At 71.6% G+C, this 57,671-nt stretch carries 50 protein-coding genes and 1 pseudogene (1 of these 51 running past the window's edge); 25 read left to right on the top strand and 26 right to left on the bottom strand.

Annotated features, from left to right (window positions below; genetic code table 11):
* Both fdh and CLV70_RS33930 read right to left on the bottom strand, forming a co-directional pair.
* Positions 1–2,915, bottom strand: a pseudogene (fdh, locus tag CLV70_RS33940) (formate dehydrogenase); its annotated part reaches 370 nt to the left of the window's first position; the annotation flags it as partial.
* A gap of 66 nt (positions 2,916–2,981) precedes the next feature.
* Positions 2,982–3,998: a permease gene (locus tag CLV70_RS33930; RefSeq protein ID WP_245908646.1), complete on the bottom strand. Its 1,017-nt coding sequence runs from the start codon at positions 3,996–3,998 to the stop codon at positions 2,982–2,984.
* A gap of 161 nt (positions 3,999–4,159) precedes the next feature.
* On the opposite strand from CLV70_RS33930, the gene CLV70_RS33925 reads away from it, so the two are divergent.
* Positions 4,160–5,833, top strand: coding sequence for a phytoene desaturase family protein (locus tag CLV70_RS33925; RefSeq protein WP_106130713.1), 1,674 nt, complete (start codon positions 4,160–4,162; stop codon positions 5,831–5,833).
* A 24-nt stretch (positions 5,834–5,857) separates the two neighbouring features.
* Here CLV70_RS33925 and CLV70_RS33920 read toward each other — a convergent pair whose 3' ends face one another.
* The 11 genes from CLV70_RS33920 to CLV70_RS33865 form a co-directional block, all read right to left on the bottom strand.
* Positions 5,858–7,237, bottom strand: coding sequence for a SigB/SigF/SigG family RNA polymerase sigma factor (locus tag CLV70_RS33920; RefSeq protein ID WP_158277887.1), 1,380 nt, complete (start codon positions 7,235–7,237; stop codon positions 5,858–5,860).
* Between the two features lie 276 nt (positions 7,238–7,513).
* The gene (locus CLV70_RS33915) at positions 7,514–8,533 is read right to left on the bottom strand and encodes a S1C family serine protease (RefSeq protein ID WP_106130711.1); all 1,020 of its coding nucleotides are present in this window, start codon (positions 8,531–8,533) and stop codon (positions 7,514–7,516) included.
* Positions 8,534–8,870: 337 nt separating this feature from the next.
* Entirely contained in the window at positions 8,871–10,685 is a 1,815-nt protein-coding gene (locus CLV70_RS33905) for a glycoside hydrolase family 15 protein (protein WP_106130709.1), read from the bottom strand.
* 14 nt (positions 10,686–10,699) lie between these two features.
* Complete coding sequence (locus CLV70_RS33900) at positions 10,700–11,752, bottom strand: glucose 1-dehydrogenase (protein ID WP_106130708.1); 1,053 nt, start codon at positions 11,750–11,752, stop codon at positions 10,700–10,702.
* Between the two features lie 11 nt (positions 11,753–11,763).
* Positions 11,764–13,068: an NAD(P)/FAD-dependent oxidoreductase gene (locus tag CLV70_RS33895; protein WP_106130707.1), complete on the bottom strand. Its 1,305-nt coding sequence runs from the start codon at positions 13,066–13,068 to the stop codon at positions 11,764–11,766.
* Between the two features lie 76 nt (positions 13,069–13,144).
* On the bottom strand, positions 13,145–14,347 hold the full coding sequence (locus CLV70_RS33890; protein WP_106130706.1) for a cation:proton antiporter: 1,203 nt from the start codon (positions 14,345–14,347) through the stop codon (positions 13,145–13,147).
* A 60-nt stretch (positions 14,348–14,407) separates the two neighbouring features.
* Complete coding sequence (locus CLV70_RS33885) at positions 14,408–15,805, bottom strand: sugar porter family MFS transporter (RefSeq protein ID WP_106130705.1); 1,398 nt, start codon at positions 15,803–15,805, stop codon at positions 14,408–14,410.
* 114 nt (positions 15,806–15,919) lie between these two features.
* Positions 15,920–16,999 carry an enolase C-terminal domain-like protein gene (locus CLV70_RS33880; RefSeq protein ID WP_106130704.1) on the bottom strand — a complete coding sequence of 360 codons (1,080 nt, stop codon included), beginning with the start codon at positions 16,997–16,999 and terminating at the stop codon, positions 15,920–15,922.
* Positions 16,987–20,070 carry an FAD-binding and (Fe-S)-binding domain-containing protein gene (locus CLV70_RS33875; RefSeq protein WP_106130703.1) on the bottom strand — a complete coding sequence of 1,028 codons (3,084 nt, stop codon included), beginning with the start codon at positions 20,068–20,070 and terminating at the stop codon, positions 16,987–16,989. The genes CLV70_RS33880 and CLV70_RS33875 overlap by 13 nt, the downstream gene beginning before the upstream one ends.
* Entirely contained in the window at positions 20,067–21,830 is a 1,764-nt protein-coding gene (locus tag CLV70_RS33870) for a thiamine pyrophosphate-dependent enzyme (RefSeq protein WP_106130702.1), read from the bottom strand. Before CLV70_RS33870 ends, CLV70_RS33875 begins: the two co-directional genes overlap by 4 nt.
* A 126-nt stretch (positions 21,831–21,956) precedes the next feature.
* Positions 21,957–22,496: a hypothetical protein gene (locus tag CLV70_RS33865; RefSeq protein WP_146164255.1), complete on the bottom strand. Its 540-nt coding sequence runs from the start codon at positions 22,494–22,496 to the stop codon at positions 21,957–21,959.
* A gap of 173 nt (positions 22,497–22,669) precedes the next feature.
* Between CLV70_RS33865 and CLV70_RS33860 the strand changes: the two genes are divergently transcribed.
* From CLV70_RS33860 to CLV70_RS33825, 8 genes are read left to right on the top strand one after another with little or no spacing between them, the layout of a single operon-like run.
* Positions 22,670–22,993, top strand: a complete 324-nt coding sequence (locus CLV70_RS33860; RefSeq protein ID WP_106130752.1) for an NADH-quinone oxidoreductase subunit A — start codon at positions 22,670–22,672, stop codon at positions 22,991–22,993.
* Positions 22,984–24,111, top strand: a complete 1,128-nt coding sequence (locus tag CLV70_RS33855) for a hypothetical protein (protein ID WP_106130700.1) — start codon at positions 22,984–22,986, stop codon at positions 24,109–24,111. Before CLV70_RS33860 ends, CLV70_RS33855 begins: the two co-directional genes overlap by 10 nt.
* Entirely contained in the window at positions 24,108–25,034 is a 927-nt protein-coding gene (locus CLV70_RS33850) for an NADH-quinone oxidoreductase subunit H (protein ID WP_106130699.1), read from the top strand. The genes CLV70_RS33855 and CLV70_RS33850 overlap by 4 nt, the downstream gene beginning before the upstream one ends.
* 1 nt (position 25,035) lies before the next feature.
* On the top strand, positions 25,036–25,575 hold the full coding sequence (locus tag CLV70_RS33845) for an NADH-quinone oxidoreductase subunit J (RefSeq protein WP_106130698.1): 540 nt from the start codon (positions 25,036–25,038) through the stop codon (positions 25,573–25,575).
* On the top strand, positions 25,572–25,877 hold the full coding sequence (nuoK, locus tag CLV70_RS33840; protein WP_106130697.1) for an NADH-quinone oxidoreductase subunit NuoK: 306 nt from the start codon (positions 25,572–25,574) through the stop codon (positions 25,875–25,877). The genes CLV70_RS33845 and nuoK overlap by 4 nt, the downstream gene beginning before the upstream one ends.
* Complete coding sequence (locus tag CLV70_RS33835) at positions 25,874–27,799, top strand: proton-conducting transporter transmembrane domain-containing protein (protein WP_106130696.1); 1,926 nt, start codon at positions 25,874–25,876, stop codon at positions 27,797–27,799. Before nuoK ends, CLV70_RS33835 begins: the two co-directional genes overlap by 4 nt.
* Positions 27,800–27,801: 2 nt before the next feature.
* A complete protein-coding gene (locus CLV70_RS33830; protein ID WP_106130695.1) occupies positions 27,802–29,286 on the top strand; it encodes a complex I subunit 4 family protein in 1,485 nt (494 codons plus the stop codon).
* Between the two features lie 9 nt (positions 29,287–29,295).
* Complete coding sequence (locus CLV70_RS33825) at positions 29,296–30,699, top strand: NADH-quinone oxidoreductase subunit N (RefSeq protein ID WP_106130694.1); 1,404 nt, start codon at positions 29,296–29,298, stop codon at positions 30,697–30,699.
* Here CLV70_RS33825 and CLV70_RS33820 read toward each other — a convergent pair.
* The 3 genes from CLV70_RS33820 to CLV70_RS39350 form a co-directional block, all read right to left on the bottom strand.
* Positions 30,686–31,648, bottom strand: a complete 963-nt coding sequence (locus CLV70_RS33820) for a cation diffusion facilitator family transporter (protein ID WP_106130693.1) — start codon at positions 31,646–31,648, stop codon at positions 30,686–30,688. The two genes, CLV70_RS33825 and CLV70_RS33820, sit on opposite strands and share 14 nt — an antisense overlap.
* 10 nt (positions 31,649–31,658) lie before the next feature.
* On the bottom strand, positions 31,659–31,931 hold the full coding sequence (locus tag CLV70_RS41495) for a ZIP family metal transporter (protein ID WP_245908641.1): 273 nt from the start codon (positions 31,929–31,931) through the stop codon (positions 31,659–31,661).
* A 355-nt stretch (positions 31,932–32,286) separates the two neighbouring features.
* Entirely contained in the window at positions 32,287–33,036 is a 750-nt protein-coding gene (locus CLV70_RS39350) for a hypothetical protein (RefSeq protein WP_146164254.1), read from the bottom strand.
* A gap of 141 nt (positions 33,037–33,177) precedes the next feature.
* Between CLV70_RS39350 and CLV70_RS33800 the strand changes: the two genes are divergently transcribed.
* Positions 33,178–33,552 (top strand): hypothetical protein, encoded by a 375-nt coding sequence (locus CLV70_RS33800; RefSeq protein ID WP_106130690.1) that lies wholly within the window; start codon positions 33,178–33,180, stop codon positions 33,550–33,552.
* On the opposite strand, the gene CLV70_RS33795 is transcribed toward CLV70_RS33800, so the two are convergent.
* Positions 33,545–33,922: a hypothetical protein gene (locus CLV70_RS33795; protein ID WP_146164253.1), complete on the bottom strand. Its 378-nt coding sequence runs from the start codon at positions 33,920–33,922 to the stop codon at positions 33,545–33,547. The genes CLV70_RS33800 and CLV70_RS33795 overlap by 8 nt on opposite strands.
* 205 nt (positions 33,923–34,127) lie before the next feature.
* Between CLV70_RS33795 and CLV70_RS33790 the strand changes: the two genes are divergently transcribed.
* Positions 34,128–36,308 carry an MMPL family transporter gene (locus CLV70_RS33790; protein WP_158277886.1) on the top strand — a complete coding sequence of 727 codons (2,181 nt, stop codon included), beginning with the start codon at positions 34,128–34,130 and terminating at the stop codon, positions 36,306–36,308.
* 36 nt (positions 36,309–36,344) lie between these two features.
* Here CLV70_RS33790 and CLV70_RS33785 read toward each other — a convergent pair whose 3' ends face one another.
* Together CLV70_RS33785 and CLV70_RS41490 are read right to left on the bottom strand one after the other, a co-directional pair.
* Entirely contained in the window at positions 36,345–37,343 is a 999-nt protein-coding gene (locus CLV70_RS33785) for an SDR family oxidoreductase (protein ID WP_245908639.1), read from the bottom strand.
* 35 nt (positions 37,344–37,378) lie between these two features.
* A complete protein-coding gene (locus CLV70_RS41490; protein WP_106130687.1) occupies positions 37,379–39,043 on the bottom strand; it encodes a sigma-70 family RNA polymerase sigma factor in 1,665 nt (554 codons plus the stop codon).
* A gap of 351 nt (positions 39,044–39,394) precedes the next feature.
* Here CLV70_RS41490 and CLV70_RS33775 point away from each other — a divergent pair, with 351 nt between their 5' ends.
* Positions 39,395–39,817: a PRC-barrel domain-containing protein gene (locus tag CLV70_RS33775; RefSeq protein WP_106130686.1), complete on the top strand. Its 423-nt coding sequence runs from the start codon at positions 39,395–39,397 to the stop codon at positions 39,815–39,817.
* 53 nt (positions 39,818–39,870) lie between these two features.
* Here CLV70_RS33775 and CLV70_RS39955 read toward each other — a convergent pair whose 3' ends face one another.
* Positions 39,871–40,314: a hypothetical protein gene (locus CLV70_RS39955; protein ID WP_158277885.1), complete on the bottom strand. Its 444-nt coding sequence runs from the start codon at positions 40,312–40,314 to the stop codon at positions 39,871–39,873.
* A 259-nt stretch (positions 40,315–40,573) separates the two neighbouring features.
* Between CLV70_RS39955 and CLV70_RS33765 the strand changes: the two genes are divergently transcribed.
* From CLV70_RS33765 to CLV70_RS33750, 4 genes are all read left to right on the top strand, one after another.
* On the top strand, positions 40,574–42,199 hold the full coding sequence (locus tag CLV70_RS33765) for an ANTAR domain-containing protein (RefSeq protein ID WP_158277884.1): 1,626 nt from the start codon (positions 40,574–40,576) through the stop codon (positions 42,197–42,199).
* Between the two features lie 72 nt (positions 42,200–42,271).
* Positions 42,272–43,399 carry an AI-2E family transporter gene (locus CLV70_RS33760; protein WP_106130683.1) on the top strand — a complete coding sequence of 376 codons (1,128 nt, stop codon included), beginning with the start codon at positions 42,272–42,274 and terminating at the stop codon, positions 43,397–43,399.
* A 27-nt stretch (positions 43,400–43,426) separates the two neighbouring features.
* The gene (locus CLV70_RS33755) at positions 43,427–43,966 is read left to right on the top strand and encodes a DUF421 domain-containing protein (protein WP_211303998.1); all 540 of its coding nucleotides are present in this window, start codon (positions 43,427–43,429) and stop codon (positions 43,964–43,966) included.
* 69 nt (positions 43,967–44,035) lie between these two features.
* Positions 44,036–45,073, top strand: a complete 1,038-nt coding sequence (locus CLV70_RS33750; protein WP_158277883.1) for a potassium channel family protein — start codon at positions 44,036–44,038, stop codon at positions 45,071–45,073.
* 24 nt (positions 45,074–45,097) lie between these two features.
* Here the strand turns inward: CLV70_RS33750 and CLV70_RS33745 are convergent, their stop codons facing one another.
* On the bottom strand, positions 45,098–45,904 hold the full coding sequence (locus CLV70_RS33745) for a hypothetical protein (protein WP_106130681.1): 807 nt from the start codon (positions 45,902–45,904) through the stop codon (positions 45,098–45,100).
* A gap of 155 nt (positions 45,905–46,059) precedes the next feature.
* On the opposite strand from CLV70_RS33745, the gene CLV70_RS33740 reads away from it, so the two are divergent.
* Positions 46,060–46,530, top strand: a complete 471-nt coding sequence (locus CLV70_RS33740; protein WP_146164252.1) for a hypothetical protein — start codon at positions 46,060–46,062, stop codon at positions 46,528–46,530.
* Here the strand turns inward: CLV70_RS33740 and CLV70_RS39345 are convergent.
* The 5 genes from CLV70_RS39345 to CLV70_RS33720 form a co-directional block, all read right to left on the bottom strand.
* Positions 46,431–47,072 carry a general stress protein gene (locus CLV70_RS39345; protein WP_146164251.1) on the bottom strand — a complete coding sequence of 214 codons (642 nt, stop codon included), beginning with the start codon at positions 47,070–47,072 and terminating at the stop codon, positions 46,431–46,433. The genes CLV70_RS33740 and CLV70_RS39345 overlap by 100 nt on opposite strands.
* Before the next feature lie 28 nt (positions 47,073–47,100).
* On the bottom strand, positions 47,101–47,331 hold the full coding sequence (locus CLV70_RS33735) for a BON domain-containing protein (protein ID WP_158277882.1): 231 nt from the start codon (positions 47,329–47,331) through the stop codon (positions 47,101–47,103).
* Positions 47,332–47,516: 185 nt separating this feature from the next.
* On the bottom strand, positions 47,517–48,092 hold the full coding sequence (locus CLV70_RS33730; RefSeq protein WP_106130678.1) for a GerMN domain-containing protein: 576 nt from the start codon (positions 48,090–48,092) through the stop codon (positions 47,517–47,519).
* Positions 48,089–49,423 carry a sensor histidine kinase gene (locus tag CLV70_RS33725; protein ID WP_106130677.1) on the bottom strand — a complete coding sequence of 445 codons (1,335 nt, stop codon included), beginning with the start codon at positions 49,421–49,423 and terminating at the stop codon, positions 48,089–48,091. The genes CLV70_RS33730 and CLV70_RS33725 overlap by 4 nt, the downstream gene beginning before the upstream one ends.
* Entirely contained in the window at positions 49,420–50,094 is a 675-nt protein-coding gene (locus CLV70_RS33720; RefSeq protein WP_106130676.1) for a response regulator transcription factor, read from the bottom strand. The genes CLV70_RS33725 and CLV70_RS33720 overlap by 4 nt, the downstream gene beginning before the upstream one ends.
* A gap of 151 nt (positions 50,095–50,245) precedes the next feature.
* Here CLV70_RS33720 and CLV70_RS33715 point away from each other — a divergent pair, with 151 nt between their 5' ends.
* The 8 genes from CLV70_RS33715 to CLV70_RS33685 form a co-directional block, all read left to right on the top strand.
* The gene (locus CLV70_RS33715; RefSeq protein ID WP_106130675.1) at positions 50,246–50,545 is read left to right on the top strand and encodes a hypothetical protein; all 300 of its coding nucleotides are present in this window, start codon (positions 50,246–50,248) and stop codon (positions 50,543–50,545) included.
* Positions 50,542–51,171: an STAS domain-containing protein gene (locus tag CLV70_RS33710; protein ID WP_106130674.1), complete on the top strand. Its 630-nt coding sequence runs from the start codon at positions 50,542–50,544 to the stop codon at positions 51,169–51,171. The genes CLV70_RS33715 and CLV70_RS33710 overlap by 4 nt, the downstream gene beginning before the upstream one ends.
* Before the next feature lie 12 nt (positions 51,172–51,183).
* On the top strand, positions 51,184–51,351 hold the full coding sequence (locus tag CLV70_RS39950) for a hypothetical protein (RefSeq protein ID WP_158277881.1): 168 nt from the start codon (positions 51,184–51,186) through the stop codon (positions 51,349–51,351).
* Positions 51,352–51,478: 127 nt separating this feature from the next.
* Positions 51,479–51,934 carry a hypothetical protein gene (locus CLV70_RS33705; protein WP_158277880.1) on the top strand — a complete coding sequence of 152 codons (456 nt, stop codon included), beginning with the start codon at positions 51,479–51,481 and terminating at the stop codon, positions 51,932–51,934.
* A gap of 92 nt (positions 51,935–52,026) precedes the next feature.
* Positions 52,027–53,235 carry a hypothetical protein gene (locus CLV70_RS33700; protein ID WP_245908638.1) on the top strand — a complete coding sequence of 403 codons (1,209 nt, stop codon included), beginning with the start codon at positions 52,027–52,029 and terminating at the stop codon, positions 53,233–53,235.
* Positions 53,236–53,519: 284 nt separating this feature from the next.
* Entirely contained in the window at positions 53,520–55,334 is a 1,815-nt protein-coding gene (locus tag CLV70_RS33695) for a serine/threonine-protein kinase (protein WP_106130671.1), read from the top strand.
* 50 nt (positions 55,335–55,384) lie between these two features.
* A complete protein-coding gene (locus CLV70_RS33690; protein ID WP_106130670.1) occupies positions 55,385–56,968 on the top strand; it encodes a phospholipase D family protein in 1,584 nt (527 codons plus the stop codon).
* Between the two features lie 449 nt (positions 56,969–57,417).
* Positions 57,418–57,671, top strand: a 254-nt coding sequence (locus tag CLV70_RS33685) for a helix-turn-helix domain-containing protein (protein WP_146164250.1), incomplete at its 3' end; no start/stop codon positions are given.

Below are 57,671 nucleotides of genomic sequence, written 5' to 3'. Positions count from 1 at the left end.
GCCAGTTCCGGCGACACCTCGCAGAACATCTCCGGCTGCAGCTCCGACAGGTACGGCAGCCAGCGGCTCATGCCGCCCGCGGTGTGGTGCTCGGTCAGCCGGTACGTGGTCAGCGCGTACGGGAAGACCTGGCTCCCGGGTTCGTCGCCGCTCGGGTTGTAGCGGTCCACCCCGCGCTTGGTCATCTGCCGGGCGGGGTTGTGCTGCTGGCCGTACAGCAGGTTGGGCACCGGCGACTCCTGCGGCTCGTAGTGGGCCGGCAGCGGCCCGTCGGTCAGGCCGGCCGGCACGTAGAGCCAGCCCTTCCCGTCGGCCTGCATGATGAACGGGTCAATGCCTGACAGCGCGTCCTGCCGCTTCGCGCCCTCCGGCGGCCGGTAGTCCGGCGCCTTCGTCGGCTGGAAGTCGGGCACGTCGTGGCCGGTCCACGTGCCCGCGTCGGCGTCCCACCAGACGTACGCCTTCTTCTCGCTCCACGGCCGGCCCTCGGGGTCGGCGGAGGCCCGGTTGTAGAGCAGCCGCCGGTTGGCCGGCCAGGCCCACCCCCACTCGGGTGCCACCCAGTTCTGCTCGGTGTGCGGCTTGCGGCGGGCCGCCTGGTTGGTGCCGTCGGCGTACGTGCCGCAGTAGATCCAGCAACCGCAGGCCGTGGAGCCGTCGTCCTTGAGCTCCTCGTACGACGACAGGAACGCCCCGTCGGCCGTCCACCCGTTGATCTCCTGAAGCACCTCCTGGGCGCTCGGTTCGTCGCGCTCGCCGTGGGTGGAGTAGCCCCACGTCAGGTCGAGCAGCGGACGATCGATGTCGCTGGTGGAACCGGCCAGCTTGGCCCGGATGATGCGCCCGAGGTGGAACCAGAACCACAGGTCGCTGCGGGCGTCGCCGGGCGGGTCGACGGCCTTGTGGTGCCACTGCAGCATGCGCTGGGTGCTGGTGAAACTGCCGTCCTTCTCGGTGTGCGCGGCGGCGGGCAGGAAGAACACCTCGGTGCCGACACCCTCCGGGCGCATCTCCCCCGACTCGACCTCCGGACCGTCCTTCCACCAGGTGGCGGACTCGATGAGCGAGAAGTCCCGGACGACCAGCCAGTCCAGGTTGGCCATGCCCAGGCGCTGCGCCTTGGCGTTGGCCGAGCCGACCGCCGGGTTCTGCCCATTGAGGAAGTAGCCCTTGCACACGCCGTCGAGCTGGGCCTGCACGGTCTTGTAGGTGCTGTGGTCGCCGGTGATGCGCGGCAGGTAGTCGAAGCAGAAGTCGTTGTCCGCCGTCGCCGCGTCCCCCCAGTACGCCTTGAGCAGGCTGACCGCGTACGAACGCATGTTGCCCCAGTAGCCCGTGTCGGCGGAGTCGTCGGCCACGTACTCGTCGAGGCTGCCGTGCGAGTCGGGGTGCGGCATCGGCAGGTAGCCGGGCAACAGGTTGTACAGCGTCGGGATGTCCGTACTGCCCTGGATGCTGGCGTGCCCGCGCAGGGCGAGGATGCCACCGCCCGGGCGGCCGATGTTGCCGAGCAACAACTGCAGCACCGACGCGGCCCGGATGTACTGCACGCCGACGGTGTGCTGGGTCCAGCCGACCGAGTACGCCCACGCCGTCGTCCGGTCCCGGTTCGAGTTCTCCGTGATCGCCCGGGCCATCTGCAGGAACACGTCCTCCGGGATGCCGCACACGCGCGCCACCATCTCCGGGGTGTAGCGGCCGTAGTGCCGCTTGAGCACCTGGAAGACACACCGCGGATGCTGCAGGGTCTCGTCACGCTCCATCCGGTGCAGGCCCTGCAGCGACGCGCCGTGGCTGCCGTGCTCGTGCCCGCGCCCGGTGGCATGCCGCCGGTGCGACTGCTCCTTCGCGCCCTGCTGACGCTTCCCGGCCGCACTCGCCACGCCGGTGCCCTCGTACTGCCAGGAGTCGGTCTGGTAGCTGCCGGTGTCATCCTGCCAGCCGGAGAACAGCCCGTCGAGGTCCTCGGTGTCCTGGAAGTCCTCGCGCAGGATGGTCGCCGCGTTGGTGTAGGCGACCACATAGTCCCGGAATTCCAGGCCGTTGCTCAGCACGTAGTTGATCAGGCCGCCGAGCAGCGCGATGTCCGTGCCCGCACGGATCGGCACGTGCAGGTCGGCCAGCGCGCCGGTGCGCGTCAGCCGCGGGTCGACGTGGATGAGCGTGGCACCTCGCGCCTTGGCCTCCATGATCCATTGGAAGCCGACGGGGTGGCACTCGGCCATGTTCGAGCCCTGCATGACGATGCAATCGGCGTTCTGCAGGTCCTGCTGGAAGGTCGTCGCGCCGCCGCGACCGAACGAGGTCCCCAGACCGGGGACGGTGGAGGAGTGTCAAATACGGGCCTGGTTCTCGATCTGTACGGCGCCCAGCGCCGTGCCGAGCTTCTTGATCAGGTAGTTCTCCTCGTTGTCCAGCGTGGCGCCGCCGAGCATCGCGATGCCCATCGTGCGGCGTACCCGCCGGTCCTGCTCGTCGGTCTCGACGAAGGTGTCGCGGCGGGTGGCGATGACCCGGTCGGCGATCATGTCCATCGCCGTGTCCAGGTCCAGGTCCTCCCACTGCGTGGCGTACGGCCGCCGGTAGCGCACCTTCGTCTCGCGCAGCGGGTTGGTGACCAGCTGCTTGGTGGCCGCGCCCTTGGGGCACAGCCGCCCGCGGCTGACCGGCGAGGCGGGGTCGCCCTCGATCTGCACGACCTTCTCGTCCTTGACGTAGACGAGCTGGCCGCAGCCGACCGCGCAGTACGGGCACACGCTGTCCACGACCCGGTCGGACGTCTCGGTGCGAGGTTGCAGGCGATCCGTCGGCCGGGAGCGGGCGGAGCTGCCCCGGCCCGAGCCGTCACCGCCGCGCAGGGCGGCCTTGGCCTGCCGCAGCGCCGGCCACGGCAGAAATGTCTCACGCAAACCCACAGGCACCTCCGGTCGTCGACCCGGCGGCGCCCTACCCGCCGCGAGCCGGGCCAAACGGCTCGTCGATCACCGGCTGAGCAGGACCATCAGCGCGGCGGCGAGCATGCCACCCGCGGCCGCCACGCCGGCGGTCACGACGGTCACCCGCCATCCGAAGGCCCGGCCCACCATGACCATCCCCGGCAGGCTGACCGCCGGCAGCGTGACCAGCAGCGCACCGACGCCGCCGAGCGACAGCCCCGCCAGGGCGAGCCCCTGCGCGACCGGGATCTCGCCGGCCGTCGGAACGACGAGGGCCGTCCCGACGAGGGCCGCGACGAGCACGACGAGGATCCCCGAGCCGGTGCTGCCGCCGAGCGGGAACAACCAGCCCCGGAAGCCGCCGACCAGCATGACGACCACAAGATATTCGGGTACGAGCACCAACGACATCCGCAGCAAGGCTCGCAGGTACCGGCGCAGGGACGGCGGCGGGTCGGCCGCCTCCTCGACCACTGTCGACGCGGCCGTGCGCCCGTCGGTCAGCCGCGCCACCAGCGCCGCCCCGCCCACCACGACCAATCCCCCGGCCACCAGCCGGGTGACGGTCCACTGCCACGGCGCGACGAACAGCAGGAACACCAGCACAGCCGGGTTGAGCAACGGGTTACCCAGCCAGTACGCGACGACCGCGGCGGTGCCGACCCCCTGCCGCTTGAGCCCCACCGCGACCGGAGCGGTGCAGCACGTACACATCATCGACGGGGTGCCGGCGAGGCCACCGGCCAGCGCGGACCGCAGCGTCCCGCGCCGGTTCAGCGTCCGCAGCAGCCAGGTTCGCGGCAGCAGCGTCTGCAGCGCCGCGCCGATGAGCAGAGCGGCCAGCAGTGCTCGCCACACCGCCTGCGCGTACGCCCCGGTGAAGCTCGTCGCGGCCGCCCAGGACGGCGCGTCGCCCGGCCGCACCCCGCCCACGCCGAGGATGTCCGAGCCCGGCCAGGCGCCGATCGTGGCGAGCCCCGGGACCTTGGCGGCGTACGGGAGCCACTTGGCCCATGCCAACAAGGCCACTGCCAGCGTGAGGGCGGCGACAACGCCCACCACCAGCCTGGTCCGTGCGGGTCCTGCCGTGGCGGGTTCGCTCGCCGCTGCCATGCATCCTCCGATGATCTGCGTGCGCGGGGGCGCGGCTACCCGTCCTCGTGCTGGTCAAACGTCGCGGTGCAGCCGTGTAGCCGGTACGGGAGAGGGGCAGGCAGCGGCCTGTGACCGAAAATCGTGCCTTCCGCCGCCGCCCTCGTCCTCCCCGCTACGACGCCGTCGTGATCGGCGCCGGGCACAACGGCCTGGTGGCGGCCAACCTGCTCGCCGACGAAGGCTGGAGCGTGCTCGTCCTGGAGGCCCAGGAGCTGCCCGGAGGCGCCGTGCGCTCCACCGACCTGCTGGGCCCCGGGTACACGACGGACCTGTTCAGCGCCTTCTATCCGCTGGGCGCCGCGTCGCCCGTCCTCGGCAGCCTGAATCTGCCGGGCTACGGCCTCCAGTGGGCGCACGCACCGCTGGTCATGGCCCACCTGCTGCCGGACGGACGCTCGGCGATCATGTCGCGCGACCTCGACGAGACGGCGGCCTCCGTGGACGCGTTCGGCGCGGGTGACGGTGCTGCCTGGCGGGATCTGGTGCGCCGGTGGGACCGCATCGGCGACGCGGTCCTGGCGGCCCTGTTCCACCCGTTCCCGCCCGTACGGTCGGGTCTGGATCTGCTGCGGCGGCTCGGCCCGGCCGACGCCGCCCGCTTCGCCCGCTTCGCCACCCTGCCCGTGCGCCGCATGGGTGAGGAACAGTTCCGGGGCGAGGGCGCCCGGCTGCTGCTGGCCGGTACCGCACTGCACTCCGACATGGCCGCCGACGAGCCGGGCAGCGCCGTCTTCGGCTGGCTCATGACCATGGTCGGCCAGCGCTACGGCTTCCCCGTGCCCCGCGGCGGCTCGGGCATGCTCACCGAGGCACTCGTGCGCCGGCTGCGCGCCAAGGGCGGTGAACTGCGCTGCGGCGAGCCCGTCGAGAAGGTCCTGGTCCGCGGCGGGCGGGCGCACGGCGTACGCACCCACGGCGGTGACATCGTCCTCGCGCGCCGGGCCGTACTGGCCGATGTGGACGTCCCCACGCTGTACCGCGACCTCGTCGGCGAGCGGCACCTGCCCGGCCGGTTCGTCGAGGACCTGCGCCGGTTCATGTGGGATCCGTCCACCCTCAAGCTCGACTGGGCACTGTCCGGCCCGATCCCCTGGAAGTCGGCGGAGGTCGGGCGGGCGGGCACCGTCCACCTGGGCGCCGACCTGGACGGCCTCACCGACTACACCGGGGCGCTGACCACCGGGCGCCGGCCCGGCAATCCGTTCGTCGTCCTGGGGCAGATGACCACGGCGGACCCGACGCGGTCGCCGCACGGGACGGAGGTCGTGTGGGCGTACACCCACCTGCCGCGGAGCCTGGGCCGGGATGAGGGCGTCGTGCAGCGGCAGGTCCGCGCGGTGGAGGACCTGCTCGAGCACCACGCCCCCGGCTTCCGCGACCTCGTCGTCCGGAAGGTGGTGCAGAGCCCGTCGGGGCTCCACGACAGCGACGGGAACCTGGTCGACGGCGCCATCAACGGGGGCACCACCAAGCTGTTCCAGGAACTGATCTTCCGCCCGGTGACCGGCCTGGGCCGGCCGGAGACTCCGGTCCGCAACCTCTACCTCGCCGGCGCGGGCGCCCACCCCGGTGGCGGGGTGCACGGCGGCCCCGGAGGCAATGCGGCGCGGGCGGCCCTCCTGCACGCCGGCGTACGCGGTTCCCTACGCTCGGCCGCCGTCCGGCTCGCCGTCCGTAGCGTCTACTCCGGCCGCGATCGCGGCGTCCTGCCACCGCCGGTCACGCCCCCGCCGGGCGACTGACCCCGCCTCGGACGGGTGCCCGCGTCAGGGAGCGCGGGCCCGGACGTCCCGCGGTGCCATCACCGCCCTCGCGCGTCTGCCGCACTGCGGCAGACGCGACAGGCACCGCGCCGACGGGATGGTGAGCGCCTCGACGGTCTCGGGCGCCGCCGGTTCCCTACCGGGCCATGGGTGCCGCTGCACGACGGATGCCGTCGCCGGACGGGCCGGCTGGACGGCAGGACAGGCGGCGGGGTGGGCAGCGGGCGACGTGAGCGGCCGGCAGGGCACGAGCCGGGTCACACCGAGCCGGCACAGCAGGTCGTAGAGACCCGCCGGCACGTTGACCACCCGGATGCGGGCGCCGCCGGCTCCGGCAGCCCGGTAGGCATGCACCAGTGCCTTCGCCATCCCGGGCCCCGCACCACCGGCACTGCGCAGATCGACCACGACGCGTCCACGGCCAATCCGGACCGCGGCGTCGACCAGCGCCCTGCCCAGCAGCGCAGTATCCGTCTCGCCCTCGACAGTGACCACGATCGCCTGCCGGGTGTCCGTCACGGCGATCCCGGCGGCCGAATACGAAGCTTCGGCGGGCGTGTCCGCGGCATCGGTCAGGTGCAGCCGGAGCCGGTCCAGTGTGCGTCGCAGCAGGCGGGAGACGTTCATCTGGGACATGCCGAGAGCGCCGGCGATACGTTCCTGCGTCGCTCCGGCGAAGAAGTACTGGCTCAGGATGTAGCGATCGCGGTCCGGCAGGTCACGCACCAGGTCACGCAGGGCCAGCCGATCGCAGAGGGAGACGAGGGCGTCGTCCTCGGCGCCGACGAACTCCTGCCGCTCGCCGGCGTCGTCATCGGCGGACACCCGCTTGTTCAGCGAACCCACGTCGTAGACCGCTGCGGCGCCGAGCGCCTCCAGCACCTCACGTTCGTCCAGGTCGAGTGCGGCGCCGAGCTCGGCCGCGGTGGGCGCGTGCCCCAGGCGCTGCGTCAGGTCGGCACGTGCCTGCGTGACGACGAGATACCGTTCCTGCAGGCGGCGCGGGACGTGCATGTCCCAGCCGTGGTCGCGGAAGTGCCGCTTGACCTCGCCGGTCACGGTGGGGATCAGGTAGCCGAAGAACGGCTTGCCGCGGCCGGGGTCGAACCCGTCTACCGCCTTCAGCAGACCGATCGCGGCCACCTGCCGCAGGTCCTCGGCGTCCTGGCCCCGGTTGCGGTACCGGTGGGTCAGCCGGATGGCCTGCGGCAAGTTCAGCTCGACGATGCGGTCCCGGGTCCGGCGGCGTTCGGTGTCGCTGAGGGTGGGTTCCTGCAGGCGCCGGAACAGGACCTCCGTCTCCCGTTCCGTGTCGTCCACGGGCCGGCGCGGCACCTCCTCATCACGGGTGAGGTGCCGGGCGGCGACATGGTGCAGCGTCACGTATGTCCTCCGTTGACACGGAATGCCGCTCCGGGCAGGCGGGGGCGACACAGGTGGTGGGGTGGTGGCCGCCGAGCGTCGGCGGCCGGCCGACGGAGACAAGCGGGCCGCGCTGCGGCCGCCGCTGCGACATCGGCTGTCATGCTCGTCCGGCGGGCACGCCCTTGCGGACGCATGGCGCCGTGAATTCGACGCCGCGGAGACGAGCTTCGCAGCGGCCCAGTTCCCATCCGAACGGGAACCAAACCTCGTGCCTGATCGAAATTGGTGTCGCGCTCACCGCGACAGAGTGCCGAGGGTGATCGGGAGATCGGTCACCGTGCCACCGCGGTTCACCTTCACCGTCACCCGGTCACCCGGCTTGACCGTCCGCAGCGCAGCGTAGACGTCACCGACCGTCTCGACGGTGGTGCTCTGGAAACCGACGATCACGTCGCCGGTCCGGATACCGGCTGTCGCGGCCGGGCTGCCCGGCTGGACCTGCCGGACCACGGCCCCCGCGGTCACGTCCATGCCGAGAGCCCGGGCAACCTCCGGGGTCACGGAGGTCAGCACCACGCCCAGGAAGGGATGGGCGACCTTGCCGTTCTTCAGCAGCTGGTCCGTCACGTCGACGACGGTGCTGGCCGGGATGGCGAACCCGAGGGACACCGCACCGGCCGCCGGCGGGATGTACGCCTCGTTCACACCGACGAGACGACCTTGCGCGTCGAGAAGCGCGCCGCCGGAGTTGCCCGGTGAGATCGGCGCGTCCGTCTGGATGAGGTCCACCAGGGGGCGGCCGCCGGTGGTGGAGGCCGGGATCTGCCGGCTGACACCGGAGATGATGCCCTTGGTGACGGTGTTCTCGAAGCCGAGCGGGCTGCCCAGCGCCAGCGCGGTCTCCCCCTGGCGGGGCAGCTCCTGCCGCACGGTGACGGCGGGCAGGTTGTCGCGGCCCACCTTGACCACCGCCAGGTCGGTGAGGTCGTCGGACCCGGTGACCTGCCCGGGGATCTGGGTGCCGTCGGCGAACGACACCTGCACCCGGGTGGCCGAGCCGACAACGTGAGCATTGGTCACGATCACTCCGTCGGCCCGGTAGATCACCCCGCTGCCCAGTCCCTCGCCGGTGTGGATGGTGACCACCGAAGGTTCCATCGCGGAGACGACGTCGACGATGGCGTCGGGCTGGGCGGCGGCCGCTGACGCCGACGCGGCCGGGGCCGCCTCGGGAGAGTCGTCGGTGCAGCCTGCGCTCACGGCTACGGTCACCGCCGCGGCCATCGTTGCGGCCGCCAGTCGCCTCGTACGCATCAGGTCTCCTCCTTGATCGGACGCAGACGGCGCGTCTGCCGTCGGCGCGGGTCCTGCCCGGGAGGCGTCGTGGTGGACGCTCGGTTCTATGACGGTCCGATGACAGTCCGGCGACGGCGGGTTCTCGTGGCGCGTCGCCCACCCCGACCGGCGAGCACCACCAGACGGATCGCATAGGCGACCGCGAGCACGGCCACGGCGGCACCGGTCATCCCGTGGCTCCGGATCAGGAGCGGCGCCAGGCAGATCAGCGCCGCGGCGAGCGCCAGCCGGTGCCACGCCATGCGCGCCGCGGCCCGGCGGAGGCGGTCGCGCCGTCGCTCCGGCCCCTCCGGTGTCACCGGGACGGCCGGCGGGTCTGCTGGGCGGCGGAGTCCGCCGAGGTCTGCGTCGGCGTGCCACTGAGCAGCCGGGCGGAGTTGACCAGGCCCACGAGGCTGAACGCCTGGGGGGTGTTGCCGAGCTGATGCCCGGATGCCGGGTCGTACTCCTCCGACAGCATGCCGACGTCGTTGCGCAGGTCCAGCAGCCGCTCGAACAGCTGTTCGGCGTCGTCACGACGGCCGATCGCGTGCAGCGCGTCCACCAGCCAGAACGTGCACGCCAGAAAAGCGCCCTCGGTGCCCGGCAGCCCGTCCACGTTGTCGTGTCCCGGGCGGTAGCGCAGGACGAAGCCGTCCTGGCAGAGGTCACGCTGCACCGCCTCGACAGTGCCGACCACGCGCGGGTCGGTGGGCGGCAGAAAACCCACTCGCGGGATCAGCAGCAGGGCGGCGTCCAGCGCGGGGGAACCGTACGACTGGGTGAAGGTGTTGCGGTCGGCGTCGAATCCCTTGGCGCAGACCTCGGCGTGGATCTCGTCCCGGGCCGCCCGCCACCGGTCCACCGGACCGTCGAGCCCATGGCGTTCCACGGCGGTGACCGCGCGGTCGAAACCGGCCCAGGCCATGACTTTCGAGTGTACGAACTGCCGCCGGTCGCCCCGGACCTCCCAGAGACCGTTGTCGGGTTGCCGCCACTCGCCCTCGAGGAAGTCGAGCAGCGCCCGTTGCAGGTCCCACCCGGCATCCGTTGATGCGATGCCTGCTTCCCGCGCCGTGTGCAGGCCGTCGAGCACCTCGCCCCAGACGTCGAGCTGCAGCTGCCCGGCGGCGGCGTTGCCGATCCGGACGGGCGTCGAGCCGCGATAGCCGCTCAGCCAGTCGGCGGTGTACTCGGGCAGGCGCCGGGTGCCGTCCAGGCCGTACATGATCTGAAGATCGGCAGGGTCGCCGGCAACCGCGCGCAGCAACCATTCGCGCCACGCCTTCGCCTCGGCGACATAGCCGGTGCCCAGCAGCGCCTGCAGCGTGAACGTGGCATCGCGCAGCCAGCAGTACCGGTAGTCCCAGTTGCGTGGCCCGCCGATCTGCTCCGGCAGTGAGGACGTGGCCGCGGCGACGATCCCGCCCGTCGGCGCGTACGTGAGCGCCTTCAGCAGGATCAGGGAGCGCCGGACGATGTCGGACCATCGGCCGTCGTAGTCGCATCGGCCGATCCACTCGTGCCAGTACCGCTCGCTGTCGGCGAGAGCCGCGACGGGGTCGACCGGTTCCGGGCGTGGCAGATGCGACAGCTGGTACGTCAGGACGAAGGGCACCCGTTCCCCCTCGCCTACGGTGAACTCCGAGGCGGTGGCGCGGTCCCGGCCGTGCAGCGGGGCGTCGGTGCGCAACCACACGGCATCCGGGCCCGCGATGGCGCTCAGGTCGCGGCCCTGCCGGCGCACCCAGGGCACCACCCGGCCGTAGTCGAAGCGCAGGACGAGGTCCATACGCATCGGCACCGCCCCGGAGACGCCTTCGACGATCCGCACCACGTCCGCGGCTTCTCCCCGCGGCGGCATGAAATCCAAGACTCGAACGACGCCGTCGGGCGTCTGCCATTCCGTCTCCAGCACCAGCGAGTCGCCGCGGTAGCGCCGGCGCGCGTCACCCCCGCCGGTCGGGGCGATGCGCCAGTGGCCGGCGGACTCGTCACCGAGCAGCGCCGCGAAACAGGCCGTTGAGTCGAACCGCGGCAGGCACAGCCAGTCGATGGACCCGTCACGGCCGACCAGGGCGGCCGACTGCAGGTCCCCGATGAGCGCGTAGTCCTCGATGTGTCCGGTCATGGCACGCACCCCCTTCACGCGGACAGGTCGAGGACGACCTTGACGTCGTCCGGTCGCGCCTCGAGCGCGTCGGCGAAGCGCTCCAGCGGCACCCGCCGGGTGATCAGCCGCGAGAGCCAGTCGATGTCCGCCTTGGCCAGCGCGTCCGCCGCGGCGGCGTAGTGGCTCAGGTTCGCGTTCACCGAGCCCACGACGACGTCGTTCTCCAGCACGATCTCCCGGTTGGCCGCGCCCACGTCGACCGCGATCTTCCGGCCGACCGGCGACACGCCGGTCAGGCAGACGATCCCGTACGAGGCCGTGCCCGCCATCGCCTCGAAGACCAGGCTCGACACCCCGGTGGCCTCGATGATCACGTCGGGTTGCACCCGCTCGGTGACCTCGGCCATGCCGGACGAGTGATACTGCGCCCCGAGCGCCTTGACCGCCTCCGGCTTGGCGCCCTCCGTGGCGAGGTCGAGCACGTGCACGTCCAGCCCGCGTTGCACCCCCAGCAGCGCCGCCAGCAGGCCGATCGGCCCCGCGCCGGTGACCAGGACGCTGCGGGGCTCGAACCACGCCCGGGCGCCCACCTTCTCGACCTGTTCCCACGCCTTGGCGACGACGGTGGTCGGCTCCATCAGCACGCCGACGTGTTCCAGCGCGGGATCGAGCTTGACCGCGAAGCCGGTCTCGACGGCCCACGCCTGACTGCCGTATCCGTCGATCTCCTTGATGCCCCGCTCGGTGTACTTGCCGTTGCGGCACATGTCGAACTCATGGTGGGCGCAGGCGCCGCAGGGCACCGGGTCCGGCCGCCGGACCACTCCCACGACCAGGTCGCCCGGGGCGAACCCGCTGCCGGAAGGAGCGGTCCGTACGCGGCCCAGCGACTCGTGGCCCAGCACAAGCCGCTCGCGGCCGGGCGGGGCCCAGCCGTACTCCCCGGCGGCGATCTCCCGGTCGGTGCCGCAGATGCCCAGGGCCAGCCCGTCGACGAGCATCTCGCCGGGGCCTGCCTCGGGGTCGGGCACGTCGCGGACCTCGGCGGAGTTCGCCTCCAGGGGCCGGACGGTCAACGCTCGCATGGTGATCCTCCTCAGCGGGACGGGTGGGCCAGTTCGGGGGCGTCGGTGTCCAGCGGGACCGCCGGACCGGGAACCAGGCCCAGCTGCACGGCCGGCCGGGATCCGACGGCCGTGAACAGCCAGTCGGCCGCCGTACGGAACCGGTTCGCCGGCAGCGCGCTCAGGTGGTAGCCGCGGGTGACGACGCGTGCGGCGAGGCCGGACAGCGGCAGGTGCAGCGGGTTGGCCGCGGCCTGCCGGCCACCGAGGTCCACGACGAAGCCCAGGCCGCGGTGCCGGTACGGACGCCGCCGTCCCACCCCGTACGAGGCGGCGATGTTGTCCCCGGCCAGCCGCCCCTGCCGGACGGCATGCTGAGCGGTCATCGGCGTCGGCTTCCCCGGGCGGGCGGGGTCGGGTACGGCGGCGGCGTCGCCGCAGGCGAGGATCTCCGGGTGCCCGGGGACGGCCAGGTACTCGTCGACCTCCAACCGGCCCTCGGTCATCGGCAACCCGGTGCTCTGCGCCAGCGGGTCGGGGCGCACCCCCACGCACCAGACGAGCGTGCGTGACTCCACGAAGCGCCCGTCGGTGAGCTTGACGCCGGTCGCGGTGGCCACGGAGACCGACGTACCCATCTCGACCTCGACCCCCCGCTCCCGTAGCACCCGATCGGCGGTGGCCGAGAGGCGTTCGTCCATCCCGGGCAGGACCTGGTCGGCGGTGTCCAGCAGAAGCCACCGGGGACGGGTCCCGGCCAGCCGCGGGTGGCGCTTCAGCACGTCCCTGGTGAGCAGCTCGATCTGCGCGGTCACCTCGGTGCCCGTGTAGCCGGCGCCGACGACCACGAACGTCAGCCGGGCGGCGCGTTCGGCCGGGTCGGTGGCGGCGTCGGCGAGTTCGACCTGGCGGATCACGTGGTCGCGCAGGTGCAGTGCCTCCGGGATGCCGCGGAAACCGTGGGCGTGGTCGGCGACGCCGGGGAGGGGCAGCAGCTTGTTGACGCTGCCCGCGGCGAGCACGAGCCGGTCGTAGCGCAGCGTGCCCTGCTCTCCTTCCGGACCGGTCCACGACACGGTCCGGGCGCCGACGTCCACGCCGTGCGCCTGGCCCAGGACCAGCCGGATGCCCGGCAGAGTGCCGGTCAGCGGGACGGTGACCCGGCGGGGATCCAGAACGCCCCCGGCGACCTCGGGCAGCAGCGGGAGGTACAGGAAGTAGTCGGTGGGGTTGAGCAGCACGACCTCGGCGGCGCCCCGGGCGCGGTGCAGCAGTGTTCTGGCCGCGTGGAACCCGGCGAATCCACCCCCGACGACGACGATCCGCGCCCGCGCCATCCGACGCCCCTTCCCGTACCGGTCATGACGACCCCGCGCCTACCCCGCCGCGGAACGCGGAAACGCGGAGCGGCTTTCAGGTCCGCCCGCCGCGGTGCAGCATCCCGTGCCAGGTCGGTGTCTCCACCTCCGAGTCGAACTCCCGTGCCACCACCACGTCGGTGGAGGAGTGCAGCACGATGGACACCACGATGGTCAGCGCCACGAGATGGAAGATCTCGTTCGCCTGCGCGATGCCCGATTCCAGCACCAGCAGGCCGTAGACGACCGAGGCGAAGCCCTTCGGCCCGAACCACATGGCGGCGGCTTGCTCCCGCATGTCCAGCCCGGAGCCCCGGAACGACACCCACAGCGCCACCGGGCGGGCGAGGAACAGCGCGAGGAAGGCGAACACCCAGCCTTGCCAGGAGATGTCGTCCAGGAACTCGGCCGAGATCAGCGCACCGAAGACCAGCAGCGCGGCGAGCTTGAGCAGCTCGGCGACATTCTCGCCGAACTGCGCGAACGCCTGTCGCTGCCCCGGTCCGCACGTCGCCACGGTGATGCCGCCGGCGAACCCCGCGAGGAACAGGTTGGCATGGGTGACCTGGGCGAGCGCGAGGACCAGCAGGCCGATGGCCACGCCGTTGAGCGGCTCGTACGCCGACGAGGCGGCGAAGAGCCGGGACCGCTCGAGCATGATCGCGGCCATCGGGACCATCACGCCGATCGCGATGCCGCCGACCACCTCGAGGCCGAGATGCGCCAGGTGCAGATCGTCCGACCCCGCTGCCAGCGCCAGGAACACGATGACGAAGGGCAGCGCCAGGCCGTCGTTGACCCCGGACTCGACGTTGAGCAGGTGCCGCAGCCGTCCCGGCACCTTGTCGTTGCCGACGAGCGCGGACGCGAACACCGGGTCGGTGGGGCTCAGGATCGCGCCGATGAGGAACGCCTCGGGCCAGGGCAGGCCGACGAGCCAGTGCGCCGCCAGCGCCGTGACCAGCAGGGTCAGCGGCAGTCCCCAGCCCAGGGCCCGGCCCGGCAGCTTCCACGCGCTGCGCAGATCGCCCCAGCCGACCCGCATGCCGTCGGTGAACAGCACCGCGAACAAGGCGAGCTCGGCGAGCGTACCCACGATCGGCGAGTCGGGGTGCAGGTTCAGGACGCCGGTCGTGTCCTCGCCGAGCACGAAGCCGGCCACCAGGAACAACACCGCCGTGGACAGGATCGTGCGCTTGGCCAGCGCGGACACCAGGACGGCCAGGAGCAGCACCCCGGCGAACACGAGCAGCAGCAAGACGGTCTCCGCTCTGAGCGAGATCGGGTGGGCATTCCTCGCGGCCGGCTCCGGCAGCGGTCAACGGCCGGCTTTCGCGGGCTCGGCTTCGCCCTGGTCCGCGCCCGCATCGCGTTGGATCTCCTCCAGCGAACGCCCCTTGGTCTCCGGTACGCGCCAGGCGAAGAAGGCCACCGCGACCGCCGCCATGACGGCGTACACCAGGAAGATCCCCTGGCGCGTGATGGCGCCGGCGAGGGTGAGGAACGTGGCGGAGACGGCGAAGTTGGCGAGCCAGTTGGTCACAGTCGTGAGGCTCATCGCTCTGCTGCGCAGCCGCTGCGGGAAGATCTCGCTGATCATCAGCCAGAAGACCGGGCCCAGGCCGACGGCGTACCCGGCGATGAACACCAGCAGCGAGACCAGGGCCAGCCACGGCGCGCTGTCCTGCAGGCCGGAAAAGCCGAAGTACGCGGCCAGTCCCAGCAGCGCGATTCCCGCCACGACGGTCCCGATGATGAGCAGCGGGCGGCGTCCCACCTTGTCGAGCAGCAGAATCGCGACCACGGTGAAGACCACGTTGGTCAGGCCCACGGTCAGGGTCTGGGTGATCGCGTTGCCGGCGCCGAGGCCCGTCTGCTGAAGGATGGTGGGTGCGTAGTAGATGACGGTGTTGACGCCGACGATCTGCTGGAACAGGGCCAGCCCCAGTCCGACCATCAGCAGGGTGCGCACCGGTCGCCGGACCAGGTCACGCATCGACGTCTGCCGCGCCTCCTGGGAGCTGTCGCGGATCTGATCGAGTTCCTCGCCGATGTCGGTGTCCGTGCCCTCGCGCAGCCTCTCCAGCGCCTTGCGGGCGTTGTCGTCCTGGCCCTGTTCCATCAGCCAGCGCGGCGTACGCGGAACGGTCAGCATGCCGACGGCGAGGGCGGCACCGGGTATCACCGCGATGCCCAGCATCCACCGCCAGTCGCCGGAGACGTCCTTGAAGAAGTAGTTCACCAGGTACGCCACCGCGATGCCCGTGGTGACGGCGAGCTGGTTGAAGGAGGTGAGGCCGCCCCGCGCCTTGGGCGGGGCCACCTCCGAGATGTACATGGGACTGACGAACGACGCCGTACCGACGGCGAAGCCCAGCACGGCGCGGGCGCCGATCAGCATCGGGGCGTTCACGGCGAACGCGCATCCCAGGGCGCCGATGACGTACACCGAACCCGAGATCACCTTGGTCCATTTCCGGCCGATCCTGTCGGTCAGCCAGCCGGACAGCAGCGCACCGGCGGCCGCGCCGAGCAGCAGCACCGAGACGATCGCCTCCTGCTGGAACGAGCTCGCGTCGAAGTCCCGCTTGATGTACAGCAAGGCGCCCGAGATGACGCCGGTGTCGTAGCCGAACAGGAAGCCACCGATCGCCGCGATGGCGGCCACCCTGGTCACCACGCCGTTGGCCCGGAGCTCCCGCAGGAAGGTCAGCATCGTCGGCCCCTTTCGTCGCGGCCCGCGTGTCCTCCCCCGGCCACGAGCCGGCCAAACGCCCGGACGGCGCGGGTTCCGGCGTGGGGCCGACCAGGACAACGGATCCGCCGTTCGCTACGCCGAGCGCCACCGCTCGGCGTCGCCGTGGCGGAACGTCAGGCCGTTGCCGGGCGCGTCCCGGTTGACCGGCGCCGTGCCGCCATCGGCGTCGACCGCCCCGGCGAAGAGCATCCGCTCGATGCGGACGTGGTCGTGGAACCATTCGAGATGCCGAAGGTTCGGCGTCGCGGCGGCCACGGCCAGGTGCTGATGCGGTGCGCAGTGCCCGGACACCTCGAGTCCGTGCGCCGCGGCGACGGCGGCCGCGCGCAGGAATTCGGTGATGCCACCGCAACGGGTGACGTCGATCTGCAAGCAGTCCACGTACGGCGCCATGCGAGCGAAGTAGACGAGATCCCAGCCGTACTCCCCCGCCGCCACGTCCGGCTCGACGGCGTCGCGGACCAGCCCGAGGCCCGGCAGGTCGTCGGAGCTGACCGGCTCCTCGTACCAGCGCACGTCGAGCTCGCCGGCCGCGTGCATCACCCGGACCGCCTGCTTGCGCTGGTACCCGCCGTTGGCGTCGACGAACAGCTCGGCGTCGCCGACGGTCTTGCGGGCCGCCGTCATGCGGGCCAGGTCCCGGTCCACGTCGCCACCCCAGGACTCCCCGATCTTGATCTTCACCCGGGGGATGCCCTGCTCATGCACCCAACGGGCGAGCTGGGCGTGCTGCCGCTCGGCGTCGTACGTGGTGAACCCGCCGCTGCCGTAGACCGGGACCGCAGGCCGCGCCGCGCCGAGCAGCCGGGCCAGGGGCAGACCGTGACGGCGGGCCTTGAGGTCCCACAGCGCGTTGTCGGCGGCCGAGAGCGCGAGCCCGCCGATGCCGGGGCGCCCGGCGTTGCGCAGCCGCCGCTGCATCGCCGCCCACGCCGCCGGGATGTCGTCCGGGTCGATGTCGGCGACCACGTCGGCGAGCATGCCGGTCACCACCCGGGCGGCCTCCGGCGGACCGTACGTCCATCCCAGACCGGTGGTCTCGCCGTCGCTCGCCTGGACCAGCACCAGCGTGGTGCTGGTCCACGTCATCGTCCCGTCGCCCTCGGGTGCGTCGGTGGGGACGGTGTACGCGGAGGTCGTCAGCGTAACCATCGCCGCGCTCCGTATCCGGCCGCGGCGACCAGGGCACCCGCGACTGCGGCGGTGCTCAGGAAGCGCGCCGGACGCGACGGCGCCTTCGGGCGGTCCGCCCACCGTTTCTCCGGTACGCCGGTGCCGTCGTCGCCGTCGAGCCCAGCGCTCAGCAGCTCGGCGAGGTGCACGCCGCGGCGGCCGCCGGAGTCGCTCTGGTCGACCTGGGTACGGCAACTGAACCCGTCGGCGAGGATCACGTCGGTGGGCGCGGCGTCGCGTACGGCGGGCAGCAGCACCCGTTCGGCGCAGGCCTCCGAGACCTCGTAGTGGCCCTCCTCGAAGCCGAAGTTGCCGGCCAGCCCGCAGCACCCGGAGTCGAGGACGTCGGCGTCGACGCCTGCGTCGGCCAGCAGCTGTGTGTCGGCCTCGTACCCCATGATCGCGTGGTGGTGGCAGTGTGTCTGGATGTGCGCCTTACGGCTCACACGGGGCGCTTGCCAGCCGGGAGTGTGCGCGGTGAGCAGTTCGGCGAGCGTGACCGTCTGCCGGCGCAGCCGTTCCACGTCCTGATCGTGCGGGAACAGCTCCTCGGCGTCGCCGCGGAACACCGCGGTGCAGCTGGGCTCCAGACCGAGAATCAGGCTCCCGGCGCGCAAGTGGGGGCGCAGGATGTCGACCGTACGCATCAGCACCCGCTTGGCGACGTCGAGCTGCCCGGTGGAGATCCAGGTGAGCCCGCAGCACACCTTCTGATCGGGTACGACCACCCGCCATCCGGCGTCCTCGACGACGCGCACGGCGGCTCGCGCGATGCCGGGGTCGAAGTGGTTGGTGAACGTGTCCGGCCACAGCACCACCTCACCGCGCTCGCCGTTGCCGCGGGGCGTCCGGTGGGCGAACCATTGCTGGAACGTCTCCGCGGCGAAGACCGGCACCTCTCGCCGCGTGTCCGCCCCGGCTGCCTTCTTCGCCACCCATGCCAGCCCGGGCGCCTGCGAGAGCAGATTGACCAGGCGCGGCGCGGTGGCGGCCACGGCGGCCGCGGCCACCGGCAGCCATCCCATCGAGTAGTGCGCCCGGGGGCGCAGCCGGCCCTCGTAGTGGTGGGACAGGAACTCGGCCTTGTACGTGGCCATGTCCACGTTGACCGGGCAGTCGGCCTTGCAGCCCTTGCAGGCCAGGCACAGGTCGAGGGCGTCCTTGACGGCGTCGGAGCGCCATCCGTCGGCGATCGCGCCGCCGCGTGCGGTGCCGTCCAGCATCTCGAACAGCAACCGCGCCCGCCCCCGGGTGGAGTGTTCCTCCTCGTGGGTCGCCATGTACGAAGGGCACATCACGCCACCCTCGTGCCGGCGGCAGCGTCCGACGCCCACACAGCGCAGCACCGCCCGGTCGAAGCTTCCTTCGTCGTTCGGGTACTGAAAGGTTGTGGCCACGTCGCCGTGGTTGTAGTCCACCCCCAAGCGCAGCTGACCGTCCAGCGGGTTGGGGGCGGTCACCTTGCCGGGGTTCATCCGGTCGGTGGGGTCGAAGATCGCCTTGAACTGCCCGAAGGCGCGTGCCAGGTCGTCGCCGAACATCTTCGGCAGCAGCTCGCCACGGGCCTGCCCGTCCCCGTGCTCGCCGGAGAACGACCCGCCGTAGCGCACCACCAGGTCGGCGGCGCGCTCGATGAACGACCGGAACGTCGCGACGCCGTCGCTGCTGGTCAGGTCGAACGGGATGCGGCAGTGGACGCAGCCCTGGCCGAAGTGGCCGTACAGGGAGGTCTGGCCGTACCCGTAGTCGTCGAACAGCGCCTGCAGATCGCGCAGGTAGTCGCCGAGGTCGTCGGGGCTGACGGCGGAGTCCTCCCAGCCGGGCCAGGTGTCGGGCAGCCCGGGCACGCGCGCGGTGGCGCCCAACCCCGATTCCCGGACGAGCCACAGCTGCCTCTGGTGCCGCTCGTCGTCGAAGAAGGCGACCCGCCGGTCGTTGCGGTCGAGGTCCAGGGCGGCGAGCATCCGGTCCGCGGCGGCGTCGACCTCGTCCTTGGTGTCGCCACCCATCTGCACCATCAGGTACGCCCGTCCGTCCGGCAACAGGTCGAGCGCGCCGGGATGCAGGTGCTTCTCCCGCTCGAAGTGGATCAGGTGGTGTTCGATGCCCTCGAGCGCGATCGGCCGGTGCGGCAGGATGGCCGGCACGGCGTCGCCCGAGGCCCCGACGTCCGGGAAGCCGATCATCACCAGGCCGCGGACCTTGACGATGGGCACGAGCCTGAGCCGGGCTCGCAGGACGGTCACGCAGGTGCCCTCGGTGCCGACCAGAGCCTGCGCGACGTGGAAGTTCTTCTCGGGCAGCAGGCTGTCGAGGTTGTAGCCCGAGACCCGGCGCGGGATCTTCGGGTACCGGGTCCGGATCTGGGCCAGGTACCGGTCTCGAAGGGCTCGCAGCTCACGGTAGATCTGCGCCGGCCGCCCGCCGGCGGCGATGATGTGCTCGTACTCGTCGTCCGGGGTCTCCCCCACCCACATGCGGGTGCCGTCGTAAAGCAGCACCTCCAGCTCGACGATGTTGTCGACGACCTTGCCCGTGCGCTGGGCGGTCGCGCCGCACGAGTTGTTGCCGATCATCCCGCCGAGCGTGCAGTGATTGTGCGTGGCCGGCTCGGGGCCGAACTCCAGGCCGGTGTCCTTGAGCTGGTCGTTGAGCAGGTCGAGGACGATGCCCGGCTCGACGAGGCAGGTCCGGTTCTCGGCGTCGACCTCGAGCAGCCGGTGGCAGTACTTCGACCAGTCGATGATCACGGCGACGTTGGTGCATTCGCCGGCCAGGCTCGTGCCGCCGCCCCGGGACGTGATCGGAGCCCCGTACCGGCTGCACACGGCCACCGCGGCGGCGCCGGCCTCGACCGTGCGGGGTACGACCACGCCGATCGGCACCTGCCGGTAGTTGGAGGCGTCGGTGGAGTAGGCCGAGCGGGACCCGGCGTCGAAGCGGACCTCGCCGTCCACCTCGGCCGCCAGGTCCCGTTCCAGCGCGGCGACGTCGATGTCGCTGATCTGCGAAACACGCACCACCGGGTCCGGGAGCTTGACGGCGGTCATGCCCGCAGCTCGTTGATCTTGTCGCGGACCACGGTGCTCAGCGTCGCCATCTTGTGCGGCTGGCCGCGCAGGAACGCCTCGGTGAAGTGCTTGGCCTGCTCGTACTTGATCTTGCCGGGCATCGGCGGCTCGTTGGGGTTCACGTCCACGTCCACCAGCGCCGGTCCGGGATGTGCCAGCGCCTCCGCAATCGCGCTGCGGACGTCGCCGGGCTTGCTCACCTTGGCGCCGTACGCCCCGCAGCCGCGCGCCCACGTGGAGAAGTCGGCCTCGGGCTGCCGGTGCCGCACGGCGTACTCGGGATAGCCCAGGATGATCTGCTCCCAGAGGATCTGCCCGTACGCATTGTTGTTGTTGACGACGACCTTGATGGGCAGCTCGTGGCGCACGGCGGTCAGGAACTCGGCCATCAGCATCGCGAACCCACCGTCACCGACGTACGCGATCACCTGCCGGCCCGGGAAGGCGTGCTGCATCGCGATCGAGTACGGCAGCCCCGGCGCCATCGTGGCGAGGTTGCCGGACAGGTAGAACTCCCGGCCGCCGCGGATCGTCCAGTGCCGCGCCGACCAGGTCGCGATCGTGCCCGAGTCACACGTGAGGATGGCGTCGTCCGCGGCGAGCTCGTCGATCACCCCCATCACGTACTGCGGAGCGATCGGGTCACGGCTCTCGTCCTGCAGGGCCGTCATGTCGGCGCGCCAGGAGTCCATCTCCTTGCGGTACTTGGCCAGGAACGAGCCGTCCCCGCCGGTCAGCAGCGGCAGCAACCCCTGCAGACCCTTCTTCGCGTCCGCGGCGATCGGCGCGTCCACCGGCAGCCGCAGCCCGATCAGGGTCGCGTCGGAGTCGATCTGCACCACCTTCACCTTGCCGGGCTCGGGAAGATACTTCCCGTACGGGAACGACGTCCCGACCATCAGCAGCGTGTCGCACTCCTCCATCGCCTCCTCGCTCGGCTTGGTGCCGAGCAGGCCGAGGCCGCCCGTGGTGACCGGATGGTCGTCGGGAACGACCATCTTGCCGGGCAGGGTCTTGACGACCGGGGCGCCGAGCTTCTCCGCTACCGCGATGACCTCGTCGCGGGCATGCTTCGCGCCGATCCCGACGAGGATCGCGGGCTTCTTCGCCGCGTTCAGCACCTCCGCGGCCGCCCGCAACTCGTTCTCGCCGGGCGGAAGCTGCGGCCGGTCGAGGAACGGCATGCTGGCCGGCGGCCGGCCTGGCCCGACGTGCCGGTACGGGTCCTCGCCGATCTCCGCCACCTGGATGTCGGTGGGGAAGGTCAGATGAGACACGGTCTGCTTGACCAGCGCGTTGCGGATCGCGAGGTCGACCACGGCGGGGACCTGCTGCGGGTTGGTGATCATCAGGTTGTACTCGGCGACGTCCTGGTACAGCCGGTCGAGGTGCACCTCCTGCTGGTAGCGGCTGCCGAGCACCGACGTCTCCTGCATGCCGGTGATGGCCAGCACGGGCATGTGGTCGAGCTTGGCGTCGTACAGGCCGTTCAGCAGGTGGATGGCGCCGGGACCGGACGTCGCCGCGCACACCCCCAGCCTGCCCGTGGCCTTCGCGTAGCCGGTCGCCATGAAGGCGGCGGCCTCCTCGTGGTGCACGAGGATGAAGTTGATCTTGTCGGAGTGCCTCCGGAAGCCTTCCATGAGCCCGTTGATGCCGTCGCCCGGCAGGCCGAACACGGTGTCCACTCCCCAGGCGATCAAGCGCTTGACCAGGCTCTCGCCCACGATCTCCGCCATCGGTGATCCCTTTCGTTGCGCAGTGAAGACAACTGGCGTCGTCATCGGCACCGGCGGCGGCCCTACCCGGGCCGGCGAGCGGCAAACGGCCGGGTGCCGCCGGTCTGCGAGCGGTCGATCGACGCGCTATCCGACCGGGACGGTGAGCTGATCCGGGTGCGCGACGTCCACGTAGAAGCCGCCGATGGACAGGCCTACCCGGAAGGGCACGCCCTTCCCCCGGCCGGCGTCGGTGACGCGGACGGTGGTCTCGATGGTCTGGTCGTCGGCCGGGCGCTGCCGGACGCCGCGGATGGCTTGCAGGTCCGGAGTCAGGTCGCGGCTCGTCCGGCCGGTGACGTGCTCGAGGATGACCCGCAGGGTGGTCCTGCCGTCCGCGTCCGACCCCGCATAGGCCACGAGGTATCCGGGGCGCTCACCCGCGTAGGTGAACGTCAGGCGGTCGAAGCCGTCCTGGTCCTCGGCTCGGACGCCGGTGAGTCGTGCGGGATGCGTGGCATCGGCGGCCCCCGGGGCGCGACGGGGTATCAGCTGCCATTGCGGTCCGGCCACGTCTTCGTCCGCGCGTTCCGGCGATGCGGCACATCCGGCGAACCCGAACACCAGAGCCGGCATCAGCACTGCCGCGGCCACCATCCGGCCCAACCACGCCGTCCACCGCCTCATGCTCGCGACCGTAGGACACCTCGTCGGCGGAATGCGCACGGACGCGTCTCAATTCCGTGACCGCACCACGAGTAGCGCGTGATCAGGTGGGTAGGCCGCGGCGCAGTCAGCGTGGATCCGCCGCGCGCAGACACCGGGGAGGAGCCGTGCAAGCGGTGGTGAATGCCGGCGCCATGGCAGCCCTCGCCGTGGCAGCCGTCGCCCTGCTCTATCGGCTGCACCGCGGCACCGCAGTCGCGGCGGATCCGCTACGCGCCGCGCCGTTCCTGTCGGGGAACCTGCCGCAGCAGCACGCGATGTCGCGGTTCCACGTGCGCTGGTACGCCCTCACGATGCTGTTCCTGGCCTTCGACGTGGAGATGTTGTTCATGTACCCGTGGGCGCTGGTCGTGCCGCAGGTGGGCGTCAAGGCCGTCGTGGAGATGTTCGCGTTCCTCGGCGTGCTCATGGCGGGCGTCGTCTACGCCTGGCGGGAGGGCGCGCTGCGATGGTCCTGACGCAGCTTCTCGGGCGGTGGGCCGCGCGGCGCCCCCATGTGCTCGCCGTCGCGGCGCCCGGCGCGACGGCCGTACGGCTGGCTGTCGAGGTGGAGATGGCCCGGATCGGCGCTGTGGCAGCGACCGCGCCCTCCGACGCGGACGTGCTGCTGGCCGTCGGCTCCCCCGGGGATGAGCTGCGCGACGCGATCGACCTCGTGTGGTCGCAGCTGCCGGGCCCGCGGGTCCGCGCCGACATCGATGATCCGGCCGAGGCTGGTGCGGTCCTGCGGCAGGTGGTCCGGCAGCTGTCGGATCCACAGCGGGCCGCTGAGCCGGACCGCCGCGACGAATGGGCGGAGCGGGCGCCGGACACGCACGGCGAGGACATGCAGATGCCGGGCGGGCTCATGATGGCCGATCGCGGGCCGGACCGCGACGCGCTCGCCCTGGACGTGCTCACCGTCCCGCTGGGCCCGGTGCTACCGGACTGGCCCTCGGGCCTCGTGATGGATCTGCAGGTGCAGGGCGACGTCGTCCAGCAGGCACGGTCGCGCATCCTGTCCGCGGCCACGCCGCCCCGCCCGTTCTGGGACGCCGCCGGCCCCGGCGCCTCCCGCCGGCACGCGGCAGCACACCTGGACTCGCTGCAACGGCTCCTCGCCGTGGCGGGCTGGCCGGGCATGGCCTGGCGAGTACGACGGCTGCGCGACAGCACTCTGACCGACACGCCGGGCCCGGTGCTGCGCGGCCACCTGGCGGCGATCGGGCGGCGGCTGAACCGGTCGCCTACCCTGCGATGGGCGACGGACGGACTCGGCGTGCTCACCGCCGAGACCGCCGACCGGCTGCAGGTGAGCGGTCCCGCGGCGCGCGCGGCGCTGGAGGGCGGCGACGTCACGGCCCGGTGGCGGCGCTGGCTGACGGAGACGGATGCGCTCCTCGCCGGCGAGCCGGCGGGTCCGGGGCCCCGGGGCCGATCGGTGCCCGGGCGTCCGGCCTCGGCCGGGCTGCTGGCCGCCGCCGACGAGCTCGCGATCGGCCTCGACCTCGCGGCGGCCCGGCTCGTGATGGCCAGCCTCGACCCCGACCCGGACCAGCTCGCCGCCGCCCCGGAGCCGGCGGAGGCCCGGTCATGACCGCGTCCCCGGCCTGGGCCGTCGTCCCGGCCGCTGCCCTGGTGGTCGTCTTCGCCGGCGCAGCCGCGGCCCTCGACGGAGTGCTCGATCCCGCCGGTCGCGGCCGTCCGATGTCCGGGCGGCTGGGACGGCCGCTGTGGGAGACGGCGCGGCTGCTGCGTCAGCGGCGGCGCACCACAGTGGCGCCCGATGCCCTGCTGTGGCGCGCCGGCACGGCGGGACCCCTGGTCGTCGCCCTCCTCATGGCCGTGGTGGTGCCCGTCGGCGGGATTACGGTCGCCGATCCCCCGGTCGGGCTCGTGTGGTTCAACGCGCTCGACGTCGCGCTGTGGCTCACTGTGTGGGCGGCTGGATGGGGCGCCAACAGCGTGTACGGGCTGGTCAGCGGTTACCGGTTCCTGAGCCAGGCGCTGGCGTACGAGTTGCCGTTGATGTTCGCGTTGACCGCTCCCGCGGTGGCGGCCGGCAGCCTGAAGATCGGGCAGATCGTCGCCGCGCAGGACAAGACGTGGTTCGTGGTACGGATGCCCGCCGCGTTCCTCGTCTTCCTGGTCGCGGTTGCCGGATTCAGCCTCTGGGGCCCCCTCGCCTACCCCGCCGGACGCGACCTGGCGGGAGGCGTGCTGGCCGAACCGTCCGGGGTCGACCGGCTGGTGCTGCTGGCCGGCCGGTACGCCCTGCTGACCGTCGGCGCCGGAATGAGCACGGCGCTGTTCCTCGGCGGCGGCGCCGGACCGCTCCTGCCCGGGTGGCTGTGGAGCTTGCTGAAGACCGCCCTGGTGCTCGCCGGGCTGGTGGCGGTGCGCCGCGCCATGCCGGTCCTGCGCGCCGACCGGGTGATGCGTCTGGCGTGGCTCGTCGTCCTGCCGGTCACGCTGCTGCAACTGCTGGTGGTCTCCGTGCTGGCGCTAGGAGGAAGCTGACGTGCTCACGGCGGTGTTCTGGGTGCTCGCAGTCGTCGCGGTGGCGGCCGGGATCGCGGTGTTCACGGTGGACTCGATGGCGCGGGCCACCGTCGCGCTGGCGGTGAGCTTCGTCGCCGTCGGCACGGCGCTGCTGCTCATCGACGCCGGCTATCTCGGCGTGATCACGATCCTGATGATGCTCATGGAGATGGGCATCATGGCCGTTTTCATGATCATGTACATGATGAACCCGGGCGGCCTGATGCCGATGTCGATGCTGCACAACAAGCGCGGCGCCCTGGCGATCTCGATCGGCGCCTTCGTGCTGCTCGCCGCCGGAGCGCTGCTGACCCCGTGGCCGCAGCGCCGGGGTGAGCCGCCCTCCGACGTGACCCGCGCGCTGGGCGAGGCCGTGATGGGTTCGAAGATGCTGGTGATGATGAGCGTGTCGGCGGTGCTGTTCGCCACCATGGTCTCCGCGCTGGTCCTGGCCACCGGCCGCGGCCGCTACGACGGCGACGAGGCGCCGGCAGCCGAGGACGCCGGAGGCGGCGCGTGAATCTGCAGATGTTCCTGCTGCTGGCCGCCGCGCTGTTCGCGGTGGGCCTCTTCGGCGCCCTCAGCCAGCAGGCCGTCGTGATGGTGATGATGGGCCTCGAGTTGATGATCAACGCCCTGGTCGTGGCGGGCGCCGCCTTCTGGTACTTCCTCACCCCGCAGGCGCCGGACGGCCAGGTCTTCGTCCTGGTGGTCCTCGCCGCCATGACGGTGGAGATGGCGATGGGCTTCGCCGTCACGACGCTGCTGTTCCGGGCCAAGGACGCCGACATGACTGACATGGCCGCGGAGCTGCGCGGATGACCGCGGTGCTGTGGACACTCGTCGGTGTGCCCGCGGTCGCCGGAGCGGTGCTGGCGAGCGGTGGCCGCCGCCTGTCCCGTGCCGCCCCGGGCGTCGCGGTGCTCGTGGCCGCCGCGGTCCTGGCCCTGGCGGTCACGGCGGCGGCGAGGCGTCCGCACGTCGAGGTCGCGTTCATCGCGCGCGGATCGTTCGGGCTGGTCGTCGACGGCCTCGCCGGTGCCGTGCTCGTGGCGGTCGCCGCGGTGACCTTGCTGGTCCTGGTTTTCTCGGTGGGCGACATCGCCGAGGGACGCGCCCGGTTCTTCGGCCTGATGCTCGTCTTCCTGGCCGCCGTGCTCCTGACGGTCACCGCGGCCACCCTGCCGGCGCTCCTGATCGGCTGGGAGATCATGGGTGCCACCTCGTACGCGCTGATCGCCTTCGACCGGCACGACGACACCCGCGTGTCCGCGGGCACGACGGCGTTCCTGACGACCCGGGTCGGCGACGTCGGCCTCTACCTCGCCGCCGGGGCAACCGTCGCGGCCGGAGCGGGCCTCGGCCTGGACAGCCTGGCAGAGCTGCCGTCCCCGTGGCGCCACGTCGCCGCCGCCGGGGTGCTGGCGGCGGCGGTCGGCAAGGCCGCGCAGCTGCCGCTGTCCTTCTGGTTGTCCCGGGCCATGCTCGGGCCGAGCCCGGTCAGCGCCCTGCTGCACTCCGCCGCGATGGTGGCCATGGGCGGGTACCTGCTGCTCCGCCTCCAGCCGCTCCTGGCCGCCACCGGCTGGGCCGCCACCACCACCGCCTGGGTCGGCGCCGGCACTGCGGTGCTGCTGGGCGCCGTGGCGGTGGCACAGAGCGATCTCAAGCAGCTGCTCGCCGCGTCGACCAGCGCCCAGCTCGGCTTTGTGTTCGTCGCGGCGGCCACCGGCGGAGTCGCCGGGGGTGCTGCCCACCTCATCGGTCACGCCGCGACGAAGGCCCTGCTGTTCCTTGCCGCCGGCGCGTGGCTGTCGTCGCTGGGCACCCGTGACCTTCGGGCGCTGCGCGGGGCCGGCCGCCGCCATCGCCTCGTCGGCGCCACCTTCACCGTCGCGGCGCTGGGACTCGCCGGTGTGCCGCCGCTGGCGCTGTGGGCGACCAAGGATGAGATCTTCGCCGCGGCGCGGGAGTTCTCGCTGCCGCTGTACGTCACCTGCCTGGCCGGTGCGGTGCTGTCCGCGGTCTACGCCGGTAAGGCCGTCGGGATCGTGCTGGGTCCGTTGCCCCGGCATCCGGATGCGGGCTACGACACCGAACGCGTCGGCAGCCGACGGGTAAGCGGTGGGGAACGGGCGCCCCTGGTCGTGCTCGCCGCGGGGGCGTCCGTGCTGGGAATCCTGGCTTTGCCGCCGGTGGGCGAGGTCTTCCGCCGGTTCCTGGACGCCACACCCCCGGGGGCCACCGCCACGGAGATGCTCCTGTCCGGCGCGCTGGCCGTGGCGTCGGCGCTCATGGCCGGATGGCTGACGTTCCGGCTCCCCGCTCCCGCGTGGGCACGAGCGTGGCTGGGTCTCGGCACCGCCGCGGATCGGTTCGTCGCGCGACCGGTGCTCGGCCTCGCCCGCCTCCTCGCGCGCTTCGACGATCGGGTGCTCGACCGGGCGGTGGAGGCCATCGCACCCGGCACACTCCGGCTGGCGCGCGCCGCGGCGCGGGCCGACGACGCAGGCCTGGACCGGGCGGTGGAAGCCATCGCACCCGGCACACTCCGGCTGGCGCGCTCCGCCGCCCGGGCCGACGACGCAGGCCTGGACCGGGCGGTCCGGGCCGTGGCCATCGGGACCCGGCGGCTCGGCGACCTGGCTCGCCGTCCGCAGACCGGGCAGGCGCACCAGTACTACGCCCAGGCGGTCGTGGGGCTGGCGGCCGCCATCCTCGTGCTGATTCTCGTGGTGAGGTGACCATGCTGACGATGCTGGTGTTCGCCCCCGCCGTCACGGCGGTGGTGATCCTGCTGTGGCGTGCGGTGCCGGACCGGGCCGTACGCTGGATCTGGGTCGTGGTCAGCGGCGCCGAGGTCGCCGCCGTGGCGGCGTTGTGGATCGGCTACGACGGCGGCATCGGGTACGAAGTGAACCGTCCGTGGATCCCCGGTGTCCGCTCCGGCTACCACCTCGGCGTGGACGGCCTGTCGCTCCCCCTGCTGGCCCTCACGACAGTGATCTTCGGTGCCTGTGCCGTCTACTCACTGCGGCACACCGACCGGCCGCGCCGGTTCGCAGCCCTGTTCCTCGCGCTCGAGACGACGTGCCTGGGCCTGTTCAGCGCGCTCGACCTCATCGTCTTCTTCGTCTTCTTCGACCTGTCCATCGTCGGCATGTACGCGGTCATCGCGGGATGGGGTCACGGCGCCCAGGCGGCCCGCTCGGCGCTGAAGTTCTTCCTCTACACCTTCGTGGGCTCGCTGGCCCTGCTCGTCGGTTTCATCGGCCTGTTCCTGGCGGCCGCACCGCACACCTTCGACATGGTGGAACTCACCGCGCAGATGCCGCTGGCGGGCCAGGGGGCGGCGGGCGGGCTCGTCCTGCTCGCGATCGCGGTCGGCCTGGCCGTCAAGACGCCGACGTTCCCGTTCCACACCTGGCTGCCGCCGGCGCACACCGACGCCCCGGCGGCCGGATCCGCGGTGCTCGCCGGCGTCCTGCTGAAGATGGGCACGTACGGGTTCGTCCGCATCGCCATGCCCATGCTGCCGGAGGCGTGGCGGCGGCACGCGCTCGTCGCCGTCGTCGTCGGTGTGGTCAGCGTCCTCTACGGCGCCCTGGTAGCGCTGGCGCAGACCAGCTTCAAGCGGATGGTCGCGTACACCTCGGTCAATCACATGGGGTACATCGTTCTGGCGGTGGGCGCCGCCGGCCTGATCTCCGGCACCGATGTCGAGGCGCGGTCGGTGGCGGTCACCGGTGCGGTCACCCAAATGGTCAGCCACGGACTGATCACCGGGGCGCTGTTCCTGCTCGCCGGGGTGTTGTTCGACCGCGGCGGCACGTACGAGATGGGCGCGTACGGCGGCCTCGCAGCCGACACGCCCCGCTTCGCCGCGCTGACCACCGTGGCCGCGTTCGCGTCCCTGGGCCTTCCCGCCTTCAGCGGCTTCATCGCCGAGTTCCAGATCTTCACCGGCAGCTTCGGCTCCGCACCGGTCGCGACCGGCTTGGCCGTCCCCGGCATCGTGCTGACCGCCGCCCTGCTCCTCTGGGCGGTGCACCGGCTGTTCCTGGGCCCGTCACGGCATGCGCTCACCGCCGCCGCGGACCTCCGGGCGGCCGAGACAGCCGCCGTCGCTCCGCTGCTCGCGCTCGCGCTCGTCATCGGGATCTTCCCTCGCCCCCTGCTCGACCTCATCGAGCCGGCCGCCCGCACCGCCGCCGACCTCGTCGCGAGATAGGGGGCACCGATGAACGAGAAGCCCCTGGCCCTGCTGCCCGAGCTGCTGCTTCTCGCCGGCGCGGTGGTGACCCTGCTGTGCGGCTCGTTCCTGCCGCGCGCCCGGCAGGGCATCGCCGGGCTGGTCGCGGCGGCCGCCCTGCTCGCGTCCCCGATCAGCGCGGTGGCGGGCAGGACCGACGAGATGGTGTACGCCCACACGTACGCCGTCGACGCCGCGACCACGACCGCTCGCGTCGTCGTCCCGCTCGCGGCGTTGCTGATCATCGTGCTCGCGTACGGGCGCCTCCGCGGCGACCGCCGGGAGACCGAGTTCTACGTCCTCGTGATGCTGGCCAGCCTGGGCGCGGTACTGCTGGCCGGGGCCTCGGATCTGCTGGTGCTCGCCGTGGCGTACCTGCTGGCCACCCTCCCCCTCTACGGGCTGACCGGCTGGGGCCGCCGCGCACGGCATGCCGAGGCCGCCCTCAAGCTGTACCTGCTGGGTGCCCTCGTCGGCGTGTTCCTGCTGGCCGGCGTGGCCCTGCTGTCGGCCGCAGCCGGCAGTACCCGCTACGACGACCTGACGCAGCACCTTCCCGGCGCCCCGGCGAGCCTGGTCGCCGCCGGGGTCGTCGCCACCCTGTCGGGACTGTTGTTCAAGGCCGGCGCCGTCCCCGTCCACTTCTGGGTTCCCGATGCCGTGCAGGGGGCCACCACCGGTGCGGCCACCGTGCTCACCACCATCCCGAAGGTCGGTGCGCTCGTGGCGGCGTACCGGCTGCTCACCGCGGTGCCGGCGGACAGCGGCTGGCCGGCGGCCGCTGCGGTCGTCGCCGCGCTCACCATGACGCTGGGCAACCTCGCCGCCCTCTCCCAGACCTCGGTGCGGCGGCTGCTCGGCTACTCGACGATCAGCCAGGTCGGCTATCTGCTCATGGCGGTGGCCGTCGCCGGCGGGTCCGGCCGGGCGCTGCCCGCGCTGCTGCTCTACCTCGCCGGGTACGCCGTGACGAACACCGGCGCCTTCGCGGTCGTGGCCGCCCTGCCCGGAAGGGACACCCTGGACGACTACGAGGCGGCCGTCCGGCGCCATCCGTGGGTGATCGCGTCGCTGGTCGTGTGCCTGCTCGGGCTCGTCGGGACCCCGCCGACGGCGGTGTTCGCGGGCAAGCTCACCGTCTTCGCCGCGGCCTGGGACGGCGGTCTGGCCTGGCTGGTCGTGGTCGCCGCCGTGAACACGGTCGCCAGCCTGTTCTACTACCTGCGCTGGCTGCGGCCCGCGTTCACCGGCCGGGCGGGGGCGTTCCCCAGCGAACACGAGCGCGACCGGCCCGCCGCCACCGTCGCGGTCCTCGCCGCCACCGCCACGCTCGCGCTCGGCGTCACCGCCGGACCGGTGTACGACGCCGTCTCCGGGGTCATGAACCGCTGAGGCGTGCCGACGACGAGTCACCGGCGACCGTCACCGTCACCTGGGTGATCGCCGGGTTCTCCAGCAGCGTCGAGCGCAGGTGCGCGACCTGACGCACCAGGTCGGCGGCCGGCGCGTCGCAGGCCGCCTCGACCGGGGTGATCCAGGCGTTCACCAGCAGGCTGCCCGGACCCACGTACACGGCGTGCAGGTCGTGGACCGTACCGACCCACTCGGCGCCGGCGATCTGGCCCCGGATCGGTTCCAGGACGTCGGACGGGGCCGACTCGTCCAGCAGCAGGGTCTTGGAACGCCGTGCCAGCAGGTAAGCCACCACGATCAGCAGCACGCCGATGCTCATGCTGCCCACCGCGTCCCAACCCGCCCAGCCGGTCGCCGCGTGCAGCAGCAACGCGGCGAGCGCCAGCACGAGACCGATGAGCGCGGCGGTGTCCTCCAGGAAGACGGTCGTGGCGCTGGGGTCCGAGGCGCGCCGCAGATGTTCCACCATGGAACGCTGCCGTTCCCGGGACTCCGCGCGCAGTTGCTTGCGTGCGGTGTGCCAGGAATAGCTTTCGAACCCGAAGGCCACGACGAGCACGCCGATGCCGACCCAGAGGGATTCGAGCGGTTCGGGAACCAGCAGGCTGCGGACGCCCTCACCGATCGACAGCGCCCCACCGATCAGGAAGATGCCGAGCGCCGCCAGGAAGGTCCAGAAGTACCGCTCCTGGCCGTACCCGAAAGGATGCCGGGCATCGGGCTTCCTCGCCGAGCGGCGCAATCCGATGAACAGGAGCACCTCGTTGCCCGTGTCGGCGGTCGAGTGGGCGGCCTCCGCCCACATCGAGGCGGAGCCGGTGAGGATCGCGGCGATCGTCTTCGCCACCGCGATCGCCAGATTCATCAGGACCGCGACCACGACCGTCCGGGTGCTGTCGCCCTCACTGCCTTCTTCGGTGTCGGCCACGACAGTGCCCTTACCCCGCTTGGGAAAGGGCGAACGCCACCAGGAACCCGCCAACCGTGATGAGACCGATGAGCAGGTGAGCGTTCTCGAAGGCCTCCGGGATCATGGTGTCGGCGATCATCGCCAGGATGGCGCCGCCGGCCAGGGCGATGATCGCGGCCAGGACGGCGGCGGGCGTCCCGCCGAGCAGCGTGTACCCGGCCAGCGCGGCGAGCCCGCTGATGACCGCGATGCCGGTCCAGAGGCCGAAGACGTAGGCCTTCGATCGCCCGGCGTTGCGCATGCCGGCGGATCGCGCCGCCGCCGTGCGCCCCGGCGCGCCAGCAGAACGTTGGAGCCGGTGTACGTGACCGCACCGCCGACAGCCCCGAGCACCGTGGGCGTGAGCCCGGCCCGCTCGTGCGCCTCGGCGATGAGCTCGAACGCCACCGCCGACAGCAGCACCCCCGCACCGAACGCCATCACCGACGCGATGATCGTCCGTGGTACCCGGGCGAGGTACCCGACCGCGGCGCCGATCAGCAGAGCCGATCCCGCCAGCAGTCCCCACCCACCCGCTTGCAACCATCCCGGCATGCGCGCGCCATGCCCCGATCATCGGACATCAAACGGTGCTCGCCTCGTACGACGGTGCCGGATCAGTTCCTCGCGAAGGTCCAGGTCACGTCCGGACCGTTCGCGCGGGTACGCAGCCGGAGTGTGTCCCCCGCGCATGCGTAGGTTCCGCCGCGCAGGATCGGGTGGACATCCACGGCGCCGCCTGCGCCGGGCAACGTGTCCCGGCTGATGTCGGCCAGGCTCGCCCCGTCGAGCAGGGTGACCTTGAACGGCTCACTGAGCCGTACGGTCGCGTTCAGATCACTCCAGCTGATCCGGCCCTGCGGGTTCCATCGTCCGGTTCCGTCACTCCCCTCGAAGGTCACCGACCCGCGGAAGGATCCCTTGTACGCGACCGTGCCCCGGATGTCGGCGCCCGCGGCCTCGGCGGTGAACGTCAGCGGCTTCGCCGCCCGGAAGTCCACCTCGGTACGGCCGTCCGGGCCGACCGTCATCACCGTGCCCGTTCCCCCGGCGATGCGCCCGCGCGCGTCGCCGACTCTACCGGTCGACGCGACCCCGGTGGCCCGCCATTGCCCGGTGACGCACCTGGGCGCCGCGGCTGCCGAGGCGCTTGCAGCAGTGGATGCCGGAGCCTCCGGTGTGCCGGACGCCGGCGGTGAGGCGAGAGCGCTGGACATCGGTGGCGCGGCCGGCGCACTCGCTGCGCCGGAGGAGCCGGCGCCGTCGTCCGAGCAGGCCGCGAGGCCGCTCAGGAGAATCGCGGCCAGAACCACCCGGTCTGCCCTCATGATCATCACCTTCTCGTTCCGAATGCGATCGATACACATCCGTCGCTTCCCGGACCGCGCCGCGGTTGCATGGCCGTCTCATGACAGTTCCTTGACCGTTTTCCGGCAGGCGGCCGTTTTCCCGCGACGGCGCACCGGGTAGTCGCACGGCGAGCCCGTGGCCCGGCAGAGGAGGCAACGATGATCAGGTTCGAGGCCCGGCAGGACGGCTCGGGCCGGTGGCGGCTGGTGAGTCGGACGCGCGCCGGAGCGGACGTCCTCGCGCACGAGGCCGGCACACCGGACCTGCTCCCGTGGCGACAGGCGGTCGAATGGCTCCGCCGGGGAGGCGGCGAGGTCGAGGTGGTCGGCACCCCCGTCGAGCACTTCCACTGGGTGCTGCACGCAGCCGACGGCACGGTCGTCGCCGAGTCCCCCGCCGTTCACCGCGATCCCGCCGTGTGCCGCATCGCGTTCACCAACGCCGAGCGGGCCGCGCGCACAGTCTTCGGAGGCCTGCGAGAACCACAGGCCTCCGGCGGGCGGCTGACCCGCCACCCGGCCCGGCTCAGTTGACCGCCCTGCTCTGCCGGCGGCATTCCTCGCTCAAGCGGTCGACATCTGCCTGAGCGCCCTGCAGGTCGTCGAGGATCCGCTGCACACGTGCGGTCTGCAGCCGCCGCAGGGCGTCGACCGCCTCGCCGGCGCCGTCCAGCGCGGCCCGCGCCCGCTCCAGGCCTTGGGTGCAGCTGGCCGGCACGGTGATCCCCGAGCCGCTCGGCGAGACGGCGACCGGCGTGCCGCCGCTTTGATCGGCACCCGGGCCGTGCGGGGCCGGGCGCAGGAGCGCGAGAAGCCCGGCGCCCAGCGCGAGGCCGACGACGAACGTCAGGACGGGCACGAGCCACGGCGGCCGCGACGCCACGCCCGATGCAATGTTGGCCATGTCAGCTCCTTCGCTGCGCCGTGGCCTACCCCCGGTCCCTCGCGGACAAGCGGCCCAGAGACCGGGATTCCGATGCATCCTGCCGTTTCCCACCAGCCGTCACGGGGCAGCACGCGGGCGACGCTCACCCGGCTTCCGCCGGAGCGCCGACGTCACCGGGCGCCGGCGAGCAGACAAGATCCGTCACGTCTTCGTGAGGACCGCCATGACTCGACGCCAGCAGCCGGACCCGCCGGCTCACCCCAGGTTGGGGTACGCCGGGCGGCTGGTGCGCGCCCGCTGGGTGGTCGTCGCCGTATGGGTGCTGCTGGCCCTGACGGCCAACGGGGTTCCCTCCGGTGGCGGAGGCGTCGACGGCTTCGTCTCGCCGGACAGCCCGCCGATCCAGACCGAGCTGCAGTCCTTCCAGAAGTTCGGGTTTCCGCTGCTCAGCCGGGTAGCCGTGGTGCAACGCGACCCGGACGGCCTGTCGAACCTGACGCAGGCCGAGGCGGTGGCCCGGGCGGCCGCCGTGACCCAGCGGCAGTACGACGACGTCGGCCCGATCCTCGGGGCGATCCCGGTGCCGAACACCTTCGGCTGGTTCCCCGGGAGCCGGGAGAACGGCACGACGATCATCACCCTGCTGTTCATCCCGCCGGACGTCGGGTTCTCCGCCCAGGCGGGGGCTGCACACGACTTCGTCAACCGCCACTTCGGACCGGAGGACCGGGTCGTCGGGGTCACCGGCACGGTGCCGGCCCGGGTGGAGCAGGGCACCGTCGTCGGCCGGTCGCTGCCCACCGTGGAGATGGCGACGCTCGCCGCCGTTCTGCTCATCGTCGCGGTGGCGTTCCGTTCGCTGGTCGCCCCGCTCATCACGCTGTTCACCGCCGGGGTGGCCATCCGGGTGACGCTTCAGGTCGCCGCGATGGCCGGGGCGGCACTGAAGGTCGACATCCCGAGCGAGGTGGAGCCCTTGCTGGTCGCCTTGTTACTGGGGGTCGTCACCGACTACGTGGTGTTCTACCTGTTCGCGATGCGCGCGGAACTCGGCCGTGGCCTCGATCGGCTGGAGGCGGCACGCCGGGCGACCCGCCGGACGACGCCCATCGTCGCCGTTGCCGGAATGACGGTGGCGTGTGGAACGGGAGTGCTGGTCGTCGCCGAGTCCGCCCTGTTCCGCGCGTTCGGTCCGGGCATGGCGCTCGCCGTCCTGGTCGGTGTCGCGGTCGCGACGACGCTGGCACCGGCCCTGCTCGCGATCCTCGGCCCGGTGGCGCTCTGGCCCGGCGGGCGCAGGAATGCCGGCGAGGCCGCCCGGCGCGGCCTCGAGCGGCGTCACCGCCGGATGCGCCGCCTGGTACGGCCGGGCACCGCCCTGACGGTGTTGCTGACCGGTCTCGCCGCGCTCACGCTGGCAGCCGTACCGGTACGCCACATGGACATCGGGCTGTCGTTCGTACCCTCACTCCCCGCCGGCAACGAGGTGCGTCAGGCGGCATCGGCGGCCCGCGCGGGTTTCGCGGACGGCATCGTCTCGCCGACGGTGCTCCTGGTGCAGGGCAAGGACGTCGTGAAGCGGCGCGACGCGCTGGCGGCACTGCAGACGATGATCGCCGGCCGCTCCGGGGTGGCGGGCGTCGTGGGTCCTGCCGACCAGTTCGCACCGCAGGCCGCGGGCCTGGTGCTGTCGCGCGACGGCGATGCGGCCCGGTACCTGATCGTGCTGGACAGCGCACCCCTGGGCGCCACCGCGATCGACACGCTGTCGGCCCTGCGGACGGACCTGCCCACGATGGTGCACTCCGCCGGGCTCGACGGCGTCACCGTCGGCATCGCCGGGGACACCGCCATCGGCGAGATGGTGGTTCGCCAGACCCTGGACGACCTGGAACGCATCGTGGTGGCGACCCTGCTGGTCAATCTGCTGATGGTGATGCTGTTCCTGCGGGCGCTGCTGGCTCCTGTGCTCCTGCTGGGGCTCAACGTGCTGGCCCTGGGCTCGACCCTCGGCATCACGACGTGGCTGTTCGACACGGTGCTGGGCCATGACGGGCTGACGTTCTACGTACCGTTCGCCGCGGCGGTGCTGCTGGTAGCCCTTGGCTCGGACTACACGATCTTCACGGTGGGACACGTGTGGCAGGAGGCGCGGCGCCGGCCGCTGCGGGAGGCACTCGTGGCGGTCGTCCCACCCTCGTCGCGGACGGTGACCACCGCGGCGATCACCCTGGCCGCCAGCTTCGCCCTGCTGGCCGTCGTACCGCTGCGACCGTTCCGGGAGATCGCGTTCGCGATGTCGCTCGGCGTGCTCCTCGACGCGGTCCTGGTCAGGTCCCTGCTGGTCCCGGCCCTGCTGGCGTTGCTGGGCCGGGCCAGCGGATGGCCCAACCGGCTGCAGTGACGATCCCGATCCCGCGGCCGGTCTCCGCTGAGGTGGTCACCGGCTCCGGCGGCCGCGGGCCACTCCGGCGGTTGCCACGACGGCAGCGGCTGCACCGGTGAGAGCGAGCCGGTGCATGGAAGCCCAGGACCACACATCGCGTGACTTCGCCTTCGCGTCGAACATGCCGTGCGCTCCCCGGTCCGCCTCCTGGTCGCGGGGTTCGAACACGTTGCTGCCGTACCGAGGACCGCCGGCGTCGCTGAGCTGGCCCTGAACCGTCTTGCGCGCCAAATACCAGTCGAGGAACCACGGCGCGATCCGGTTGCCCAGGATGGTGTACGCCGTGGAGAAGCCGACCCACATGGTGCGCCGGGGATGGTCAGCGAGGAACCGGACGGCACGGGCGGCCAGTTCCGGCTGGAAGATGGGCGCGACCGGCTGCGGATGCTCGTCGAACCCGGTGGCGTTCCAGTCGAACTGGACGGTGTTGACCCCGGGCAGGTTCACCATGCTGACGCGTACCGCGCTGCCGCAATGCTTCAACTCGGTGATGACGCTCTCGGTGAAGCCCTTGACGGCATGCTTCGCACCGCAGTACGCCGACTGCAGCGGGATACCCCGGAAGGCGAGCGCGCTGCCCGCCTGGACGATGACGCCCTGGTTGCGCGGACGCATGTGCTCGAGCGCCACCCGGGTCCCGTGCACCTGCCCGAAGTATGTGACCTCTGTGATGCGCCGGTACTCGTCCTCCGGTATGTCCCAGAAGTAGCGCAGGTCGCCCGAGAACGCGTCGTTGACCCACAGGTCGATCGGGCCCAGGTCACGCGTCACCTGCGCCGCCGCCGACCGGACCTGCTCGAGGTCGGCCACATCGGTCGCGACGGCCAGTCCCCGGCCGCCCGCGGCCTCGACATCCTTCACCGCCCCGCGCAGGCCGGCCTCGCCGCGAGCGAGCACCGCCACGTCCCACCCGTGCTGGGCAAGGTCACGCACGACGGCCCGGCCCACTCCCGCGCTGCCCCCGGTCACCACAGCAATACGACGTCCTGTCACGACTTGTTCCTCCTGTCTCGCTGCACGTGCAGCCGCTACCCCGCTGCGGGCAGCTGCACACGGTTGGTGGATGCAGGAGGCGTCTCGTTGCACACCTTGGCGGGCCGCTGCCGGCTGACCACGCCGATGAAGCGCGGAGGCGGCGGGCGGCCGCCCGAGGACGGCGGCGGGCGGCTCCGGCCGGAAACCCGTCTGCCCCGCAGTCGCCGGCGGTTTCGTGATGGGCCTCCTGCGGCGAGGCCTTCGTTGGCTGCCAGGGCGAGCGCTCTCGCGAGTGGCGCGGCGGTCATCAGCGGCGATCGCGTGGTCCATGGCGAGCGTTCGGAAGTCGTGCTGGTCGCACGGTGAGAGGCGGGGCCGGCATTCCCCCGCCGCCGGCCGCCCACGGGACGGGGGCACGACGGCGCGGCGTGGGTTGCAGGACGCTGCCGGTGCGCCAGGACCCGGTGCCGCGGCGGCACGGCGGTGGGTGCCGAGCCGTTCGTGGCGGCTGGCATCGAAGGCTCCGAGTTTCTGCCGGCATCCGGCGCGTTGCTGCCGCGGGCTGCCCGCTCGGCCGGTACGCCACGGCACGGCAGAAGCCTCGCTACACCGGTACGGCGCAACAGCGCGAGCAGGTCCGCGGCGACGTTGACCACGCACACGCGTGCCCCGACGTGCCCAGCCGCCCGATAGGTGTCCAGCAGGGCCCGGGCGATGACCGGGCTGGCCTGCGGCAGCCGCCGCAGGTCCACCACGAGGGTGCCCGGACGGCGGCCGATGAGGATCCGGATCAGCGCGTCCCTGAGCTCGCCCAGCGCTGTGACGCCGGCCGGCGCGCCGACCGTGGCCACCAGACAGCCCTGACGCGGCTCGTACGTGTACACCCGCATGCCGCCGGTGGCGTTCCCGGGCGGCGGTGATGGTGACAGCCACGACTTCAGATGTGCCAGCGCCTGGGTGAGCAGCCGGGAGACGCTCATCTGTGAGGTGTGCAGCTCGGCGGCGATCTCGTCCTGCGTACGGTTGTCGAAGAAGTAGCGGCACACGGCGTGCCTGGCCCGCTCGGGCAGCTCCGCCAGCGCGGGTTGCAGCGTGATCCGGTCGTCCGTGTGCTCGAAGTTGCCGTCCGGGTCGCCGAGCAGCTCCTGCTGCTCACAGGGGTCCTCGGCGGAGCCGACCGGCCGGTTCAACGAGTCCGCGCGGTAGGCGGACGTCGTTGCGGTCGCGGTCCGCACGTCGGCCTCCGGTATGCCGAGAACCTCGGCGATCTCGCCGGCGGTCGGCGCGCGATGCAGCCGCTGCACGAGGTCGGCACGGGCCCGGGTCACCTCCAGGCAGCGCTCCTGCAGCTGCCGGGGCACGTGCACGCTCCAGGACCGGTCCCGGAAGTGCCGCTTCAGCTCGCCGAGGATGGTCGGGTACGCGTACGCCGCGAAGCTCGTGCCACGCTCCGGGTCGAAGCCGTCGACCGCCTTGACCAGGGCGAGCGCCGCCACCTGGACGAGGTCCTCGACCGGCTCGCCGCGGTCGGCGTAGCCCCGGGCCAGATGCCGCGCGAGCGGCAGCTGGCGGCGGATCACCAGCTCGCGCAGCCGCCGGCGTTCGGCTGGACGGCACTCAGCTGCGTGCATCGACCGGATGGCCTCCACGGTGGCACGGTCGCGAGCGGCGGCATCCGTGGCGGGAGCCTCGGCGACGGGCGCGGCAAGCGAGGACATGGTCTCTCCTTGAAGAAATCGCGGAGGTCAGTGGCGGGGCCCGCGCTCGGGTAGCCCGCTGCACTGCTCAGATCGTCGACAGCGGCGGCGCTCGGACGGCGCGGCCGCTCGGTGCTCCTTGACCGCGAGGAGGGCCGGCGACGGCCCGGGTGCCGGGGCTTGACACCGGCGGTGAGGAGCTTCGAGATCACGGATAACCGACGTCCGACGGCAGAAACCCGGGACGCTCGTTCGTCACGAACCTGTCATGGATTCGTGGGATCACCGGCCGGAAGCGGGCGGAGGGTGGGAGACGCACGGTCGTCGCACCGCGGCGACCCGCTTGGGTCCCACGGCAGAGGGGAGAGCAAGATGGCACCGCAAAGCAGCACCTCGCTGGTCAAGCTCAGCGACAGCGGCCGGGTCCTCGCCGACCCGGCCGAGGACATCCGCGGCCGCACAGTGGCCGATCCCGGCGGTGACGAGCTGGGCAAGGTCGAGGATCTGCTGATCGACGAGGAAGAGGGCAAGGTCCGCTTCCTGCGCGTCGAGCACGGCGGCATCCTGGGCTTCGGCGCGACCCCGTCGTTCGTCCCGGTGGATGCGATCACCGGTATCACCGACGACACGGTGACCGTCAGCGAGTCGCGAGAGCGAGTCGCCGGCGCACCGCGTTACGACCCCGACCTCGTGCAGGGCAGCGAGTACTTCGATCAGCTGTACGGCTACTACGGGTACACGCCGTACTGGGGAACCGGCTATCTCTATCCCGGTTTTCCCTACCTGCGCGGCTGAGCGTTGACGACCACGGGCCGGGATGTCCCCGGCCCGTGGCCGTCAACGCCCGATCACTCCGGCGGCGCCGTCGAGGGCGTTGTGACGGGATGCCCGGGGAGCATGACGACGATCTTCTCGCCCTCGAACGGCGCATACGCCTGCCGGTCTGTCAGGTCGTACTCGTCCCGGTATGCGGCGAACGAGAACTTCTGAATGTTGCCGTCGAACGTCAGGGTCTGACCTTTGGTCAGTCCGGGCCTGCCGCCGGACAGCACCAGCAGGGACAGATCCCCGAAATCATCGGCGGCCATGACGAACGAGGTCGGGGTGAGAACGTCGATGATCTTTCCGGAGATCGTCACCGTCCGCCCGATCACGTCGCGTTCCCCGACGGCACTGACCACCGGGGTCGCCCGATCGGCGCGGGGCGGCGTGGCGCGGCAGCCGGCCACTGCCGGTTGCAGGGCGATGGCGCCGACCAGGAGTGCGATGTGTGCCAGACGCGCTGATGCCATGGTCGTCCCCCGTCCGATAGAGGTGAGCAAGCTTCGCCCGGTCGTCCTTCCCCCTCTCGTGGCGCGAAACGCGGAAGCGGGCGCAGGATCCCAGGAAGATCGTGTGGCGAGCCCCTTCCAGCCGCCGAAGGTACGCTTCGTCGGTATCTGTGCGGGGAGCTCGACGAGGTCTCCGGCGGACATACAGCATTGGGGAGTCATGCGAAGCCGGGCAAGAAGTGGTACCGCCGGCAGCGACGCCGCCCGGTTGGCCTCGTCCGTGCAGCGCCTGCAGGCCGAGGTGGACGGGCTGCGCCGCGCCCAACGCGGCCGCGCCGTCATCGAGCAGGCGAAAGGGCTGCTGGTAGGGCGGCTGGGCTGCACGCCGGACGAGGCCTTCACCCATCTCTCCCAGATCTCGCAACGCAGCAACATGCGGGTCGCCGAGGTTGCGGCAGGGCTGCTCGGCATCGCCGCGCCGATGCCGGAACCCACAGCGCCGGTCACCGACGACGAGGTCTTCCAGCCGGATCGGTACGTCCGGCGAGCGACCACGTGCACGACGGAGAGCGGCGAAGCGGCGCCGGCGGTGTCCCTGCTCCCCGAAGAGATCACGGCGCGCTACCACCTGACCTGCGCCGCACTGGGGTCAGCGGACGACCCGACCTGCCTGGCGGAGCTGGCGTGGTCGGAGGGACTGCGTCAGCTCGGCGTGACGGCGGTGCTGTTCGGCGTTCTCGAGCCCGACGGCGCCGTACGCCTGGTCAGCACATACGGGCTGCCCAAGGGACTGGCGAGCGCGTGGCAACGGGTTCCGAGCAACCTGAACGTCGCCTTCCTGCGCGCAGTACGGGACGGCCGCCCCCTCTGGATCGACCGGAAACGGGCCGAGGAGCTCGGCTTCGAACTGCTCGGCGCCGGCGACCTGCGAGCCTGCCTGCCCCTGCGCGACAACAACCGCACCTTCGGGGTGGCCTCGGTCCTCTGGGCCGAAGGCACCCCGCCGGAAGCCGACAGCCGCGCGTACGTGGCCGCGATCGCGGAAGCGTGCGGCCGCCGGCTTTCCCAGCTTCTCCGTCAGGGTGGCGCCGCCCCCGTCGTCTCACCGGCGGCACATTGGGTGGAGGCGGTGCTGGAAACCCTGCCCGGGTCCTTCGCCCTGCTGGCTCCGGTGCGTGACGACGAGGGCAGGGTCGTCGACTTCCGTTTCGACCGGTGCAGTCCGGAGGCTATGGACGCCGCGGGGCGCACAGCCGAGCAGATCTGCGGACGGCGCATGCTGGACCTGCACCCGTATGCGACGACCAACGGGATCTTCCAGGGATACGTTCAGGCCCTGGAGACGGGCGAACCGTTCCACCTGCCACCCACCGCCACCTCGGTCATGACCAGCCACGGACGACTCCCGGTGGTGCTGAGCAGTCGAGCGTCCCGGTTCGGCGACGGCCTGCTCGCGCACTGGCGCTACCACGACGATGAGCAGCGCATGGCGGCACACCTGGAGCGACTGCAGCGGGCCGCCGACGCCGGCTGGTCGGAATGGGATTTCGTCACCGGGGAGACCACCTGGTCGGCGCAGACCTACCGGATCCTGTACCGCGATCCCGCCCGGGGCCCGGTCAAGCTCTCCGCGCTCCCCCGCTACGTCGCCCCGGAAGAGGCCGCCTCCCTGACCGCCGCGATCCACCGTCTGACCCGAGCGGGAGAACCGTTCGACGTGACGCTGCCGCTGCACCGGGGCGGTGAGGCGTCCTCGGTCCGCATCGTCGCCGACCCGGTGACCGCTCACGACGGCCGGGTGGTCGCCGTACACGCCGCGCTGCATCGCATCGGCACACTCCCGGACGGCGCGTCCGAGGCACCCGCCGACGAACAGCCACCGAGGCGTGCTTCAGATCCGCGGTGACGGGTAGTCGAGGCGGCTGACGCGCCGACGGTTCCGCGGGCACAGTTCGTGGCGGCGCCGACGAGGGGAATCATGCCGCCGCGGACAGAGGTACCCGAACGCTCGAGGCCAGTCGTCCGGGCCGCCGTGAACGTCGCCGCCGTCCTGGTGCTCGCCACAGCCGCCTACCTGCTGGTCCGCGTGCTGCTCCGGCTCGCTCCCATGACGATGGCGATCATCGTGGCGCTCCTGCTCGCGGCCCTCATCGGCCCGCTCACCGAGCGGTTGAGACGCTGGGGAGCGCCGGCCACCCTCGCTGCTCTGGCCGGTGTCACCGGGCTGCTGGCACTGCTCGCCGGAGTCTCGTACCTGATCGGACGGCGGGCCACGTCGGAGCTCGACGACCTTCGCGCGCAGGTGGTCGAGGGTATCGACCGGCTCCGGCAGAGCGCGCTGGACACCCTGCCCGGTCTCGACGCCCGACGGCTCGACGAGATCACCGCGGCCGCGGCGGACGCCGCCCGGCGGGCGCTGCCCAGCCCCGTCGCGGGCGCGACGAGCGCGGCGGAGTTCCTGGCCTCGGCACTGCTGGCGATCTTCCTGCTGTTCTTCTTCCTGCGCGACGGTGAACAGATGTGGTGCTGGCTGGTCCGGCTCGTGGGGTCCCCGCGGGCCGACCGGGTGGACCGAGCCGGACGGTCCGGGTGGCACACCCTCATCGCCTACACGCACGGGACCGCGGCTGTCGCGGCGGTGGACGCCATCGGTATCGGGGCCGCCTTGTTCATCCTGAAGGTACCGCTGGCCCTGTCCCTGGCGGTGCTCACGTTCGTCTCGGCGTTCGTACCGATCATCGGGGCGACCGTGGCCGGCGCGGCGGCGGCGCTGGTCACGCTGGTCACCAACGGCCCCCGCGACGCGCTCATCGTCATCGCCGCCGTCGTGATCGTGCAGCAACTCGAGGGCAACCTTCTCCAGCCGCTGGTGATGCGCCGCGCCATCCGTCTGCACCCCGTGGTCACGCTGCTGGCCGTCACCGCCGGCACGCTGGCCGCCGGCGTGGCCGGAGCCTTGATCGCGGTCCCGATGTGCGCGGTGGCGTATCACACGACGCTGGGCTATCGGAACGAGGACCCCGAAGAAGAACAACAACAGGACGACGCAAGCACGCCGGATCCGGACGACGAGCCCGCGCCGGTCGGCGGCTCGCCCGCCGGATGAGGCGCGACGTGGTGAAGGGAGACGCGCGTGCGATGGGGTCTGGGGTGGTGGGACGCCGTGACCGTGGTCGGGTCCACCATCGGCTTGTACGTGGCTTTCCTGATCATGCTTCGGATCGTCGGGCAGCGGGCGTTCGCCATGATGTCCAGCTTCGACCTGGCGGCCACCGTCGCGTTCGGCGCCGTCATGGGGCGGGCGGTGCTGGGCTACACCCCGACGCTGACCGCCGGGCTGCTGGGCATGGGCACGCTGTTGATCCTGCAGGCGCTTTTCGGCGCCGTCCGGCGGAACCGCCGTGTCGCCGCGGCCATCACCAACCAGCCGATCCTGCTCATGGCTGACGGCGCCGTGCTGCACGACCACCTCCGGGTGACCCACATGGTGGAGGACGAGCTCCGGCAGCAGCTGCGGCTGGCCGGCATCCACCGGTACGACGAGGTCACCGCCGTCATCCTCGAACGGACCGGCTCCGTCAGCGTGCTGCGCCGAGGCGAGACCATCGCCCCGGAGCTGCTCAGCGATGTACGCGGCAGCGACCTGCTCGCGGCCCGCCACGTGCGCCCCTGACGGCGAACAGCGTCGCGGACGTCGTTTGTTCCCCGGCAGTGCGGATACCTGGTCCCGGTGCGGTGGCTGATGTTCGCGCTCGGTGTGGTCTGGCTGGTGCTTCTGCTGACCGATGTCTTCGGCACCGTCTTCGTACCCCGCGGCGGACCGGGCCACGTGACCGGATGGGTGTACCGCAGGGCGTGGGCGGTGTGGCGACGGGTGGCCGCCGTCGTCCCGGCCCGCTACCGGCGCCGGGTGCTGGGGCTCGGCGGTCCGCTGCTGGTCCCGCTGACCGCGGCGTTGTGGATCGGCCAGCTGGTCGTCGCGTTCACACTGATCTACCTGCCGCTGGTCGGCGGGTTGTCCCTGCCGATCGGCAGCAGCGGCGAGGTGACCTGGCAGACCGCCCTGTACTACAGCGGCTACTGCGCGACGACCCTGGGCATCGGCGACGTCTACGCCAGCACCTCGGCGCTGCGCCTGCTGGCCGTCGGCGAGGCCGTCATCGGCTTCTCCCTGTTCAGCGCATCGACCAGCTACCTGTTCAGCGTGTACGGGACACTGACCACCACCACCTCGCTCGCGCGAGAGATCAGCCGTTTCATCGGACGCGACCGCGGCCACGACGCCGTGCGGTTCCTCGTCACCCTGCACGAGGCACGGGCGGTGGAGCAGTTCACCGGCTGGCTGAGCCAGGTCACCAGCACGCTGCAACGAGTCGTCCAGGGCCAGGCGCATTATCCGGTGCTGCACTACTTCCACATCCCCGACGATGAGAGCGCACTGCCGGTGACCCTGCCCGATCTGCTGGAGATCCTCACCCTCGTCCGCACGATGGTCGATCCCGCCCGGCAACCCGCCCTGGTCGGCGGGCCCGTGGTTCGCGCCGCCTTCGACTCGGCCACCGGCGTACTCCGGGGACAGGCCCGGCAACTCCACCTCGGCGCTGCCGGGGAAGCACACCACGGTTCGGCCGGACCCGACCCGCGGGAACTACATCGTCGGCTGGCGGCGGGTGGAGTTCCGGTACGCGACCAACCGCAGGCGTACGCAGATTTCGAACGCCTTCGATCGTCATGGGCGCCGGCCTGCTCGGAGGTGCGGGACCACTTCGGTTACCGCTGAGACGCCGTCGGCCGACACGGCGCCTCACTCGCTCACGGCGGTGACGGCGGCGAGCAGGCCCGCGTACAGGGCAAGGCCGGTGAGGAACCAGCCGAAGCTGGTTCGACGGCCGGACGGGATCTCCTCCTTGAACACGTTGAGCAGGATGGAGCCGCCGAGCAGCGCGGTCAGCAGCGCGACGAGCAGGGTGCTGGTGGGGGCGGCGAGGGCGGCAGCCGCCCAGCCCAGCAGCAGTCCACCAGTGAGGATCAGCCGGCCGGTGCGGTCGAAGCGGGCACCGTAGCGCTCCTCGAGGCCCCGGTCGGTGAGCACGAAATGCAGGCCCATCGCGACGGTGAACAACAACGCGAAGAGCACACCGGTCCGTAGCCGCAGCGGCATCGTGTAGGTGATCAACGCGTTGTAGACCACGAACGAGCCCAGGTGCAACCAGTACACCCCCGCCGGTGGCCGCCCTGCTGCCGCGCCGGCCGGGTTCACGGCGCGATCCCCTGTCCGGGCGCCGACGCGCCGATCGGCCAGGCGCTCCATGGCGAAGAACGCGGTGAACCCGGCCAGCGCGACGAGGAAGATGCCCAGGTCGATGAGGGGCGTGGGTTCGAGCACGTCGGTCAGGGCCGCGCCGACCGCTTCGTTGCCCTCGGCGATCTCCGGCAGCAGGTGCAGGAACACATACGCAACGGCGAGACCGCCGGCGAACGACCCGGTGGCCGCCTCGGGCACCAGTGGCAGCCGTCGGATGCGCGGAGCGGCAAGGTGCAACCCGGCCAGGACGACGGTGATGGCGAGAGCACCGAGCAGGGCGTGCGCGGTCGACAGAGAAGAGTCCACGTGCTGTCTCCAGACGTCAGTCGGGGCGCGCGGTCACCTGCCGGCGCCGTCGCGCCCCGGTACTACAGCGCAGAACCCGTGCCGACGCGGCGATTGGCCGCGGCCTCGACCGGTAAGGCACTGGTCGGACGACCGCCCCGACCGGAAGGAACGACGTGTCCATGAAGACGGTCCTGGCCCGGACGCTGCTGATCCCCCTGCTCGCGGCGCTGCCGCTCGCCGCCGGATCATGCGGCGTCGGTGACGGTACGGAGGTGCCGACGACGGCACCCGTGCAGCCAAGTCCCCCGGTGGGCGCGATCACCGACCCCTACTTCAGCAACGACGCGTACATCGGTCGCACTGTCACCGTGACCGCGCGGGTCAGCAAGGTGATCACCGATCGGTCGTTCGTGCTGACCGGCGAGGAGTACGGCGACGACTCGCTGCTCGTCCTTTCCGCACCAGGTATCGAGGCGGAGCGCGGTGAGGAAGTCACCGTGACCGGCGTGGTACGCACGTTCACCTACGGCGCCTACTTCAACGATTACGACCTGGGAGGCGCGGACTCGTACGAGGACTTCGACGCGGAGGAGTTCCTGGTGGCCACCGGCGGACCGGCCGGCGTTTCCTCGCCTCCGGCGTGATCGGACCGCCGGGCCTGCGATTCCACCAGGCGCACCGCCCGGTCTGCCAGCTCCGCGTCGACCTGTACGTCGTAGTGGGTGGCGATGAGCTTCGGCTCGGTGGTGACCGAACGACGGCCACGGGTCGCGGCGTAGCCGATGAGACCGATCACGGCACCGAGCACCGCACCGAGGACTGCGGCGTTCACGACGAGCCACGCGGAGGGCACGGCAGGGGTGACGAGGTCCACGACTACGAGGATCCATCCGGTCAACGCTCCGACGGCCAGGCCGGAGACGGCACCCCGGCCCGTGACCTCGGCGCTGGACAACCAGCCGGTGGCGGACTCCACGGTGGTGAGCCCACGGCCGACGATCGCCGCCCGATGGACCGGGAAGCCGGCGTCGTCGAGCAGGCGCACCGTCGCCTCGGCTCCGGCATGGTCGTCGTGGACGGCGATGACCCGCTGCGCCAGGCCGACGCGCACCTCGCCGGCGTCGGCGGATGACGGCCCGCGAGGGCCGGGGACGGAGGTGGGAGTTGCGGACGAGAAGATTTTCATGACTGCTCCCGATCGTGAGCGTGCATGCTCAGCGACGGCGCCTCTTCGTGACGGTCAGGGCGTTGCACACGTCGGTCACGCCCTCGACCGTCCACGCGCAGGCGGCGGCCGCCGAACGGGTCGGCTCGGAGTCGACGTCGCCGTCGAGGATCACCACGCCGTTCTGCACGCCGAGGTTGATGTGCCCGCCGGTGACCTCCGGGTCGGTGAACAGCGCATCGGCCACCGCCCGCAGGATGAGGTGGTCACGGTCGGACACGGGCGTGGGATCGTCGCGCTTCCGGGACCGTGGCGCATAACCTGGCCCGTTGTACCAATCTGTGTACCACCAGTAATACATGGCCAGCTCCTACCGTGCGGTTCCGTCCTGCACCACGCTTCCCGGATGGTATGGCGAGTGTCACGCGGCTCAATGACAATCGCGTGACTACCTGCGGGCTCGGCTCAGGATGGCGCAATGAGGCTGGCGTAGTCGTCAGCACGCAACGGGCCTCGAGACAGCGATCCGTCTGCGCGGGGCACCTGTAGCACCTCGCCCGCCCGGGTGAACACCACGGAGCTGACGTCCGCCCGGGAGGTGAGCGTGCAGACGATCTGGCCGTACGCGATGGTCTCGTCGCTGCGGGCGTTACTCTCGTCGGTCTCGGCGACGTCCACCCGCGCCTCCGTACCGCCGGCCGGCACGTCCACCGTGAGCGACGTCGTTGCCAGCGCGGTGGTAAGTCCCGTCGCGCGTTCGACCTCGGTCGGCCCCGCTGCCAGGTGCTCCGCCTGCCGCTGCGGAGTGGGTGCCGCGCCGACCCGGCGTACGGTTTGCACCAGGCGGCCGTCACGCACCAGGCAGAGCACCTCCACGACCTCACCCGGCGGTTCCGTGGTCGGGCCCTGGGAGGCGGGGCTGGTCAGAGCCCGCCGCGGTAGCTCAACCCGATGTGGCTGGTCCTCGGCCGGCAGGCCGCAGGACCCCAGCACCAGGACAGTCAGCAGGCCGATGAATGCCATCCATGTCCGGTACGTCATGGGAACTCCATTCGGAACCTGGCGCCGCCACCGGGGCGCTCGCCGACGCTGACCGTGCCGCCGTGCGCGGCGGCGTGCCGCGCCACGATGGACAGGCCCAGGCCCGTGCCGTCGCCGTCGCCGCGTGCGTTGGCCGCCGAACCGCGCACGAAGCGGTCGAAGATGACCGTACGGTTCTCCTCCGCCACGCCCGGGCCGGCGTCGTCGACCTCGAGGACGTGCCGGTCGCCGAGACAGGAAAGGCGCACGGCGATCGCTCCTCCGCCGTAGCGCACCGCGTTGTCGAGCAGGTTGCCCAGGGCCTGCTCCATCCGGCGCCGCTCCACGGGCCACGTCCCGGGCGTGCCCGGCTCGACCTCGAGCAGCTGCTCGGGGAGGGCACGGCTCCGGCAGACCCGCGCGACGAGCTCGGGCATGTCGGTGGGTTCGCGCTCCGCCGGCCGGTCGCTGCGGGCCAGCTCGAGCAGATCGTTCACCAGGTCCTGGAAGCGGCCGACCTCCTCGCTGATCAGCCCGACCGCCGCGGCCGCCTTCGGGTCCATGCCGTCGCGGCGGCGGTCCACCACGCTGACAGCCGCCGACAGGGTCTGCAACGGCGAGCGCAGCTCGTGGCTGACGTCCGCGGCGAACCGGCGGTCGCGTTCGATGCGGCGGGCCAGCTGGTCGGCCATGTGGTTGAACGAGGCCGACAGCGCGGCGAGGTCCGGTTCGGCGTCCGGGTCCAGCCGGGTGTCGAGGTCACCGTCGGCGATGTTGCGGGCCGCGGCGGCCACGGCGGTCAGGGGACGCAAAGCGTGCCGGGTCACGTACCAGCCCACCGCGGCCCCACCCCCGGCAACCATGATCGCCACCGCGGTCAGCACGACGCCAAGGAGCTGCAGGGTGCGCTCGAGTTCCGCCAGGGAGATCACCTCGTAGAAGACGCCCGAGGACAGGGGGATCCCGATGACCAGAGCCGTTTCACCGTCCACCCGCACGCGCTGACTTCCCGCGTCTCCTTGCGCGGTGGTCTCCTGCAGCTCGGGCGGAATAGCCGAACCGGCCGCAGGGTCGGCGCCACGGGAGTACCACTGCCCATTGCGATACAGGAGCACGTACCGGTCGGCGCCCGTGTCCAGCGACCGCAGTACCTCCCCCACGTCGGACGAGCGGGGAAGGCCCGCATCGACCACCGCGGCGTCGAAGTACGTTGCGCGCACCGCCGTCCGTTCCCGTTCGCTGATCAGCGTGCTGCGCGCCAGCTCGTACGAGACCATCGACACGCAGGCGGACAACACCAGGGCGCCGACGGCGAAGGCGGCGCTGACCCGCGTGCGCAGCCCCAGCCTCATCGCTGCAGCTTGTAACCCAGGCCCCGCACGGTCATCAAGTGCCGGGGCGCGCCGGGAGTCTCCTCGATCTTGTGCCGCAGCCGGCCCACGTGCACGTCGACCAGCCGCTCGTCACCGATCTCGTACCCCCACACCCGCTGCAGCAGCTGCTCGCGGGACAACACCTGACCGGGATGCTCGGCGAGCTCGCACAGCAGGCGGAACTCCGTACGCGTCACCGCCACCGGCTCACCGCGCAGCCGCACCTCCCCCGCTTCCGGCAGCACCTCCAGGTCGCCGAAAGCGGCCACCGTCATGGCCGGCGCCGCCGCGCGGGCCCGGCGGCGCAGCGCCCGCAACCGCGCGGCGAGCTCCTTCACCGCGACCGGCTTCACGATGTAGTCGTCCGCTCCGGCCTCCAGCCCCGCCACGATGTCGTGGGTGTCGTCGCGCGCACTCACCACGATGATCGGCACGTCGTCGACGCGCCGCAGCTGCCGGATGCACTCGAAGCCGTCCATCCCCGGCAGCATGAGATCGACCAGCACCGTGTCCGCCGGATCGCTGCGCTGCGCCACCAGCCCCTCCTCGGCGGTGGCGACGCCGTGCGCGGTGTACCCCTCGTCCTCCAGCGCCATGGTCAGCGAGAGCCGGATCCGGTCGTCGTCCTCGATCAGCAGCACGGAACCCATACCCGCATGATGCCCCGGCCGTACCCGACCGGCACGTCACCCGCCACGTCCGCAGCGTTTGTCATCGGACTGTCATACGGCAGGGCAGCTTCCGCCGAGTTCGCCGGGCAAGTTCGCAGGAGTCCGGATCTCCGCTTTGAGGACACGAGTCATGACTATCAGCAGCCTCGCCACCGCGGTGGCCGTCGGTACCCTGCTCGGACTGTGCGGCCGATGGGCCGTCCCGGCGGGCCGCAGCATTCCGTTCTGGGTACCGCTGGCCGTGGCCGTCGGCGCCGCGGTCCTCGGCAGCGTGGTCAGCCACGTCGTCGGCATCCGAGCCACCGGCATCAGCCCTCTCGAGGTCGTCCTCCAGGTCATGTGCGCCGGTGTCGCCGTGACTCTCGTGGTTGCGACCGCCGACCGGCAGCCACCGGAGGCCCGCCCCTACGACGTGAGCGGTTCGCGATGACCGTCGTCCCCGCCGGCACCCGCGCCACCCTGCTCATCTGCGATCAGTGCGGGTACGAGGACACCGCCGCCGAGGCACCGCCCGACACCGACGTGGTGTGGCCGCTCATCGCCGCGCTGGGATGGAGCGGATCGCCGTTCGCCACGGGCATGCACCGGTGCCCGCGCTGCAGCCTGGACCCCACCCCGCCCAGTCCGCAGGCCCGGGAATCGCGAGCGCACGGCGCCTCCTACGACATCCGTACCGGACCTGCGGCCGGGGTGGCCGTGATCACGCCGCTGACGGACCTCGACTCCGATTCCGCGGAACGCCTGCGCGACGACCTCATGCACGCCGCGGCCACCCACCCGCACATCGTGATGGATGTGCACGCGGTCGGCTTCATCGACTCCTCCGGACTGGGACTGCTGGTTCGGGCCCGGCAGGAGGCCAGGCAGCACCGGGCCACGTTCGACCTGGTGGCACCGTCACGATTCGTCATGACGGTGCTCCACACGATGCGGCTGGACAGCGTCTTCCGCACCTTCGACGACCTCGAGGCGGCGCTGACGGCGGTCCTGCAACAGGGCGCGGACGAGCACCGGGAAGCCGACGTCGAGGCTCCACACCGTTCCACGGAGAGCTGATCGGAGGCCGTCATGGCAATGCGCATCTTCCTCGTGACGCTCGCCGTCGCCGGAGTCCTGGTCACCGCCGCGGGCACCCTGATGTCCATCGGTGTCCTGATCCTCGTCGGCGCGGGCCTATTCGTCGTTGCCCTCGTCATGGGAGCCCTCGCCGCCCCTCGGACCCGGCGGGGGCGGTGACTGCCCGCGAGTCCTGCGCGGGCGAACCTGTCACGCAACCGTCACGGGTTCGGTGGGGAATCGCCTCGGACCGTCCCTAGCCTGGAGGAATCCAGCGCCGCAGAGGGACCCCCACTGAATCGGCGAGGTGGTCATTGTGCCCGCATCGAACAGCGCACGCGCCGTGTGGCGAACCAGGCTCACATGGCTGATCTTCGTTCTTGTCGTCGCCCTGACGGCGGCATGCACACCCGGATGCACCCGTGATGAGCCGGCGGCGGAGCCCCGGCGCACGGCGTTGCGCAACACCATCGAGGCCACCAACGTGGGCGCACGGCTCATCGTCACCGCGACGGTGACCACGATTCTGACGCCGCGGTCATTCGTGGTCGCCGACGTGGACCTGCCGGCGCAGGGCCTGCTGGTGCTTTCCGACGCCCGGGCCGAGCTGCAGCCTCGCGGGCTGGTGACGGTGTACGGCGTGCTCGACCGCTTCGACTACGCCCGCCTGGCCGCCCGGTTCGACCTTGCCGCACCCGCGGCCTATCACGCGTACGACAATCGGAAGATCCTGGTGGCCGCCGACGTCTCTTCCCGGGCCTGAGAAACCGCACCCCCGACGTCTTTCACCAATCGCGCGCAGAATCATGACAATTCGATGACCACCGTTACGGGGTCCGTTCTTCGGTTGCCCAGATGAAGCCGACATGGCGGCCCGGAATGGGCGTCGCGACGACGACGCGGATGCTTAAGTCGGTCATGCCATTTTTCACGACAACCCTTCCCGGCCGGGCGCTGACCTGCACCATGGCCCTCGGAGTCGTCATCGCGGCGGCCACCGCCGCTTCCGCCGGGACCGTCGCCGGCAGACCGATGGCGGGGCCGTCTTTCAACGGCCCCGTCCACGCCGTTGTCTACAGCGGCACCACCGTGTTCGTGGGTGGCTCGTTCACGGCCGCGGTCGTCGACGGCAAGAAGGTCGCCCGGCAGCGACTGGCCGCCGTGGACGCGCGCACCGGCTCGCTGCTCCCCTGGGCTCCCACCGCCGACGCGACCGTGCGGACCCTCGCAGTCTCCGGTGGCGTGGTCTACGTGGGCGGAGATTTCTCGAGCGTCTCCGGAAAGAGGCGTGACTCCCTCGCGGGCATCAGCGCCGTTTCCGCGTCCGTGACCGCCCTCAAGCACAACATCTCCGGGCAGGTGAACGCCCTGGCCGTGGGCGGTGGACGACTTTTCGTCGGCGGCCGGATCACCGCTGTGGACGGCAAGAACCGGGCGAATCTGGCGAGATTCTCACTGCCGGCCGGAACTCTGGCGACCTGGGCAGCCCGAACCGACGACACGGTCAACGCACTCGCCGTGACCGGCAACCGGTTGTATGTCGGCGGACGCTTCCACAAGGCCGACGACGTCCGCGCGACCCTCCGGCTCGCCGCCGTGGACACGTCTACCGGAGAACTGCACACCGGCTTCCGTCCGGCCGCACCCTCCGCTGTGTACGCCCTCACCGCTGACTCGACCGGTGTCTACGCCGCACACGGCGGGCAGGGAGGACGCGCCGTGCGATACAGCACCACGGGCGCGACCAAGTGGAGCCGCGTGTTCGACGGAGACGTCCAGGCGATCACGAGACTGGACGGCATCACTTACGTCGGCGGGCATTTCGATGTCGCCTGCACCACGGCACGCAACACGGCCCGGGGAGCGTGCACCGACGGGTCCGTCCCGCGCGTCAAGTTCGCCGCCATCGACGGGAAAGGCCAATTGAGCGACTGGGCGCCGCAGGCCAACGGCGTGGTCGGGGTACGCGCACTGACCGCCAGCCCCGCCCTGGGGCAGATCAGCGCGGGCGGTGACTTCACCGTCGTCGCGGGCCGATCCAACAAACGCTTCGCCGCGTTCTGAGCTCACCTCGACAGGGGTCTCGCCGGCGCGGTCCTGGCAGGCCGAGGAGCCGTCTGCCTCAGGACGTCCTGACAGGCTCGGCCGGGAGGGAGGAGGAGCAACAGGGTCTGCTCAATCGTCCCGGCCGGACCACGAAGTCATGACAGCTTCGTGACAGTCGGCCGTTCGCCCGCCGCAGAAAGGCCGTGCGAGTTTCCGTCAGAACTCGCCGGGTAGGTGCGATTGCAGATCCAGGCGGCCCTCCGGGACGACAGCAACGGTCGCCGACCCCGACGCACCGGTCGGTGCGAAAGGACCTGGAAGACGCGATCATGAATTGCTTGAACGAGCGCTACCGGCTGCGGCAGGAAGTCGGCCGCGGCGGCATGGCAGTGGTGTGGCTCGCCGACGACGCGCTGCTGCACCGGCGGGTGGCCGTCAAGATGCTGAGCCCGGACGCCGGCGACGATCCGCTGGTCCGCCGCCGGATCCGCGGTGAAGCTCTGGCCGCAGCACAGCTCAACCACCCGAACGTCGCCAACGTCTACGACTACGGCGAACACCGGGACGAGGACGGCACGCTGCGGCCGTACCTGGTGCTGGAGTTCGTCGACGGGCCGACGCTGACCGCTCGCCTCGGCACCGCCCCGGCGCTGACCGTGGCGGACATCGCGCGAATCGGTGCGGCGGTGGCCGACGGGCTGGCCGCGGCGCATGCGCAGGGCCTGGTGCATCGCGACGTCAAACCCGGCAACGTCATCCTCGGAGCTGCCGGTGCCAAGGTGGTCGACTTCGGCATCGCCGCCGGCGTCGGTCAGGACGCTGCCGAGGCTCACGGCGTGCTCTGGGGAACCCAGGCCTACCTTCCGCCGGAAGCCGCCACCGACACCGCGGCTGCGCCGGCCGGTGACGTGTACGCGTTGGGAGTCCTGCTGAGCTGGTGCGTGACCGGACAGTTGCCGCACCGAGCAGTGGGCGAGCCCTTGAACCTCGCTGACGTGCTCGACGGCGCCGACGTCGTCATTCCCTCTGCGCTGCGGCGGTTGTTGCACGAATGCCTCGCGCTTGACCCGGCTTCGCGGCCAAGCGCCCGCACGGTGGCCCGCACGCTGGGAACGCTGGCCACTGAGCTCGCTGCGCCGGGCGAGACAGCCTCCCTCACGCAGCCGCTGCGCTCGGGGCAACCGTCGACGACACCGCAGCCGACTCGCACTGCGGCCGGGCGTGCGCAACGGCTACGGCGTCCCGCAATGCTGGCCGGTACCGGGTTGGCCGTCCTGGCAGCAGTGGTCGCCACCCAGATCGCCGGCGCCGGGGACCGGGCCGGCGCCGACAGCGACATCACCGCGGAAGCCGGGCTGTCCTGCGCGGCGGACTACGCTCTGCGGTGGCGCGCCGACGGCACCTTCACCGCCCGGCTGATCGTGACCCACACCGGCGACCATCGCCTGCCCGATTGGTCGCTTCGGTTCCGGTTGCCGCCGGGCCAGCACCTCACTGGCGCCGACGGAGTCCGGTGGAGCCAACAGCAACGCACCGTCACGCTCACCGCCGACCGTCCGCTGACACCTGGCGCCGACATCACCGCCGTCATGCTGGGGAACGCTGACGCCGACGAGCCGGCCACCCCGCGCCGCTTCACCGTCAACGGCGCCCCCTGCAACCAGGTCAGCAGTCACACCCGCGCCGAATCGGCCACATCCGACGGGCCGGACAAGCCTTCGCACGCCGCGCCGGACCGGCGAGAGCCCGGGCGAGCCGCAGGAGCAGCCGTACCGCAGACCGCGACGACCAACCCGGAAACGTCGAACGCCGCCACGCCGGCGACACCGGTCCGGCAGACATCCACCCGCACTCGACCGGCACCGACCGTCATACCCTCAGCAACATCCACACCTGCGGCACCGGAATCGACTCCCGCGTCGTCGGCACCGCCGAGCGCCACCCCGACGCGTACGGCCGGCCCGTCCGGTGAACTCCCCGGCACCACCAACCCTGACCCGGCCGAGGAGCCCACCGCTACCGCGTCACCCGACCGGACAGCGCCACCGTCGAGCCGCACGACCAGCGCGTCGGCCTCACCGTCCCAGGGCACGTATCCTCCGGCCACGAGCGACTGAAGACCCGCGGCCATTCCCTGCCACGACCCGTCGCGAGAAGGAGAACCGGGGTGCGTGTCGAAGACTGGGTTCTGACCCGTGCGGAGCGTGGAAACGCTGCGACAGACCTGCCGCCCTGGTCGGACGACAATCTCGTCTCCGTTCACGTGCACGGCGCCGCCTACTTCGATCGGCTCGTCAACGTGGTCGAAGCCATGGCCTCCGGCGACCTCCTGCTGTTCACCGACTGGCGCGGAGACCCCGACCAACTGCTGCGCCCGGACGGCCCCACCGTCGCCGAGCTGCTGTCGGCGGCCGCCCGCCGGGGCGTACAGGTCAAAGGGCTGGTGTGGCGCTCCCACCTCGACACCCTCGTGCGAACCGCCCGGGAGAACCGCAACCTCGCCGAGAACCTCGACCACGACGGCGGTCAGGTGCGGCTGGACCAGCGGGTGCGCTACTTCGGATCGCACCACCAGAAGTTCGGCGTCGCCCGGCATCCCGAACGCCCGGAACGGGATGTCGCGTTCGCCGGGGGCATCGACCTGTGCCACAGCCGCCGCGACGACGCCGACCACACCGGGGATCCCCAGCCGATCAGCATGTCCGGCGTCTACGGTAACCGCCCGCCCTGGCACGACGTCCAGCTCGAACTCCGCGGCCCCGTCGTCGCCGCGCTCGAACACACCTTCCGCGAACGCTGGGACGATCCCGCACCGCTGCGCGCCGGCAACCCGGTGGCCATGCTGCGGGACCGGCTCGCCGGCCGGCCCGTACGCCCGGGTCCGCTGCCCCCGCGGACACCCATCCCGGGCCCTCGCGGACCACACCAGGTCCAGCTCATGCGTACGTATCCGGCGAAGGTACGGCCGTACCCGTTCGCACCCAGCGGCGAGCGCAGCATCGCCCGTGGCTACGTCAAGGCGATCCGGCGGGCCCGGCGGCTAATCTACCTCGAGGACCAGTACATGTGGTCGACCGAGGTCGCCGACCTCTTCGCCGCCGCACTGCGCGAGAACCCGGCACTCCATCTGGTCGTCGTGGTGCCGCGGCATCCCGATGTCGACGGCGGGCTCGCCCTGCCCCCGAATCAGATCGGCCGGCAGCGTGCCCTCGACGTGTGCCGGCGGGTCGACCCGTCCCGCGTACACGTCTACGACCTGGAGAACCACGCCGGCACTCCCGTCTACGTCCACGCCAAGGTCTGCGTCGTCGACGACGTGTGGGCCAGCGTCGGCAGCGACAACTTCAACCGCCGCTCCTGGAGCCACGACAGCGAACTGTCCTGCGCCGTCCTCGACCCCACGCCGGACCCCCGCCCGCCTCACGATCCGGGCGGGCTGGGCGACTGCGCCCGCGTGTTCGCCCGGGACCTGCGCCTGACACTGATGCGCGAACACCTCGACCGTGCGCCCGGTGACGACGGCGACCTGCTCGATCCGGCCGACGCCGTGCACGCCCTGACCACCGCTGCCGCCGCCCTGGACGCGTGGCATGACGGCGGGCGGCGTGGGACCCGGCCACCCGGACGGCTGCGGCGACACGATCCACGCCGGCTGTCGGCGTTCACCCGGGCCTGGGCCACCGCACCGTACCTGCTCATCTACGACCCGGATGGTCGTCCCCGACGGCTGCGCCGCCAACGCAAGTGGTGACGCGACGCGACCGCTGCGAGCGGGCAGGTTATGCGCATCGGACCGTCAGAGATAGGCCCGCACCAGCAGCATGACGACCGCCGAGCCGTAGATCACCGGGATGTCCACGCCCTCGAATCCGATACCTCCGGTCCGGTCGGCCAGGCGCGTCGGCCGTGGCTGCCAACGCCCGGCCGGCGACCATGATGACGGCCACCGACACGACGAGCGCGATCAGGCTCGGAACCAACGGCCACGTGCCACCGATCACCGCAAGCGGCCTTTACCGGGCACCACAGCATCGATCGTCAGACGATCTGCTACCCGGGAATCTCACGGCACACGCGCGTGAGTTCCCCCCGCTTCGACGGAGCGGTGGTTACTGAGCTTCCGGAGTCGAGGTCACTCCTACGTCCACATCGCCGCTTTGGGTGATTCCTGCCGTTTCATGGCTGCTGTCTAGTTAGGGCATGCGATACGGGGACGGCGGCGGGGTCGGCCCGCAACAACGCGCCCGCCGGGAACAGGTACGACGGCAGGCAGCACGCATGTTCGCCGCCGGGGTGAGTGCCCCGCAGGTGGCCGCTGAGCTGGAGATCTCCACGAAGTCGGCGTACGCGTGGCGGCGAGCGTGGAAAGCCGGCGGCGAACAGGCCCTGGCCTCACGCGGAGCGCCCGGACCCGACCCGGTGCTGTCCGAAGTCCAGGTCCAGAGGCTGATCAA

The organism is Pseudosporangium ferrugineum (assembly GCF_003002065.1).
In the GTDB taxonomy this organism is placed as follows: domain Bacteria; phylum Actinomycetota; class Actinomycetes; order Mycobacteriales; family Micromonosporaceae; genus Actinoplanes; species Actinoplanes ferrugineus_A.
The sequence above is the reverse complement of the archived record's forward strand: the minus strand, read 5'-3'. Positions and strand labels throughout refer to the sequence as shown.

Excerpts from the sequence above, each read along its gene's own strand:
- CLV70_RS33875 (WP_106130703.1), bottom strand. The coding sequence starts at position 20,070 with ATGACCGCCGTCAAGCTCCCGGACCCGGTGGTGCGTGTTTCGCAGATC.
- CLV70_RS33865 (WP_146164255.1), bottom strand. The coding sequence starts at position 22,496 with ATGAGGCGGTGGACGGCGTGGTTGGGCCGGATGGTGGCCGCGGCAGTG.
- CLV70_RS33760 (WP_106130683.1), top strand. The coding sequence starts at position 42,272 with ATGCCGCCGCGGACAGAGGTACCCGAACGCTCGAGGCCAGTCGTCCGG.
- CLV70_RS33700 (WP_245908638.1), top strand. The coding sequence starts at position 52,027 with ATGAAGCCGACATGGCGGCCCGGAATGGGCGTCGCGACGACGACGCGG.
- CLV70_RS33730 (WP_106130678.1), bottom strand. The coding sequence starts at position 48,092 with ATGACGTACCGGACATGGATGGCATTCATCGGCCTGCTGACTGTCCTG.
- CLV70_RS33880 (WP_106130704.1), bottom strand. The coding sequence starts at position 16,999 with ATGGTTACGCTGACGACCTCCGCGTACACCGTCCCCACCGACGCACCC.
- CLV70_RS33900 (WP_106130708.1), bottom strand. The coding sequence starts at position 11,752 with ATGCGAGCGTTGACCGTCCGGCCCCTGGAGGCGAACTCCGCCGAGGTC.
- CLV70_RS33715 (WP_106130675.1), top strand. The coding sequence starts at position 50,246 with ATGACTATCAGCAGCCTCGCCACCGCGGTGGCCGTCGGTACCCTGCTC.
- CLV70_RS33885 (WP_106130705.1), bottom strand. The coding sequence starts at position 15,805 with ATGCTGACCTTCCTGCGGGAGCTCCGGGCCAACGGCGTGGTGACCAGG.
- CLV70_RS33870 (WP_106130702.1), bottom strand. The coding sequence starts at position 21,830 with ATGGCGGAGATCGTGGGCGAGAGCCTGGTCAAGCGCTTGATCGCCTGG.
- CLV70_RS33850 (WP_106130699.1), top strand. The coding sequence starts at position 24,108 with ATGACCGCGTCCCCGGCCTGGGCCGTCGTCCCGGCCGCTGCCCTGGTG.
- CLV70_RS33750 (WP_158277883.1), top strand. The coding sequence starts at position 44,036 with ATGTTCGCGCTCGGTGTGGTCTGGCTGGTGCTTCTGCTGACCGATGTC.
- CLV70_RS33790 (WP_158277886.1), top strand. The coding sequence starts at position 34,128 with ATGACTCGACGCCAGCAGCCGGACCCGCCGGCTCACCCCAGGTTGGGG.
- CLV70_RS33830 (WP_106130695.1), top strand. The coding sequence starts at position 27,802 with ATGCTGACGATGCTGGTGTTCGCCCCCGCCGTCACGGCGGTGGTGATC.
- CLV70_RS39350 (WP_146164254.1), bottom strand. The coding sequence starts at position 33,036 with ATGTGTATCGATCGCATTCGGAACGAGAAGGTGATGATCATGAGGGCA.
- CLV70_RS33905 (WP_106130709.1), bottom strand. The coding sequence starts at position 10,685 with ATGACCGGACACATCGAGGACTACGCGCTCATCGGGGACCTGCAGTCG.
- CLV70_RS39955 (WP_158277885.1), bottom strand. The coding sequence starts at position 40,314 with ATGGCATCAGCGCGTCTGGCACACATCGCACTCCTGGTCGGCGCCATC.
- CLV70_RS33800 (WP_106130690.1), top strand. The coding sequence starts at position 33,178 with ATGATCAGGTTCGAGGCCCGGCAGGACGGCTCGGGCCGGTGGCGGCTG.
- CLV70_RS33895 (WP_106130707.1), bottom strand. The coding sequence starts at position 13,068 with ATGGCGCGGGCGCGGATCGTCGTCGTCGGGGGTGGATTCGCCGGGTTC.
- CLV70_RS39950 (WP_158277881.1), top strand. The coding sequence starts at position 51,184 with ATGGCAATGCGCATCTTCCTCGTGACGCTCGCCGTCGCCGGAGTCCTG.
- CLV70_RS41495 (WP_245908641.1), bottom strand. The coding sequence starts at position 31,931 with ATGCGCAACGCCGGGCGATCGAAGGCCTACGTCTTCGGCCTCTGGACC.
- CLV70_RS33775 (WP_106130686.1), top strand. The coding sequence starts at position 39,395 with ATGGCACCGCAAAGCAGCACCTCGCTGGTCAAGCTCAGCGACAGCGGC.
- CLV70_RS33825 (WP_106130694.1), top strand. The coding sequence starts at position 29,296 with ATGAACGAGAAGCCCCTGGCCCTGCTGCCCGAGCTGCTGCTTCTCGCC.
- CLV70_RS41490 (WP_106130687.1), bottom strand. The coding sequence starts at position 39,043 with ATGTCCTCGCTTGCCGCGCCCGTCGCCGAGGCTCCCGCCACGGATGCC.
- CLV70_RS33710 (WP_106130674.1), top strand. The coding sequence starts at position 50,542 with ATGACCGTCGTCCCCGCCGGCACCCGCGCCACCCTGCTCATCTGCGAT.
- CLV70_RS33725 (WP_106130677.1), bottom strand. The coding sequence starts at position 49,423 with ATGAGGCTGGGGCTGCGCACGCGGGTCAGCGCCGCCTTCGCCGTCGGC.
- CLV70_RS33720 (WP_106130676.1), bottom strand. The coding sequence starts at position 50,094 with ATGGGTTCCGTGCTGCTGATCGAGGACGACGACCGGATCCGGCTCTCG.
- CLV70_RS33795 (WP_146164253.1), bottom strand. The coding sequence starts at position 33,922 with ATGGCCAACATTGCATCGGGCGTGGCGTCGCGGCCGCCGTGGCTCGTG.
- CLV70_RS33855 (WP_106130700.1), top strand. The coding sequence starts at position 22,984 with ATGGTCCTGACGCAGCTTCTCGGGCGGTGGGCCGCGCGGCGCCCCCAT.
- CLV70_RS33915 (WP_106130711.1), bottom strand. The coding sequence starts at position 8,533 with ATGCGTACGAGGCGACTGGCGGCCGCAACGATGGCCGCGGCGGTGACC.
- CLV70_RS33860 (WP_106130752.1), top strand. The coding sequence starts at position 22,670 with ATGGCAGCCCTCGCCGTGGCAGCCGTCGCCCTGCTCTATCGGCTGCAC.
- CLV70_RS33835 (WP_106130696.1), top strand. The coding sequence starts at position 25,874 with ATGACCGCGGTGCTGTGGACACTCGTCGGTGTGCCCGCGGTCGCCGGA.
- CLV70_RS39345 (WP_146164251.1), bottom strand. The coding sequence starts at position 47,072 with ATGAAAATCTTCTCGTCCGCAACTCCCACCTCCGTCCCCGGCCCTCGC.